The 55,597-nt window shown below is 63.4% G+C and carries 52 protein-coding genes, 5 tRNA genes and 3 pseudogenes (1 of these 60 cut by a window edge); 27 read left to right on the top strand and 33 right to left on the bottom strand.

The genetic code is table 11. The features are described from left to right. On the top strand, positions 1–261 hold the final stretch of the coding sequence (locus BVH03_RS09295; protein WP_075960892.1) for a LysR substrate-binding domain-containing protein. Its footprint begins 627 nt before the window's first position; the window shows 261 of its 888 coding nt (coding positions 628–888); its start codon lies off the left edge, out of view; it ends in the stop codon at positions 259–261. A gap of 39 nt (positions 262–300) precedes the next feature. Here the strand turns inward: BVH03_RS09295 and BVH03_RS09290 are convergent, their stop codons facing one another. After that, positions 301–1,851, bottom strand: coding sequence for a sigma-54-dependent transcriptional regulator (locus tag BVH03_RS09290; RefSeq protein ID WP_075960891.1), 1,551 nt, complete (start codon positions 1,849–1,851; stop codon positions 301–303). Positions 1,852–2,044: 193 nt separating this feature from the next. Here BVH03_RS09290 and phhA point away from each other — a divergent pair, with 193 nt between their 5' ends. The 5 genes from phhA to cobF all read left to right on the top strand — a co-directional run bounded on the left by phhA (position 2,045) and on the right by cobF (position 8,080). Continuing rightward, the gene (phhA, locus tag BVH03_RS09285) at positions 2,045–2,851 is read left to right on the top strand and encodes a phenylalanine 4-monooxygenase (RefSeq protein ID WP_256574662.1); all 807 of its coding nucleotides are present in this window, start codon (positions 2,045–2,047) and stop codon (positions 2,849–2,851) included. A gap of 106 nt (positions 2,852–2,957) precedes the next feature. Next, entirely contained in the window at positions 2,958–3,314 is a 357-nt protein-coding gene (locus BVH03_RS09280) for a 4a-hydroxytetrahydrobiopterin dehydratase (protein ID WP_075960889.1), read from the top strand. Between the two features lie 191 nt (positions 3,315–3,505). Beyond that, the gene (locus tag BVH03_RS09275; RefSeq protein WP_075960888.1) at positions 3,506–4,795 is read left to right on the top strand and encodes an MFS transporter; all 1,290 of its coding nucleotides are present in this window, start codon (positions 3,506–3,508) and stop codon (positions 4,793–4,795) included. Positions 4,796–4,883: 88 nt separating this feature from the next. Next, complete coding sequence (gene ggpS, locus BVH03_RS09270) at positions 4,884–7,145, top strand: glucosylglycerol-phosphate synthase (RefSeq protein WP_075960887.1); 2,262 nt, start codon at positions 4,884–4,886, stop codon at positions 7,143–7,145. 170 nt (positions 7,146–7,315) lie between these two features. Beyond that, on the top strand, positions 7,316–8,080 hold the full coding sequence (gene cobF / locus BVH03_RS09265) for a precorrin-6A synthase (deacetylating) (protein ID WP_075960886.1): 765 nt from the start codon (positions 7,316–7,318) through the stop codon (positions 8,078–8,080). Between the two features lie 211 nt (positions 8,081–8,291). On the opposite strand, the gene prmB is transcribed toward cobF, so the two are convergent. After that, positions 8,292–9,197 (bottom strand): 50S ribosomal protein L3 N(5)-glutamine methyltransferase, encoded by a 906-nt coding sequence (prmB, locus tag BVH03_RS09260; protein ID WP_256574664.1) that lies wholly within the window; start codon positions 9,195–9,197, stop codon positions 8,292–8,294. Positions 9,198–9,433: 236 nt separating this feature from the next. Here prmB and BVH03_RS09255 point away from each other — a divergent pair, with 236 nt between their 5' ends. From BVH03_RS09255 to BVH03_RS09245, 3 genes are all read left to right on the top strand, one after another. Beyond that, complete coding sequence (locus BVH03_RS09255; RefSeq protein ID WP_070888226.1) at positions 9,434–10,033, top strand: cysteine hydrolase family protein; 600 nt, start codon at positions 9,434–9,436, stop codon at positions 10,031–10,033. Between the two features lie 77 nt (positions 10,034–10,110). Continuing rightward, a complete protein-coding gene (locus tag BVH03_RS09250; protein ID WP_075960884.1) occupies positions 10,111–10,431 on the top strand; it encodes a hypothetical protein in 321 nt (106 codons plus the stop codon). Between the two features lie 46 nt (positions 10,432–10,477). Then, complete coding sequence (locus tag BVH03_RS09245; RefSeq protein ID WP_075960883.1) at positions 10,478–11,035, top strand: Smr/MutS family protein; 558 nt, start codon at positions 10,478–10,480, stop codon at positions 11,033–11,035. 89 nt (positions 11,036–11,124) lie between these two features. Here the strand turns inward: BVH03_RS09245 and efp are convergent, their stop codons facing one another. The 3 genes from efp to BVH03_RS09230 are packed head-to-tail and all read right to left on the bottom strand — an operon-like array spanning position 11,125 to position 14,248. Further along, the gene (efp, locus tag BVH03_RS09240; protein WP_013791768.1) at positions 11,125–11,697 is read right to left on the bottom strand and encodes an elongation factor P; all 573 of its coding nucleotides are present in this window, start codon (positions 11,695–11,697) and stop codon (positions 11,125–11,127) included. Positions 11,698–11,743: 46 nt separating this feature from the next. Beyond that, positions 11,744–12,868, bottom strand: coding sequence for an elongation factor P maturation arginine rhamnosyltransferase EarP (earP, locus tag BVH03_RS09235; RefSeq protein WP_075960882.1), 1,125 nt, complete (start codon positions 12,866–12,868; stop codon positions 11,744–11,746). A 33-nt stretch (positions 12,869–12,901) separates the two neighbouring features. Next, entirely contained in the window at positions 12,902–14,248 is a 1,347-nt protein-coding gene (locus tag BVH03_RS09230) for an MFS transporter (protein ID WP_075960881.1), read from the bottom strand. A gap of 356 nt (positions 14,249–14,604) precedes the next feature. On the opposite strand from BVH03_RS09230, the pseudogene BVH03_RS27175 reads away from it, so the two are divergent. Together BVH03_RS27175 and BVH03_RS09220 are read left to right on the top strand one after the other, a co-directional pair. Further along, positions 14,605–14,874, top strand: a pseudogene (locus tag BVH03_RS27175) (type II toxin-antitoxin system Phd/YefM family antitoxin). Then, positions 14,871–15,131: pseudogene (locus BVH03_RS09220) on the top strand (Txe/YoeB family addiction module toxin); the annotation flags it as partial. The pseudogenes BVH03_RS27175 and BVH03_RS09220, both read left to right, overlap by 4 nt. Before the next feature lie 95 nt (positions 15,132–15,226). Here BVH03_RS09220 and BVH03_RS09215 read toward each other — a convergent pair. Further along, positions 15,227–15,316: transfer RNA gene (locus tag BVH03_RS09215), tRNA-Ser, on the bottom strand. Positions 15,317–15,649: 333 nt separating this feature from the next. Here BVH03_RS09215 and BVH03_RS09210 point away from each other — a divergent pair. Next, positions 15,650–16,339: a crotonase/enoyl-CoA hydratase family protein gene (locus tag BVH03_RS09210; protein ID WP_075960880.1), complete on the top strand. Its 690-nt coding sequence runs from the start codon at positions 15,650–15,652 to the stop codon at positions 16,337–16,339. Positions 16,340–16,440: 101 nt separating this feature from the next. Next, on the top strand, positions 16,441–17,412 hold the full coding sequence (locus BVH03_RS09205; RefSeq protein WP_075960879.1) for a magnesium and cobalt transport protein CorA: 972 nt from the start codon (positions 16,441–16,443) through the stop codon (positions 17,410–17,412). Between the two features lie 31 nt (positions 17,413–17,443). Here the strand turns inward: BVH03_RS09205 and BVH03_RS09200 are convergent, their stop codons facing one another. The 3 genes from BVH03_RS09200 to BVH03_RS09190 all read right to left on the bottom strand — a co-directional run bounded on the left by BVH03_RS09200 (position 17,444) and on the right by BVH03_RS09190 (position 19,914). Next, positions 17,444–18,229: an ABC transporter permease gene (locus tag BVH03_RS09200; RefSeq protein ID WP_143485927.1), complete on the bottom strand. Its 786-nt coding sequence runs from the start codon at positions 18,227–18,229 to the stop codon at positions 17,444–17,446. Continuing rightward, positions 18,229–19,161 (bottom strand): ABC transporter ATP-binding protein, encoded by a 933-nt coding sequence (locus BVH03_RS09195; RefSeq protein ID WP_075932453.1) that lies wholly within the window; start codon positions 19,159–19,161, stop codon positions 18,229–18,231. Before BVH03_RS09195 ends, BVH03_RS09200 begins: the two co-directional genes overlap by 1 nt. A gap of 132 nt (positions 19,162–19,293) precedes the next feature. Further along, positions 19,294–19,914, bottom strand: coding sequence for a glutathione S-transferase family protein (locus BVH03_RS09190; protein WP_075960877.1), 621 nt, complete (start codon positions 19,912–19,914; stop codon positions 19,294–19,296). 334 nt (positions 19,915–20,248) lie between these two features. Between BVH03_RS09190 and BVH03_RS09185 the strand changes: the two genes are divergently transcribed. Beyond that, positions 20,249–22,696, top strand: coding sequence for an acyl-CoA dehydrogenase (locus tag BVH03_RS09185; protein WP_075960876.1), 2,448 nt, complete (start codon positions 20,249–20,251; stop codon positions 22,694–22,696). Between the two features lie 76 nt (positions 22,697–22,772). Next, positions 22,773–23,183, top strand: coding sequence for a PA2817 family protein (locus BVH03_RS09180; RefSeq protein WP_075960875.1), 411 nt, complete (start codon positions 22,773–22,775; stop codon positions 23,181–23,183). A gap of 99 nt (positions 23,184–23,282) precedes the next feature. Here the strand turns inward: BVH03_RS09180 and BVH03_RS09175 are convergent. From BVH03_RS09175 to BVH03_RS09160, 4 genes are all read right to left on the bottom strand, one after another. Then, positions 23,283–23,358: transfer RNA gene (locus BVH03_RS09175), tRNA-Gly, on the bottom strand. Positions 23,359–23,371: 13 nt separating this feature from the next. After that, a tRNA-Glu gene (locus tag BVH03_RS09170) sits at positions 23,372–23,447 on the bottom strand. A gap of 47 nt (positions 23,448–23,494) precedes the next feature. Next, positions 23,495–23,570, bottom strand: a tRNA-Gly gene (locus BVH03_RS09165). 29 nt (positions 23,571–23,599) lie between these two features. Continuing rightward, positions 23,600–23,675 (bottom strand) — tRNA-Glu (locus BVH03_RS09160). 315 nt (positions 23,676–23,990) lie between these two features. Here BVH03_RS09160 and BVH03_RS09155 point away from each other — a divergent pair. Next, positions 23,991–24,761, top strand: coding sequence for a hypothetical protein (locus BVH03_RS09155; RefSeq protein ID WP_075960874.1), 771 nt, complete (start codon positions 23,991–23,993; stop codon positions 24,759–24,761). A gap of 32 nt (positions 24,762–24,793) precedes the next feature. Here the strand turns inward: BVH03_RS09155 and BVH03_RS09150 are convergent, their stop codons facing one another. Then, complete coding sequence (locus BVH03_RS09150) at positions 24,794–25,276, bottom strand: GAF domain-containing protein (RefSeq protein WP_075960873.1); 483 nt, start codon at positions 25,274–25,276, stop codon at positions 24,794–24,796. Further along, complete coding sequence (locus tag BVH03_RS09145; RefSeq protein ID WP_075960872.1) at positions 25,273–26,163, bottom strand: ATP-binding protein; 891 nt, start codon at positions 26,161–26,163, stop codon at positions 25,273–25,275. Before BVH03_RS09145 ends, BVH03_RS09150 begins: the two co-directional genes overlap by 4 nt. Before the next feature lie 101 nt (positions 26,164–26,264). Between BVH03_RS09145 and BVH03_RS09140 the strand changes: the two genes are divergently transcribed. Then, the gene (locus BVH03_RS09140; RefSeq protein ID WP_075960871.1) at positions 26,265–28,574 is read left to right on the top strand and encodes a response regulator; all 2,310 of its coding nucleotides are present in this window, start codon (positions 26,265–26,267) and stop codon (positions 28,572–28,574) included. An 18-nt stretch (positions 28,575–28,592) separates the two neighbouring features. Here BVH03_RS09140 and BVH03_RS09135 read toward each other — a convergent pair whose 3' ends face one another. The 3 genes from BVH03_RS09135 to msrB form a co-directional block, all read right to left on the bottom strand. Next, entirely contained in the window at positions 28,593–29,045 is a 453-nt protein-coding gene (locus BVH03_RS09135) for a MarR family winged helix-turn-helix transcriptional regulator (protein WP_083640023.1), read from the bottom strand. Then, complete coding sequence (locus BVH03_RS09130) at positions 29,038–29,526, bottom strand: glutathione peroxidase (protein ID WP_075960869.1); 489 nt, start codon at positions 29,524–29,526, stop codon at positions 29,038–29,040. Before BVH03_RS09130 ends, BVH03_RS09135 begins: the two co-directional genes overlap by 8 nt. A 114-nt stretch (positions 29,527–29,640) precedes the next feature. Then, a complete protein-coding gene (msrB, locus tag BVH03_RS09125; protein ID WP_075960868.1) occupies positions 29,641–30,045 on the bottom strand; it encodes a peptide-methionine (R)-S-oxide reductase MsrB in 405 nt (134 codons plus the stop codon). 147 nt (positions 30,046–30,192) lie between these two features. Between msrB and BVH03_RS09120 the strand changes: the two genes are divergently transcribed. The 4 genes from BVH03_RS09120 (at position 30,193) to htpX (ending at position 33,711) form a co-directional block, all read left to right on the top strand. Beyond that, the gene (locus BVH03_RS09120; protein ID WP_075932464.1) at positions 30,193–31,404 is read left to right on the top strand and encodes a pyridoxal phosphate-dependent aminotransferase; all 1,212 of its coding nucleotides are present in this window, start codon (positions 30,193–30,195) and stop codon (positions 31,402–31,404) included. A gap of 13 nt (positions 31,405–31,417) precedes the next feature. Further along, positions 31,418–32,164, top strand: coding sequence for an SDR family NAD(P)-dependent oxidoreductase (locus tag BVH03_RS09115; protein ID WP_075960867.1), 747 nt, complete (start codon positions 31,418–31,420; stop codon positions 32,162–32,164). A gap of 2 nt (positions 32,165–32,166) precedes the next feature. Continuing rightward, positions 32,167–32,607 (top strand): hypothetical protein, encoded by a 441-nt coding sequence (locus BVH03_RS09110; protein WP_075960866.1) that lies wholly within the window; start codon positions 32,167–32,169, stop codon positions 32,605–32,607. Positions 32,608–32,838: 231 nt separating this feature from the next. Then, entirely contained in the window at positions 32,839–33,711 is an 873-nt protein-coding gene (htpX, locus tag BVH03_RS09105) for a protease HtpX (protein ID WP_075932467.1), read from the top strand. Between the two features lie 245 nt (positions 33,712–33,956). On the opposite strand, the gene BVH03_RS09100 is transcribed toward htpX, so the two are convergent. Further along, complete coding sequence (locus BVH03_RS09100; RefSeq protein WP_075960865.1) at positions 33,957–34,607, bottom strand: thiopurine S-methyltransferase; 651 nt, start codon at positions 34,605–34,607, stop codon at positions 33,957–33,959. A 105-nt stretch (positions 34,608–34,712) separates the two neighbouring features. On the opposite strand from BVH03_RS09100, the gene BVH03_RS09095 reads away from it, so the two are divergent. Then, the gene (locus BVH03_RS09095; RefSeq protein WP_075960864.1) at positions 34,713–35,480 is read left to right on the top strand and encodes a class III extradiol ring-cleavage dioxygenase; all 768 of its coding nucleotides are present in this window, start codon (positions 34,713–34,715) and stop codon (positions 35,478–35,480) included. A gap of 205 nt (positions 35,481–35,685) precedes the next feature. Here the strand turns inward: BVH03_RS09095 and pabB are convergent, their stop codons facing one another. From pabB to BVH03_RS09075, 4 genes and pseudogenes are all read right to left on the bottom strand, one after another. Continuing rightward, positions 35,686–37,038 carry an aminodeoxychorismate synthase component I gene (gene pabB, locus BVH03_RS09090; RefSeq protein ID WP_075960863.1) on the bottom strand — a complete coding sequence of 451 codons (1,353 nt, stop codon included), beginning with the start codon at positions 37,036–37,038 and terminating at the stop codon, positions 35,686–35,688. A 158-nt stretch (positions 37,039–37,196) separates the two neighbouring features. Beyond that, positions 37,197–38,904: pseudogene (locus tag BVH03_RS09085) on the bottom strand (DEAD/DEAH box helicase). Positions 38,905–39,201: 297 nt separating this feature from the next. Continuing rightward, positions 39,202–39,600 carry an ester cyclase gene (locus BVH03_RS09080; protein WP_075960862.1) on the bottom strand — a complete coding sequence of 133 codons (399 nt, stop codon included), beginning with the start codon at positions 39,598–39,600 and terminating at the stop codon, positions 39,202–39,204. Between the two features lie 339 nt (positions 39,601–39,939). Beyond that, positions 39,940–40,713, bottom strand: a complete 774-nt coding sequence (locus BVH03_RS09075; protein ID WP_143485926.1) for a spermidine synthase — start codon at positions 40,711–40,713, stop codon at positions 39,940–39,942. A gap of 170 nt (positions 40,714–40,883) precedes the next feature. On the opposite strand from BVH03_RS09075, the gene BVH03_RS09070 reads away from it, so the two are divergent. The 3 genes from BVH03_RS09070 (at position 40,884) to BVH03_RS09060 (ending at position 43,318) form a co-directional block, all read left to right on the top strand. Continuing rightward, entirely contained in the window at positions 40,884–42,230 is a 1,347-nt protein-coding gene (locus BVH03_RS09070) for a class II 3-deoxy-7-phosphoheptulonate synthase (RefSeq protein WP_075960861.1), read from the top strand. A 104-nt stretch (positions 42,231–42,334) separates the two neighbouring features. Beyond that, positions 42,335–42,502: a DUF2897 family protein gene (locus BVH03_RS09065; protein WP_075960860.1), complete on the top strand. Its 168-nt coding sequence runs from the start codon at positions 42,335–42,337 to the stop codon at positions 42,500–42,502. 60 nt (positions 42,503–42,562) lie between these two features. Next, positions 42,563–43,318, top strand: a complete 756-nt coding sequence (locus tag BVH03_RS09060) for a CPBP family intramembrane glutamic endopeptidase (RefSeq protein ID WP_075960859.1) — start codon at positions 42,563–42,565, stop codon at positions 43,316–43,318. A gap of 248 nt (positions 43,319–43,566) precedes the next feature. Here the strand turns inward: BVH03_RS09060 and BVH03_RS09055 are convergent, their stop codons facing one another. The 8 genes from BVH03_RS09055 to BVH03_RS09020 form a co-directional block, all read right to left on the bottom strand. Then, positions 43,567–44,082 (bottom strand): hypothetical protein, encoded by a 516-nt coding sequence (locus BVH03_RS09055; RefSeq protein WP_256574661.1) that lies wholly within the window; start codon positions 44,080–44,082, stop codon positions 43,567–43,569. A gap of 111 nt (positions 44,083–44,193) precedes the next feature. After that, the gene (locus BVH03_RS09050; RefSeq protein WP_075960858.1) at positions 44,194–44,748 is read right to left on the bottom strand and encodes a hypothetical protein; all 555 of its coding nucleotides are present in this window, start codon (positions 44,746–44,748) and stop codon (positions 44,194–44,196) included. Beyond that, a complete protein-coding gene (locus BVH03_RS09045) occupies positions 44,745–45,332 on the bottom strand; it encodes an RNA polymerase sigma factor (protein WP_075960857.1) in 588 nt (195 codons plus the stop codon). Before BVH03_RS09045 ends, BVH03_RS09050 begins: the two co-directional genes overlap by 4 nt. Before the next feature lie 2 nt (positions 45,333–45,334). Beyond that, positions 45,335–46,999 (bottom strand): VWA domain-containing protein, encoded by a 1,665-nt coding sequence (locus BVH03_RS09040; RefSeq protein WP_075960856.1) that lies wholly within the window; start codon positions 46,997–46,999, stop codon positions 45,335–45,337. An 83-nt stretch (positions 47,000–47,082) separates the two neighbouring features. Next, the gene (locus tag BVH03_RS09035) at positions 47,083–48,513 is read right to left on the bottom strand and encodes a PLP-dependent aminotransferase family protein (protein ID WP_075960906.1); all 1,431 of its coding nucleotides are present in this window, start codon (positions 48,511–48,513) and stop codon (positions 47,083–47,085) included. A gap of 152 nt (positions 48,514–48,665) precedes the next feature. Further along, positions 48,666–49,475, bottom strand: coding sequence for an OmpA family protein (locus BVH03_RS09030; RefSeq protein ID WP_075960855.1), 810 nt, complete (start codon positions 49,473–49,475; stop codon positions 48,666–48,668). After that, positions 49,472–49,825, bottom strand: a complete 354-nt coding sequence (locus tag BVH03_RS09025; protein ID WP_075960854.1) for a DUF4398 domain-containing protein — start codon at positions 49,823–49,825, stop codon at positions 49,472–49,474. Before BVH03_RS09025 ends, BVH03_RS09030 begins: the two co-directional genes overlap by 4 nt. Positions 49,826–49,834: 9 nt before the next feature. Further along, positions 49,835–50,665, bottom strand: coding sequence for an ABC transporter substrate-binding protein (locus BVH03_RS09020; RefSeq protein WP_075960853.1), 831 nt, complete (start codon positions 50,663–50,665; stop codon positions 49,835–49,837). A gap of 98 nt (positions 50,666–50,763) precedes the next feature. On the opposite strand from BVH03_RS09020, the gene BVH03_RS09015 reads away from it, so the two are divergent. Beyond that, on the top strand, positions 50,764–51,729 hold the full coding sequence (locus BVH03_RS09015; protein WP_075960852.1) for an alpha/beta fold hydrolase: 966 nt from the start codon (positions 50,764–50,766) through the stop codon (positions 51,727–51,729). 58 nt (positions 51,730–51,787) lie between these two features. Here BVH03_RS09015 and BVH03_RS09010 read toward each other — a convergent pair whose 3' ends face one another. Together BVH03_RS09010 and BVH03_RS09005 are read right to left on the bottom strand one after the other, a co-directional pair. Continuing rightward, the gene (locus BVH03_RS09010; protein ID WP_075960851.1) at positions 51,788–52,717 is read right to left on the bottom strand and encodes an electron transfer flavoprotein subunit alpha/FixB family protein; all 930 of its coding nucleotides are present in this window, start codon (positions 52,715–52,717) and stop codon (positions 51,788–51,790) included. A 15-nt stretch (positions 52,718–52,732) separates the two neighbouring features. Further along, a complete protein-coding gene (locus tag BVH03_RS09005; protein WP_075960850.1) occupies positions 52,733–53,482 on the bottom strand; it encodes an electron transfer flavoprotein subunit beta/FixA family protein in 750 nt (249 codons plus the stop codon). Positions 53,483–53,802: 320 nt separating this feature from the next. Here BVH03_RS09005 and BVH03_RS09000 point away from each other — a divergent pair, with 320 nt between their 5' ends. Further along, the gene (locus BVH03_RS09000; RefSeq protein WP_075960849.1) at positions 53,803–55,467 is read left to right on the top strand and encodes an electron transfer flavoprotein-ubiquinone oxidoreductase; all 1,665 of its coding nucleotides are present in this window, start codon (positions 53,803–53,805) and stop codon (positions 55,465–55,467) included. Positions 55,468–55,597: the final 130 nt, after the last annotated feature.

Raw genomic sequence — 55,597 nt, 5'->3', positions numbered from 1 at the left:
GTCGAGACCCTGGGCGGCACCCTGTCACTGCGAATCCAGATGTCGAGCTTCGAAGCCATCTGCCGCATGGTCGAAGCCAACGTCGGCATCGGCATCATTCCCGAGTCCGCCGCCAGCCGGCACCGCCGCACCATGAAGCTACGCACCATCGAACTGGAAGAGCCCTGGGCGATCCGCGAGCGCAGCATGCTGGTGCGCGACCTCGAAGCACTGCCCGGCAGCGTGCGGGCGTTGATCGCCACGCTGCTGCCGGAAGCTTGATATCCAGTAGCGTCTCCGCAATTTACGACGGTTTCAGCGTCACTTGCCCAGCCCATGCTCACGCAACTTGTTGGCGATGGTGGTATGGGATACGCCCAGGCGCTTGCCCAGCAGGCGGCTACTGGGAAATTCGCCGTGCAGGCGCTCCAGCACAGCCCTTTCGAAACGCCCGACGATGGCGTCCAGCCCGCCGTCCAGCGAGAAGTCGCCCAGCGGCTGCGCCGCACCGTAGCCCGGCAGGCGAATGTGCTCGGGCTTCACCACCGCACCCTCGCATAACGACACCGCCTGAAACAGCACGTTCTCCAGCTGCCTGACGTTACCCGGCCAGTGATAACGGCCCAGTTTCTCCAGCGCGGCCGGTGCCAGACCTGGTAGCGGGCAGCCGATCTGTCGGCTGGCGCGGTCGAGAAAATGCTCGGCCAGGGGCTGCAGGCCATCCAGGCATTCACGCAGCGGCGGGATGTGCAGGCTCAAGACATTGAGACGGTGGTAAAGGTCTTCCCGGAATTCGCCGCGAGCGCACAGCTCGGAAAGGTCGACCTGGGTGGCGCAGGTCACCCGCACGTCCAGGTAGACCTCCTCGTCGCTGCCGACCCGTCGAAAGCAGCCGTCCTGCAGAAAGCGCAACAGCTTGGCCTGCAGCCGCGGGCTCATTTCGCCAACGCCATCGAGAAACAGCGTGCCGCCTGCGGTCAGCTCCAGCAGGCCCAGCTTGCCTTCGGCGCGGGCGCCCTCGAAGGCGCCGGGGCCGTAGCCGAACAGCTCGGTCTCGGCCATCGACTCCGGCAAACCCGCGCAATTCAGGGCCATAAATGGCGACTGGCCGCGTGGGCTGGCCAGGTGGCAGGCCCGGGCCAGCAGTTCCTTGCCGGTGCCGGTTTCACCTTCGATCAGCAGCGGTGCATCCAGTGGCGCCATGCGCCGTGCCTCGCGCACTACGGCGGCCATCATTTTCGAGCTCTGGAAGATGCTGTCGAAGCCGCGCAGCTCCTGCTTGCGCACCTGATAGATACGCTCGCCGACGCGGTCGGCACGGTGCAAGGTCAACACCGCACCAGCCATGGCTTCGCTGTCGCCGTGTTCGCTCTGCAGCGGCGCGATGTCGGCGAGAAACACATCGCCGCAGACCTTCACCCGCAGCCCATTGATGCGCGAGCGATTGGCGCGCACCAGTTCCGGCAAGTCGAAATCCTCGATATAGCGTGAAAGCGCGATGCCTGGCACCTCGTCCACGCGCACGCCAAGCAAGGCTGCCGCGGCTCGGTTGGCGGCGACGATGCTGCCGCCCATGTCGACGGACAACACCGGAAACTCCAGAGCGCCGAGCAAGGCATTGAGTTCCAGGTGGTGGCGCTCGCTGGGCATCAGCCCCACGCGCTTGACACCGAATACACCGGTGATGGCTTCGAACTTGGCGCGCAAAGCCTGGAATTGCAGGTTGATCAGGTTTGGACAATGCAGGTAGACGGCGTTGCCCTGCTCGCCACCGACCTCGCCGCGGGCGACATTGATGCCGTAGTCGACCAGCAGTTCGAGAATGTCGCGCAGGATGCCCACGCGGTTCTGGCAGTGGATCTTGATACGCATGACGGTCGCTCTTGTTATTTTCGTCAAGGTTTCTTGCCAGTCTAGAGCAAGCCGCCGAGCCAGGAACAGGCTTTCGCGCATGACGTAATGCTTTCTTTACGAAAACCGCCATCCACCCGCCCGCACCGGTCGCGCGCAGCCGCGCAAGGCGCGCAGGCCTGGGGCATGCTCAGGCCAGCCGCGACCAGAGCGGATGTGCAGGGAGATCGCCAAGATGAAAGCCAGCCAGTACGTTGCCAGGCAGCCTGACGCGAACGGCTTCATTAACTACAGCGAGGTCGAGCATCACACCTGGCAGACGCTCATCGAGCGCCAACTCGAGGTGATCGAACCCCGCGCCTGCCAGGCGTACCTGGACGGTATCGACAAGCTCGCTCTGCCCCGCGACCGGATTCCGCAATTGCCGGACATCAATCGCGTGCTGCTGGCCAGCACCGGCTGGCAGGTCGCCCAGGTGCCGGCGCTGATTCCCTTTCAGCGCTTCTTCGAGCTGCTCGCCAAGAAACAGTTTCCGGTGGCCACCTTTATCCGCACCGAAGCCGATCTGGATTACCTGCAAGAGCCGGACATCTTTCACGAAATCTTTGGCCACTGCCCGCTGCTGACCGATCCCTGGTTCGCCGAATTCACCCATACCTACGGCCGCCTGGGGCTGGCTGCCAGCCCACAGGAGCGGGTATTCCTGGCGCGCCTGTACTGGATGACCATCGAGTTCGGCCTGGTCGACACGCCCGTCGGCCGACGCATTTACGGTGGTGGCATTCTCTCCTCGCCCAGGGAGGCGGTGTATTGTCTATCCGCCGAGCCCGAGCACCAGCCGTTCGATCCCGTTGAGGCGATGCGCACCCCCTATCGCATCGACATTCTGCAACCGCTGTACTTCGTGCTGCCGGACCTGCAACGGCTGTTCGCCCTGGCGCAGCAGGACATCATGAGCCTGGTGCAGCAGGCCATGGTGCTCGGCTTGCACGCACCGAAATTTCCACCCAAGGCGGCCTGATAACCTGCTCATGATCTGCTGCGCGTCGGCGCTCCCGCGTTAAAAAAGCCCAAGTTGGGCGCTGCCGTCAGATGCTCATCTACCACCTGTGAACTCGAGGAACCCCATGACCGCACTGTCCAAAGCCACTTGCGAAGCCTGTAGCGCCGATGCGCCCAAAGTCAGCGAGGCCGAACTGGCGCAGCTGATCAAGGAAATCCCGGACTGGAACATCCAGGTTCGCGATGGCGTGATGCAGCTCGAGCGCGCCTACGCCTTTCGTACTTTCAAACACGCGCTGACCTTCACCAATGCGGTGGGCGAGATCGCCGAGACGGAGAACCATCACCCGTCGCTGCTCACCGAATGGGGCAAAGTCACCGTCACCTGGTGGAGCCACTCGATCAAGAGCCTGCACCGCAACGATTTCGTCATGGCAGCACGTACCGACGAGCTGGCAGAGACGGCCGAAGGGCGCAAGTGAAATGCCCCGCAAAAGGGAAAAACGCGCTCGCGTGCGCACCGAGCTGGTGCCTTTCACTGCTGCAAAAAATGGAGGTACCGTTCGTCGGTAAAAATAAACCCTAAATATCAAGAAGATACTGAACAACCTCAGAGATCACTGGCGCGCTTCCTGCTTGCCATCACCGGCATAGTTCCCTAGGGTTGTTCGCCATGTGGTCCTTGATTGCCCCTATCAGCTCGTTGCTGGGTGGGGTCGCGTTACTCCTCCTCGGCAACGGTCTGCTCAACACCCTACTGACTCTGCGTGGCGTCGCCGAAGGCTACTCCACCGGGATGCTCGGCCTGATCATGTCCGGGTACTTCGTCGGTTTCCTGCTCGGCACCTGGCTGGCGATTCCGCTTGTGCATCGCGTTGGGCATATCCGTGCCTTCTCGTTCTGCGCCGCCCTGGCCGCCATTACCGCCCTGCTCCATGTGCTGATCGTCGCCCCCTGGGTATGGCTCGGCTTGCGGGTGCTCTACGGCCTGGCGTTGGTCAGCCTGTACATGGTCATCGAAAGCTGGCTAAACGCCCAGGTGCCCAACGACAAACGCGGGCAGATGTTCGCCGTGTACATGGCGGTCAACCTCGGCGCCCTGGCGGCCGCCCAGCAACTGCTGAACCTTGCCGAGCCGACCGATTTCCTGCTGTTCGCCCTGGCAGCGATGCTGATCAGCGCGGCGCTGATGCCCATCACGCTGACCCGCCAGGCGCAGCCGAACGTGCCCGATACCTTGCACACCAACCTGCGCGCCATCGTCGGCATCGCGCCGCTGTCGATCGCCGCGGCCGGCCTTTCCGGCCTGGCATTGGGTGCGTTCTGGGGTATGGCGCCGGTGTACGCCAGCCTCAACGGCTTCGACGCTGCCGGGGTCGGCCTGATGATGAGCGCGACCATTCTCGGTGGCGCGCTGCTGCAATGGCCAATCGGGCGTTTTTCCGATACCCATGACCGGCGCTGGGTGCTGTTCTGGGTGGTCAGCGCGGCGGTCATCGTCGCCCTAGTAATGAGCCTGCTGCCCGCTGGCCGTCCGTTGCTGGGATTGATGTTCCTGTTCGGCGGGCTGTCGTTCGCCATCTACCCCATCGCCGTGGCGCAGCTGATCGACCAGCTGCACAGCGACGAAATCCTCTCCGGCTCCAGCAGCCTGCTGATGGTCAACGGCATCGGCTCGGTATGCGGCCCGCTGCTCGCCGGCCTGCTCATGCAATACAGCGGGGCGGCGGCGTTGCCGCTGTACTTCGCCGCCACCCTGGGTTTGTTGGCGGCCTACACCTTCTATCGTCTGCGTCACGTCAGCGACCTGGTCGCCGGTGAACAGGCGCACTTCGTGCCGATGCTGCGCACCAGCCACACCGTGCTGGAGCTCATGCCAGATGCCCCGCCGTCTGCGGATGACATCGATTCGGACAACGATCAAACCGGTGACGAGCGGGAGCCCGTTACCACTTCGTCGTAGGCACACGCTCGCCTACATAACAGAGGCGCCACCAAGGTGCCCGCTTTGCTCGCCGGTCGATGCCGGCGTTTTGACAGGGAGACAGCCCATGCTACTTGCTACCGATCTCGATGGAACCTTTCTGGCCGGTGATCCCGAGGACCGCCTGAGCCTCTACCAGACCATCGCCGCCCACCCGGAAATCCAGCTGGCTTACGTCACCGGGCGCAGCCTCGAAGCGGTCCTACCGTTGCTGGCCGACCCCACTCTGCCGCAACCGGACTTCATCATCGCCGACGTCGGCGCTACCTTCGTGCACGGCGACAGCCTGCAACCGATCCAGCAGCTACAGGGCCAGGTCGACGCCCATTGGCCCGGCGAAAGCCAGGTCGCCCAGGCACTGGAAGGCTTCGGCCTGGAACGCCAGGACGTGCCTCAGGCGCGCCGCTGCTCGTACTTCTGCACGCCCGAACAGGCCGCCAATCCGGCCCTGGCCCAGGCCGCAGAAACGCTAGGTTGCGATCTGCTGTATTCCGCGGATCGCTACCTCGACTTTCTGCCCAAAGGCGTCAACAAGGGCACCAGCCTAAAGGCGCTGGTCGACTGGCTCGAGCTCGACGACGGCGAGGTGCTGGCCTGTGGCGACACCCTGAATGACCTGAACATGCTCGACGGCACCTACAAGGGCGTTTGCGTGGGCGAGTCCGAGCCCAACCTGATCAAGGCCACCGAGCATCAGTCGTGGATCCTGCATGCGGACCGCTCGGGCTGCGGCGGCATTCTGCAGGCCTTCGTACACTTCGGTTTTCTTGGCGAGCATGGCATCGCCGCCGAAAAACGCACTGCCACCAAACCGGGGCGCGCCGAGCTGGTGATGGTCTATCACCGCCTGCCCTACGAGGAACATCGCGGCGCGGATGGCAAGGTGCAGCGTCGCCGCCCGACTTCCCCCAACGGCATCATCCCGACCCTGATGAGTTTCTTTGGCGACTCGCGGCCAGGCTCCTGGGTCGCCTGGGCCGTCGACGAAGGCGCCGACGAGCCGTTCGAAACCCACACCACCGTGGATGCCGAACGCTATCCGAAGCTCACTGCCGCCCGGGTGGCGCTGAGCAAGCGGGAAGTCGACATCTTCTACAAGCGCTTCTCCAAGGAAGCGTTCTGGCCGACGCTGCACACCTTCTGGGAGCGCGCGCGCTTCGACGAGGACGACTGGCAGGTGTTTCTCAAGGTCAACCGCGCGTTCGCCGAGCGCACCGCCAAGGAAGCCGCGGAAGGCGCCGTAGTGTGGCTGCACGATTACAACCTGTGGATGGTGCCAGGCTACCTGCGCGAGCTGCGCCCGGACCTGCGCATCGCCTTCTTTCACCACACCTACTTTCCGTCGGCCGACGTGTTCAACGTGCTGCCGTGGCGCCGGCAGATCATCGGCAGCCTGCTGCAGTGCGACTACATCGGCTTTCATATCCCGCGTCAGGTGGAGAATTTCGTCGACGTGGCCCGTGGCGTCACACCGCTGCAGACCGTCAGCCGGCAGAACTGCGCGCCGCGCTTCGTCACTTACGGCTGCGCCGTTGGTTTGGAGCGCATGACCACCGCGGTAGATACCGGCAGCCGCGTGGTCAAGCTCGGCGCCCATCCGGTCGGCCTGGATATCGATCGCGTGCGCAACGCCCTGGCCCAGGACAAGACCCGCGAGCAGATGGCCAACCTGCGCGAGGAGCTGAGCGGCATCAAGCTGATTCTGTCGGTCGAACGCCTGGATTACACCAAGGGCATCCTGGAGAAACTGCAGGCCTACGAGCGCCTGCTGGCCGACAACCCGGAGCTGCACAAGAAAATCACCCTGGTCAGCATCTGCGTACCGGCAGCGCGCGAGATGACCATCTACGACGAACTGCAGTCGCAGATCGAACAGGCGGTGGGGCGCATCAACGGCCGCTTCGCCCGGGTCGGCTGGACGCCCGTGCAGTTCTTCTTCCGCAGCTTCCCGTTCGATGAGGTGGTGGCCTGGTACGCCATGGCCGACGTGATGTGGATCACCCCGCTGCGCGACGGCCTCAACCTGGTAGCCAAGGAATTCATCGCCACCCAGGGGCTGACCAACGGCCAGGGCGTGCTGGCGCTGTCGGAGTTCGCCGGCGCCGCCGCCGAGCTCAAGGGCGCGCTGCTGACCAACCCCCATGACACCGCCGACCTGGCGCAAACCTGCTACCTGGCGCTGAACATGCCCAAGGCCGAAGCCCGTGCCCGGCTGCGCGAGCTGTTCGATATCGTCAGCTACAACGACATCCGTCGCTGGGGTGACGAGTTCCTGGCTGGCGTGGTCGAGCCGGAAGCCGAGACGGTGCTGAAGCTGGCTGCGGGCTGAGCCAAGGCAATATATCTGTGGGAGCGGGCCATGCCCGCGAAGCTTTTCGGGCGCATGGCGCCCTCCCACAAGCACTGTTCCCGTAGGAGATTGCGCAACCCTGCCCTTCGCGGCAGACAACGGCTTGCACCTGATATGCTGCGCGCCATCGCAAGTACGAGACACGCAGCATGAACAACATCCTGATCATCGGTATCGGCGCCGGTGACCCCGATTACCTCACCACCCAGGCGATCAACGCCCTCAACCGCGCCGACGTGTTCTTCATCCTCGACAAGGGCGAGGCCAAGGATAAGCTGATCGCCCTGCGCCGCCTGATCCTCGATCGCTATATCGCGCCGGGCCGCCAGTACCGCGTGCTGGAGGCCACCAACCCGGAGCGCGAGCGTGACGTGGCGAACTACGACGCCAGCATCGACAGCCTCAACCGCAACAAGCAGGCGGTGTTCGAGCAATTGCTCGGCCAGCTGCAAGAGGGCGAAACCGGCGCCTTTCTGGTCTGGGGCGATCCGTCGCTGTACGACAGTACCATCCGCATTCTCGATGGCGTTATCGCTGGCGGCCGGCCCCTCGCCTACGAAGTGATCCCCGGCATCACCAGCGTACAGGCCCTCACCGCACGCCACCGCATTCCCCTCAACCAGATCGGCCGCGCCGTGCAGATCACCACTGGGCGTCGCCTACGCGAGGGCTGGCCGAAGGGCGTGGACAGCGTGGTGGTGATGCTCGACGCCCAGGACAGCTATCGCCAGGTGATCGACGAAGACCTGCACATCTACTGGGGCGCCTACGTCGGCACGCCGGACGAGATCCTGATCGCCGGCAGGCTGGCCGAAGTGGCCGAGCAGATCGCCACGACCCGCGCGGCCGCGCGTGAGGCCAACGGCTGGATCATGGACAGTTATCTGCTGCGCCGTGGCGGGCGCGAGGCCTGATCGCGGACTCGAGGATATCGACCGTCTGCAGCCTGTCGCTTGGCTGTTCGAGGCAGAAGCGGATATCGTTGCTTTACTTGTGGGAACGGGCCATGCCCGTGATTTTTCGCGGGCATGGCCCGTTCCCACAAATACCCCGCCGATGTCCGCTCCCGCCACGTAGCGGCCGGTCAGGCGACTTTTGTTAGCTGGCCGATCAAGAAGATTCGCCTCAGCAGCGCTCGCGAAACAGCGCCTGGTGCTCACGGCACTGCTCGGCCGAGAGCATGAACACGCCGTGGCCACCGCGGGCGAAGTCCAGCCAGGCGAAATCCACTTCCGGGTACAGTGCTTCGACGTGCACCTGGCTGTTGCCCACCTCGACGATCAGCAAGCCTTTCTCGGTCAGGTGATCGGCCGCTTCGGCGAGCATCCGACGCACAAGGTCCAGGCCATCATCACCACAGGCCAGACCCATTTCCGGCTCGTGCTGATACTCGGCCGGCATATCGGCGAAATCCTCGGCATCCACATACGGCGGGTTGGAGACGATCAGGTCGAAGCGCTGCCCCGGCAGGCCGGCGAAGCCGTCGCCTTGCACGGTGTAGACGCGCTCCTCGAGACCATGACGCTCGATATTGCGATTGGCCACTTCCAGCGCCTCGAAGGACAGGTCACCAAGCACCACTTCGGCGTCGAGGAATTCGTAGGCGCAGGCGATGCCGATGCAGCCCGAGCCGGTGCACAGATCGAGAATCCGCGCGGGCTCGCCGGCCAGCCAGGGACTGAAACGCTGCTCGATCAACTCGCCGATCGGTGAGCGTGGCACCAGCACCCGCTCGTCGACGATGAATGGCAAACCGCAGAACCAGGCTTCGCCCAGCAGGTAGGCGGTGGGCACGCGATCTTCGATACGGCGCTTGAGCAGGCTTTGCAGATGCAGGTGTTCTTCGTCTTCCAGGCGACAATCGAGATAGCCGTCGGCGATTTCCCAGGGCAGGTGCAGCGCGCCGAGCACCAGTTGCCGGGCTTCGTCCCAGGCGTTGTCGGTGCCGTGCCCGAAGAACAGCTCTTCGGCCTGAAAACGGCTCACCGCCCAACGAATGTAGTCACGCAGGGTGCGCAGGCGGGTATTCAGGGCTGGGCGGGCATCGGTCACGACAGGGCTCCGGGTAAAAGGCATAAGTCTAGCAGGCCGGCACCGGCATTCCAGCGCACCGGAGGGAGATTGTCGTGTCGCTGCGCCAGTGAGCTGAAACGATTCTCCTGGCACCGCTGCGCTGCAACGCAGCAATACAACCAACAGAGAGGTTCACAGCGGCGTCATAGAGGCGGACAATATGCACCGTTAACCGCGCCAGCAAGGAGTCGTACATGTCGTCCCACCCGCAAACGTTCTATCAGCTCACCGGCCGTGGCCATGCCCCCGCCAGCCTGAGCAATGCGACCCTGCTGGTCATCGATGCCCAGGAAGAGTACCGCAGCGGCGTGGTGCAACTGCCCGGCCTCGATGCCGCGCTGGTGGAGATCGCCAAGTTGCTCGACGCGGTGCGTGCCCAGGGCGGCGCCATCGTACACATCAAGCACCTGGGCATTCCCGGTGGTCTCCTCGACCCACGCGGCCCGCGTGGCGATCACCTGCCGGAAGTGGCGCCGCTGCCCGGTGAAATCGTCGTCGAGAAGCGCATGCCGAATGCCTTTTCCGGCACCGAACTGCACGAGAAGCTGCAGTCCCTCGGCCACCTGGACCTGATCGTCTGCGGTTTCATGACTCACTCGAGCATCAGCACCACCATCCGCGCCACCAAGGACTACGGCTACCGCTGTACCGTGGTCGACGCCGCCTGCGCCACCCGCGACCTGCCAACGCCTGATGGCAAGGTGATCAGTGCCGCCGACATGCACCGCGTGGAAATGATCGCCCTGGCCGACAACTTCGCCGCCTGGGTGCCGGACGCCAACGCGCTACTTTGAGCTTGTGCGCGCCTCATCGGTTGAACCCGCTACTACACTGCCAGTCATAGCGAGAGGATCCTTCAAGGAATCAGCGCATGAAGCAAACAGACGGTTTCAGTACCAGCCTTCGCCCAAGACGCTCGTTCAGCTGGCGGTTGCGTTTTGCCGCGGCGCTGACGGCACTGTTCGCGGTATTCGGCATTCTGCTGCTGATGGCGGGCGCATCGACCCTGCTGGGCCGCCCGCCGGCACTGGGCAACTTCAATGACTCGACCACCGACGCCAGCGTGCTGCTGGTGCTCGGGTTGTTGCTGTTCTGGGGCGGCGTGGTGGGTTGGCGCAAATCGCGCCGGCGCATGCGTCAGCGCAAGGCCGACCTGTCTATGTCTCCGCACCTGATGAAGAAACGCGACTGACCCGCCCTGCGCTGCTTGTTAAACTGGGCGCCCGTGCGGAGGCCCCATGCAAGACGACGACCTTTCCCTGTTCAAAGCCCAGCTGCAAGGCGTGAAGCCGATCAGACATGATCGTGCCGACACCGGTAAGCCAAAGAGCGATCGGGCGCGCCTGGCCACCTTGCGCCAGGCAGCCACGCAGCGTACCGACACCATCAAGGTCGATGGCCTGTCCGATCAGTTCGTCATCGACGTCGGCGCAGAAGACGCCCTCTTCTGGGCGGGCAACGGCGTGCAGGACGGCCAGATGCGCAAGCTCAAGCTCGGCCAGATTCCCTTCGACGGCAGCCTCGACCTGCACGGCATGAGCGTCGAGAAAGCCCGCGATACCCTCTGGGAGTTTCTCGCCGAAGCCACCAAGCTGGAGATTCGCTGCGTGCGGGTCACCCACGGCAAGGCGGTACGCACCGATGGCCGCAAGCCGATGATCAAGAGCCACGTGAACACCTGGCTACGCCAGCATCCGCAGGTACTGGGCTTCGCTTCCTGCGTGGCCAAGCACGGCGGTACAGGGGCGGTCTACGTGATGCTCAAGCGCACCATGATGGATGGCCGTGACGAGTGATCACTCGACCGCCCTCCCCATGAAGCGCTGATTCCAGCGCATAAAAAACCCGGCGCAGGCCGGGTTTTTCAATACAGCGCAGAGCTGAATCAGGCCGGCGCTTTGGCGCGGGACTTGTATTCGCCGGTGCGGGTATCGATCTCGATCCAGTCGCCGATTTCGCAGAAGTCGGCAACCTTCACTTCGGTGCCGTTGTTCAGTTTGGCAGGCTTCATCACCTTGCCGGAAGTGTCGCCACGGGCAGAACCTTCGGTGTAGGCCAACTGACGCACGATGGTGGTCGGCAGGTCGACGGAAATGACCTTGCCTTCGAAGAACACGGCTTCGCAGACGTCGTTCATGCCTTCTTCGATGAACGGCAGGACGCTTTCCAGGTCTTCGGCGCGCAGCTCGTAGGAGTTGTACTCCGGGTCCATGAACACGTAGTCGTCGCCACTGATGTAGGACAGGTTCACTTCCTTGCGCTCAAGGATGACCGGCTCCATCTTGTCGTCGGCTTTGTAGACGGTTTCGGTCTTGGAGCCGTTGATCAGGTTCTTCAGCTTCATCTTGACGATGGCGCTGTTACGACCGGACTTGGTGAACTCGGCCTTCTGGATCAGCCATGGCTGGCCGTCGATCAGGGCCACGCTGTTAGGCTTCATTTCTTGTGCGGTTTTCATACGAATATCCGGATCTGAATGGATTTACAAAATTCGAGGCCGCGTATCATAGCCAATTTCGGTAAAACTGCACCAGCGCTGCGGCAAGATCTGCACGTACCGCCTGGCGCCTGGCCCACCCATGTGCGTGGGCGGCCAGTTCATCGGCGCATTGCAGCCAGGCTGCCCAGCCCGGCGCCATGTCCTCGCCCACGTTCCAGGCCTGCCACACCGCGCGCAAAGCCGCCTGGGCCTCGCCTGAAAGCCCTTGGCAGTACAGGGCCATGAACGCGTCGAGCTTTTCCAGGTGCGCATCGTCCTGCTGCGGGTAGATATGCCAGACCAACGGTCTGCCCGCCCATTGCGCTCGCACGAAGGAATCCTCGCCGCGCACCAGGTTGAGGTCGCAGCACCAGAGCAACGCGTCATACTGTTCCTGCTGCATGAAGGGCAGCAGCTGCACGCTCAAGGCGCCGCGCCGGATGACCTGACCGGGCTCGAGCGGCAAGCCCGCCCAACGCTGCAAATCGCCAAGAATCCGTCCCTCCGGCACCAGCAGATGGGTCGGGGTATCAGCGCTTGCCAGGGCATCCAGCCAGCCGGCAAGTGCGGCGTTTTCATAGGCAAACAGGGACACCAAGCGGGTCCCAGCGCCGGGGATGACGCCTAGCGAAGCGAGAAAGCGCGCGCGCGCCTCGGCGCTCTCCTGCAGTCTGTCGCGCGCGGCGAGCAGCCCACTCTCGCGCAGCAGCCCGCCCGTGCCAGTGGTAAAGCCTGGAAAGAAGAAGAACTTCTGCAGGCCGCTGCCCTGCATCGACGGCAGGCCGTGGCAACCCTCGACCCAGCTTTCGGCACTCAGGTATTCCAGGTTCAGCCAGAGCACGGGCCGCGTGCGCGCGGCCATGGCCGCCACATAGCCGGCAGGCAGATCGCAGGCGAAGGCTTCGATCACCACGTCCGCCGGCTCGACAGCCTGCCAGGCCGGCGCCCAATGGCGCACCTCGACCCCGCTCAATGGCTGGCAATCGGAATCGGCGTCGGCCTGCGGGCAGATACGCGCCAGCGCCGCCAGATCGTCGACCCACAGGCGCACCTCGGCGCCCTGCTCGGCCACCAGCTGCCGGGCCAGGCGCCAGGTCACGCCGATATCGCCGTAGTTATCGACGACGCGGCAAAAAATGTCCCACTTCATGGCCGCACGCCCCTCATTCGATGCTCTTCACCTTCAGGCCTGAAGCCCACCTTCGCGCTCCCGAGCGTCCGCCGTCATATCGACCACCGGCTCGGCGACTTCGACACCGGGCACCACATCGGAGAGGTCTTCCTGGCGCTCGTGCTCGAGCGCACCCTGGACCAGATCCTCGGTCACCCGCAGCTCTGCACCCACCATCGACGCGGGCGTCGCCGGCTCGAATGGTGCCACAGGCTGGGGTGCCGGGCGCAGCTTGCGGCGCCAGAAGAACAGCATCACCAGGCAGCCATTGAGCAGGCTGAAGGCCAGGAACAGCCCGGCGTCGCCGTCGTGCTCCATCAGCGGCGAGATTATCAGCGGGCTGATCGCCGAGCCCAGGGAGTTGATCAGCAGCAGCCCTTGCACCATGCGCACCAGCGCCCCGGCCGGCGCGCGGTCAGCGGCATGGCTGACCGCTACCGGGTAAACGGCGAACACCCCGCCACCGAGCAGGAACAGCAGCACCATGAGAAGCAGCGGTGAGGACGGCAGGATCATGATCGCCAGGGAGATCAGCAGGCAGAACAGACTGAGCACGATCAGCACGCTTTGCCGATCATGCTGGTCGGACCAGCGCCCCACCGGGTACTGCAGCAGCATGGCGCCGAGGATCACGCTGGCCATCATCTGCCCGACCTCGCTGACACTCATGCCGACGCGCTGCAGGTACAGCGGCAACAGCGAGTAGATCGCGGCGATGGCGATACCCGAACCGAAGCAGCCAATCACCCCGGTCGGGGTCATGCGGATCAACTGATGCGGTAGCAGCGGCTCGACCTTCTCGACCAGCGGCGTCACCCGCGGGATGATGCCCATCGGCAGCACCGACAACGAAGCCAGCAGCCCGGCCACCATGAAGGGCGCGGTTTCACCCCAGGCATCGATGGCGCCGAGTTGCAACTGGCCGAGCATGCCGGAGCCGTACAGCGCCATCATGTACAACGCCAGCAGGCGGCCACGCACCTTCTGGTCGCCGGCCAGCAACATCCAGCTTTCCACCACCAGAAAAACGCCCAGAATCGACCAGCCAGCGATCAGGCGGAAAACGAACCAGGCCCAGGGATCGAAGAACAGCCCCTGCAACAACACGCTGACAGCGGTCAACGAGGCGAAGCTACTGTAGGCGCGGATATGGCCGATGCGCAGGATCAGCCGGTCGTTGAACAACGCCCCCAGGGTTAGGCCGATGAAGTAGGACGCCGACACGATACCGATCACCGTCGCCGACACGCCTGCAGCATCCAGACGCAGCGTGGTCAGCGAGGAAATGAAGCCGTTACCGATACTGATGATGAACAAACCGAGCAAGGGCCCCAGCGCCATGCCAAGCAATTGCGACATAAAAACCTCGAAGCGATGACGCCGAGAGAGGCGCATCGAGAAAAGAGTGCTGTTGCCGTTAAACGCAGCCCACACTGCTCAGCTGAATACGACGACAAGCCGTGCTCGCCGTACGTGTGTGCAGCAGTTAAGAGGCCGCGAGAGAAAACGCGGACGCCGAGAAATCAAAGCCTCGGAAACCGATGGCTTTTGACTCTTGATCTTGTTTGAAGGCGGGAGTTGAAACGGTGAAGCCTGATGGACGCAGGTCGCACCATCAAAGGCGGCGGACGATACACGAGCCAATAAGCCTAGACAATCGGGCCACCCTGAAACTCGCCCGTAAACGCCGAAGATTCATTAACGTCACGTACTAAATGGCGTACGACACGAGCACCTCCAGGAGGCCAAGCATCTTGCAAATACTCACTGCCAGTGAAGCACTCACCTATCTGTATCGCCTGCTGGATGTCTCATCAGTCGATCATGATCACGGGCAAGCGCACCAACTCCGTACTGGTCTCGGCCGAGGGCTGGGAAGCCATCCAGGAAACGCTATACCTGCTGTCCGTTCCGGGCATGCGCGAATCCATCAAAAAAGCATGCAAGAGCCGGTAGACGACTGTGCCAAGGAACTGGACTGGTGACTTGGCAGCTCGCATTCACAAGACAGGCTCAGAAAGACGCCAAGAAGCTTGCTGCGCCAGGCTCGAAGGACAACGCCAAGGTCTTGCTGGACGTGGCACAGGGTAACCCCTTCCTAAACCCGCATCTCTACGAAGAGCTGGTTGGCGACCTGTTCGGCGCCTACTCGCGCCGTATTAACATCCAGCACCGGCTCGTTTATCAGGTGCTGCAGGATGAGCATGTGATCAAGGTGCTGCGGCTTTGGACCCACTACGAATACGCGCTTTCGACACGTCTTCGACAGCCACCTGAATCAGAATGCAAAAAGCCCCGAAAACAGTGACGTTTTCAGGGCTTCAGGTATTGCGAAAGTGGCGGTGAAGAAGGGATTCGAACCCTTGATACGATTTCTCGTATACACACTTTCCAGGCGTGCTCCTTCAACCGCTCGGACACTTCACCGGATCTCGCCAGACGCGCTGTCTGTCGAGGCGCGCTAATGTAATCGAAGGTTTGCCCAAACGCAAAACTTTTTTCAAAAGATTCATGCGCTTAAGCCATCGAAAGGAATAGCCGGCCTGCTCCGTCGAGGAGGCAAGGCCTCCGACAGGCCAAGGCGCTGGGCAAAGCGGCCTGCAAACGCCAGCGGCAACAATAGGTGCAGTTCGCTCAAGCGACCGCCCCGATTGCCGGTGACCAGCTGCGCCACCCTGACTCTACGGTCACCCTTCGTGCTTTACCGGATCACGGCAGATGGGTAACGTCAGCCGCACATTTCACAACAAGGAGTCGACCATGAGCGACCTGATCAGCTACCAACTCGATGACGGCATCGCCACGCTGACGCTCAACAACGGCAAGGTCAATGCGGTCTCGCCGGCGGTGATCGAGGCCTTCAATGCGGCTCTGGACCGCGCGACCCAGGACAAGGCCATCGTCATCCTCACCGGGCAGCCGGGCATTCTCTCCGGCGGCTACGATCTCAAGGTGATGACCTCCGGCCCGCAGAACGCCATCGACCTGGTCGCTGCCGGCTCGACGCTGGCCAGGCGTATGCTCGCCCATCCGTACCCGATCATCGCCGCCTGCCCTGGCCATGCAGTGGCCAAGGGCGCCTTTCTGCTGCTTTCCTGCGATTACCGCATCGGCGTCGAGGGGCCGTTCACCATCGGCCTCAACGAAGTGCAGATCGGCATGACCATGCACCACGTCGGCATCGAACTGGCCCGAGATCGTCTGCGCAAGTCCGCCTTCCATCGCTCGGTGATCAACGGCGAGATGTTCGATCCGCACGGCGCCGTCGATGCCGGCTTCCTCGACAAGGTGGTGCCGGCCGAGCAACTGTTGGTCACTGCTCAGGCCGTGGCGGCGCAGTTCAAGAAGATCAACATGAACGCGCACCGCAGAACCAAGCTCAAGGTGCGCGCAGCGCTACTGGAAAGCCTCGATAAGGCGATCGAGCTGGACAAGCAGCATTCGCTGTAAGCCAGCCTCGGCCTGGAGATCACAGGGATCGCTCACGCGACTGCTGAGCCCGCCGAGATAAGCAGGTAAGCTGCCATCACCAATCTGGCGTGGGGCACACCATGGGCGAAGTGGTCGCAGCAGCGGTTTACAGCAAAGGCCGCAAGGTCAGCGATATTCATCTCGACGAAGGTCGGGAATGGGCCGGCAAGCCCGAGCATTTTGTGTGGATCGGCCTGCACGATCCCGGCAGCCAAGAACTCGGCAACCTGCAGCGCCAGTTCAACCTGCACGAACTGGCCCTGGAAGACGCGCTGCAACGCCATACCCGCCCCAAGCTGGAGATTTTCGGCGATGCGCTGTTTCTGGTGCTGTATTCGCCGGTGCAGATCGGCGGTGAACTGACCTTCGTGGAAACCCAGCTGTTCGCCGGCAAGGGCTACGTGATCAGCGCCCGCTACGGCGATTCGGCGCCTTACTCCAAGGTGCGCCAGCGCTGCGAAGCCAGGCCACTGCTGCTCGAGCATGGCGAGGACTTCGTGCTCTACGCGCTGATCAGCTTCATCATCGAGAATTACCGACCGCTGATGGACGCCTATTACAGCGAGCTGGAGCAGCTCGAGCAGACGGTGCTCGAATGTGCCATGACCCACGGCGAGGTGGTGCGCATCCAGCAACTGCGCCGCGACCTGCTGCGCCTGCGCCGCAATATCGGACCGCTTGCGGAAATCTGCCAGGAGCTACAGCACCTGGACTTCCCCTTCATCGACAAGAATATGCGGCCGTACTTTCGCGACGTGGCGATTCACGTCAATCGCCTGCTCGAAGACCTGACCAACCTGCGCGAAATGGCCGACCACGCCATCGAGATCGGCCTGCTGCTCGAATCGTCCCGGCAAAGCGTGGTGCAACGCAAGTTCGCCGCCTGGGCAGCGATCCTGGCCTTCCCGACTGCGGTGGCCGGTATCTACGGCATGAACTTTCACAACATGCCGGAATTGAACTGGCAGTACGGCTATTTCGCCGTACTGGGCGTGATCGGCGCAGGCTGCGCCGGACTTTACGCCAGCTTCCGGCACTACGGCTGGCTGTAGGACTGGCCCGCAGCCTGCCGCCGCAGATCGCTTACTGACGCATCCCGCGCCCGCTGACCAGCAGGCGCACGCACAGCACATAAAGCACCGCCGTGGCGACCAGCATGAAGCCGATGGCGGTGCCGATGCTGATGTCCGACACGCCAAGGATGCCATAACGGAAAGCGTTGACCATGTGCAGCACCGGGTTGACCATCGATACCGTCTGCCAGAATGGCGGCAGCAGGCTGATCGAATAGAACACCCCGCCCAGGTAGGTCAATGGTGTCAGCACGAAGGTCGGGATGATCGAGATGTCGTCGAAGTTGCGCGCGAACACCGCATTGACGAAGCCGCCCAGGGAAAAGATGGTCGCCGTCAGCAACACCACCAGTACCGTCAAGCCGAGGTGATGAACCTGCAAATGGGTGAAGAACAGCGATAGAAGCGTGACGATGATGCCGACCGCCAGGCCGCGCAGCACGCCACCGGTGACGTAGCCGATGAGGATGGTGTGCGGCGAAACCGGCGACACCATCAGCTCCTCCACCGATCGCTGGAACTTGCTGCCGAAGAAGCTCGACACCACGTTGCCGTAGGCGTTGGTGATCACCGACATCATGATCAAACCCGGCACGATGTACTCCATGTAGGTGAAGCCATCCATGTCGCCGATCTGTCGGCCGATCAGGTTGCCGAAGATCACGAAGTACAGAACCATGGTGATCGCCGGCGGCAGCAGGGTCTGCGGCCAGATGCGCATGAAGCGCCGCACCTCGCGATAGACGATGGTGCGCAAGGCCACCAGATTGGCGCTGAACTCGGACTGCTCGTGCATCATACGGCCACCTTCGACAGGTTCTTCTCGACCAGGGACACGAACAGCTCCTCCAGGCGGTTGCTCTTGTTACGCAGGCTCAGCACCTCGATGTCATGCGCCGCCAACTGGCGGAACAGATCGGTGACGCCCTGGCTCTTGTCGACCTGCACCTCGAGGGTGTGGCGGTCGACCAGCTTGGCGGGATAACCGGCAAGGGCCGGAACGGCTGCCAGGTCGTGCTTGAGATCAAGCAGAAAGGTCTCGACGTGCAGCTTGCCCAGCAGCGCCTTCATGCTGGTGTTCTCGACGATCCGCCCGTGGTCGATGATGCCGATGTTGCGGCACAGCTGCTCGGCCTCTTCCAGATAATGGGTGGTGAGGATGATGGTGATGCCTTGCTTGTTGAGGTCGGTGAGAAAGCTCCACATCGAGCGGCGCAGCTCGATGTCGACGCCCGCGGTCGGCTCGTCGAGAATCAGCAGGCGCGGCTCGTGCACCAGCGCGCGGGCGATCATCAGCCGGCGCTTCATGCCACCGGAGAGCTCCCGTGACGCCACGCCGCGCTTTTCCCACAGCCCCAGCTGAGTGAGGTACTGCTCGGCGCGCTCCTTGGCGAGGCGCGCCGGGATGCCGTAATAGCCGGCCTGGGTCACGACGATGTCGAAGACCTTCTCGAACTGGTTGAAATTGAACTCCTGGGGCACCACGCCGAGGCAGCGCTTGAGCGCGGCGGGCTGGGCATCCAGATCGTGGCCGAATACGTTGACCGTGCCACTGGACTTGTTCACCAGGGTGGAAAGGATGCCGATGGTGGTGGACTTGCCGGCGCCGTTGGGGCCCAGCAAGGCGAAGAAGTCACCCTCGGCGACGTCGAGGTCGAGACCATGCAAGGCGGTGAAGCCGTTGCCGTAGGTTTTGGTCAGCTGTCGGATCGACAGAGCAGTACTCATAAAGGATACGCACGCATGAAAAAGACAGGGTTTAGATGGGGGTGCAGCGCAAACATTGCAACGCAATTGTCCGCGCATGGGCATCTCTGGAAACGTAGGCGTTGACGACGCCGGTCGTTTTCAGAGGCGCCATCAGGTCAGTTCGGTCATCACCGCACGCTGGTAGGCCGGGCGCTCGCGCAGTCGCGCGTACCAGGCTTGCAGGTTGGGCTGCGCTGGCCGCTCGATGGGCATTTCGAACCAGGCATAGATGAAGCTGCCCAGCGGGATGTCGCCCATGGCGAAGCGCTCGCCGGATAGATAAGGCTGCTCGCCCAACGCTTTTTCGGGCAGCGCCAACAAGTCGATACAGCGTTGCCGGGCCGCTTCGATCACGGCCTCATTGCGCTGCTCGACCGGGGTACGCAAGGTGCCCCAGAACAGATCGCGAAACTCGCCGGCGAAGCTGGAGGTCGTCCAGTCCATCCACTTGTCGCCACAGGCGCGGCTGGCAGGATCTTCAGGGTAAAGGATGCCCGGTGCATAGGCCGCGGCCAGGTAACGCACGATGGCGTTGGATTCCCACAGCACCAGATTGCCGTCTTCGATCATCGGCACGCGGCCGTTTGGATTGCGCGCCAGGTAATCGGGTTGGTCGACCACCCCGAAAGCGCCACCGGCCTCGACTCGCTCGTATGCGACACCCGCCTCTTCGGCGCACCACAGCGCCTTGCGCACGTTGCTGGAATTCTTGCGGCCCCAAATTTTCAGCATCACCAATCGTCCTTATCAGAGTCCTGCCAACGGAGAGGCTGACAACCCTACCACTCTGCCGCCAAGAAGGAAGCCGGCCGCGGTGATGTTGGCTATCGACCTCGTTCATGGAGCAGGCGGTCAGCGTGATTCACGGGCTGACCAACAGGTCATCCGCGGAGGCAATTTGTTATACGAACTCGCCAGCCTGCGGCGGGGTCACTATCGGGAACGCAACAGGTCATACGCCCTTTGAGACGTGCCCTGTTACGCCCCTGTCGGCAGCTTCTGCACGGGCCGACTACGATTATGGCGGCACACGCCGTTCTGCTGTCGCCATCACGGAGGATTCTGCATGCTCGCTGTCTGGTTGCTCGTTCTGGTCATCGGCACGGCCTATCTGGCCCACCGCCGCACGGCTCCCCTGCCCGCCCTGGCAATCGTTGCCGCCTACCTGCTGATCATGGGCGCCTACAGCCACGCGCCGGGCTGGTTGCTGGTGATCTTCTGGCTGCTGTGGCTGGCGGTGGCCATTCCGCTCGCGCTACCGGAGCTGCGCCGCAAGCACTTCACCAAGCCGCTGTTCGCCTGGTTCCAGAAAGTGCTGCCGCCGATGTCCAATACCGAGAAGGATGCCATCGAAGCCGGCACCGTCTGGTGGGACGGCGAGCTGTTCAGCGGTCGCCCTGACTGGGACAAGCTGCTGGCCTATCCGAAAGCCGCGCTGACCGCCGAAGAACAGGCATTCATCGATGGTCCCACCGAAGAGCTCTGCGCCATGGTCAGCGAATGGGAAATCGGCCAGCGCATGGATCTGCCGGCAGAAGCCTGGGAACACATCAAGCAGCATGGCTTCTTCGCCCTGATCATTCCCAAGGAATACGGCGGCAAGGGATTCTCGGCCTACGCCCACTCGCAAGTGGCGATGAAGCTGGCAACCCGCAGCGGCGACCTGGCCTCCACCGTGATGGTGCCCAACTCCCTGGGCCCGGCCGAGCTGCTGCTGCATTACGGCACCGAAGAACAACGCAGCCATTACCTGCCGCGCCTGGCGCGCGGCGACGACATTCCCTGCTTCGCCCTGACCGGCCCGATGGCCGGCTCCGATGCCGGTGCGATGCCCGACAGCGGAGTGATCTGCAAGGGCCAGTGGAATGGCGAGGAAGTCGTCGGCCTGCGCCTGAACTGGGAAAAGCGCTACATTACCCTGGGCCCGGTAGCGACCCTGCTCGGCGTGGCCTTCAAGGCCTATGACCCGGATCACCTGCTCGGCGACAAGGAAGAACTCGGCATCAGCCTGGCGCTGATTCCCACCGATACTCCCGGCGTGAACATCGGCCGCCGTCACCTGCCGCTTGGCGCCGCCTTCATGAACGGCCCCAACTCCGGCAAGGACGTGTTCATCCCGCTGGACTACCTGATCGGTGGCCCGGATTACCTCGGCAAGGGCTGGATGATGCTGATGAACTGCCTGTCGGTCGGCCGTTCGATCTCGCTGCCGGCGGTCGGTACCGGGGCTGCCAAGTACACTAGCCTGGTCACCGGCCAATACAGCCAGGTACGTGAGCAGTTCAACGTGCCACTGTCGGCCTTCGAAGGTATTCAGGAAGCCTTGGCGCGCATCGGTGGCAACGCCTGGCTGATGGACAGCGCACGCATCCTCACCGCCAACGCGGTCGACCTGGGCGAGAAGCCGTCGGTACTGTCGGCTATCCTCAAGTATCACCTGACCGAGCGCGGGCGTGAATGCATCACCCACGCCATGGACGTGCATGGCGGCAAAGGCATCATCATGGGCCCGAGCAACTACCTGGGCCGCTCCTGGCAAGGCGCGCCGATCTTCATCACCGTCGAGGGTGCCAACATCCTCTCGCGCAACCTGATGATCTTCGGTCAGGGCGCTATCCGCTGCCATCCCTACGTGCTTAAGGAGATGGCCCTGGCCGGCCGCGAGGACCGCGACCAGGCATTGCTGGAATTCGACGATCTGCTGATGCAACACATCGGCTTCGCCGTCAGCAACGCCGCCAGCACGCTGATCCTGAGCCTTAGCCTGGGCCTGCTCGGCAAGGTGCCGGGCGACCGCATCAGCCGCCCTTACTTCCGCGCCCTCAATCGCCTGAGCGCCGCCTTCGCCATGCTCGCCGACCTCAGCATGATGCTGCTGGGCGGTGAGTTGAAGCGCCGCGAGCGCCTGTCAGCCCGCCTGGGCGACGTACTCAGCCATCTGTATCTGGCCTCCGCGGCGCTCAAACGTTACCACGACCAGGATTACCCGGAGCATGTGCGTCCGCTGCTGCACTGGGCATTGGAAGAAAGCCTGGGCAAGGCCGAAACCGCTATCGACGAGCTGCTCAGCAACTTCCCGAATCGCCTGCTGGGCAGCGCCTTGCGCGTGCTGGTATTCCCCTTCGGCCGCCGCCACCAGGGCCCGGATGATCAACTCGACGCGCAAGTCGCCGCGATCATTGGCCAGAATGCTGGCAATCCGGCGCTAGAGGCCGTGCTCGAAGGCTGCTTCCGCCCCATCTCGCCCGAGGATCCGGTCGGTGCTCTGCAACACGCCTTCAACCTGCTGCAGGAAGCGGCGCCACTGCAGAAGAAACTGCACAAGGCCGTCAAGGCTGGGCAAGTACGTGAAACGCCCGGGCAGAACGAGATCGAAACGGCGGTCGCCGCCGGTGTGCTCAGCACCGAGGAAGGCCAACAGCTGCAACGTGCCGAGCAAGCCCGCCGCGTGGTAATCGACGTCGACGACTTCAGCAAGGAGGAACTGCTGCCCAGCGACGACAAGGTGAGGTAATCGCAAGGCAGAGACGACAGCGGGCGCCATGGACCTTATACTCCGGCGCCCGTTTTACTTTCAGGATCACCCGGACATGGCCAATCCCCATCTCGACCATCACATCGTCCTGCTCAACCACCTGCGCACCATCCTGGTCGCCTTGGGTGAAGCCGAACAGATCCTCGATGCCAGCCATGCCAACTTCCTCGAGCGCTACGACGAGCTGCTCGCCGAGCTGCCGTTGGATATGGAGCGCAGCCTGTACCTGGGCCAGGAACTAATCAGCCAGATATTCCAGCGCTACCCGCAGATCGCCCACCTGGTACCGCGCGACCTGCTGTGGTTCTTCGGCGGCGATTGCCTGCATTTCATGCCGGACGAAGAGATCGACCTGTATCAGCAGCTCGACGAGCGCCGCTTTTATGCCGAAGAGAACGACGAGCCGTTCGACTGGAACCAGGAAAAGCAGCTGCTGGCCATGCCAGCACCAACCAGCCGCCACTGACGAACAAGCCCGCCAGCAACAGTGATGCTGGCGGGCTTTGTTCGGCGCCGAAACGCAGATACGAAAACGCCGCTCGATTGAGCGGCGTTTTCGTTTATATGGAGCGGGAAACGAGACTCGAACTCGCGACCCCGACCTTGGCAAGGTCGTGCTCTACCAACTGAGCTATTCCCGCATTTACAACAAATTGGCGTCCCCTAGGGGACTCGAACCCCTGTTACCGCCGTGAAAGGGCGGTGTCCTAGGCCACTAGACGAAGGGGACCTGGAACTTCTTTACAACGATTCAGCTGCCACGCTGAACCTGAAACCTGGAGCGGGAAACGAGACTCGAACTCGCGACCCCGACCTTGGCAAGGTCGTGCTCTACCAACTGAGCTATTCCCGCAATCTTTGTTGCTCCACTTCTTCTGGAAGTGGCGTCCCCTAGGGGACTCGAACCCCTGTTACCGCCGTGAAAGGGCGGTGTCCTAGGCCACTAGACGAAGGGGACGTTGCCCGGAATTTCCGGCTTCCCCGCTGTGCTTTTCAGCATTACCGTGGAAGTGGCGCGCATTCTAGGGAGCCTTTCAACACTCGTCAACAGCTCATATAAAAATTTTTAAAATCAACGACTTCAATCTGATTCCGGGGCCATCGGCAGAGTGCCAGCCGCGCATGCTTGCTTTAATGCGACAAGCAAACACGCGGGGCCGCGCGCAAACCGCGCAATGGTGGCAGAACGCGAGTAAGATGACTGGCATCGACAGGCAGCGCCACCTCACGGGTCGCTGCGCCCTGCCCCGACGGCTTTGAAGAGGTTGAGACGATGTCCTCGCTCGTGATAACCATGGCGATAATCGGCGGTATCACGCTGTTGGTGCTACTGGCCTATCTGAATCAGCTGGCCGAAAACAACAAGCGCAAGAAGGCGCGCCTGAAAGCCGACTTGGCCGAGCGCTACCGGCGCATCGCCGACCTCAACGAACGGTTCGCCGGCCAATTCATGACCCCAGAGCTCAAGCTGTTGCTGTGCGGCCTGCAGTTGCAGTTCGCCGAGCGCATCCTGGAAGTCGACAAACAGGACAGTGCCTACGCGACCATGGTCGAGGAGCTACGCAAGCTGATCGCCATGGGCCCGGACATTCCAGTGCGCAACGCGCCCTATCACGTCACCGATGACGCCAAGGCCACCCAGGTTCGCGCCCAGTTGGAAGCGCTGCACGGCCAGGTCGGCAAGCTTGCGCAGACCGGCCAGCTGCCTGTCGACGAAGCCAAGAAATGGACCAAGGAGATTCGCCACATGCTGGTCCAGCTGTATGTAGACCTGTACGGCAACCAGGCCAAGCAGGCGCTGCAACAGCAACAGAACGGGCACGCCCGGCTGGCCCTGGAGCGTGGCGTGCAATTCCTGCAGAAGCAGGCCGACACCGCCCGTTACCAGGCGACCCTGGCGCAGTTCCAGAAGCAGCTCGCGCGCGTCAACGCGATGCTGGTCAGCTCCCAGGCGCCCACCGGCGATGCCGACAGCGAGTTGACAGAAGGGCTGAAGTCGATGGAAGACGACGGCGACTGGAAGAAGAAGGCGCTGTACGACTGAGAGGCCTGCGCCTCTCGGGCCTCACTGCTCCTTTAGCAATCACTGGCACGCAGCAGCACGGCGGTCAGCCCTTCGATACCACGCTGGTCCGCTTCGCTGAAGCGCCCCGTCCGCGGGCTATCCAGATCCAGCACGCCGATCAGCCGGCCATCCTTGAGCAACGGCACCACCAGCTCGCTGTTTGACGCACTGTCACAGGCGATATGGCCGGGGAAGGCATGCACGTCCTCGACCCGCTGGGTTTGCCCAGACGCCGCGGCGGCGCCACACACGCCGCGCCCGAAGGCGATGCGCACGCAAGCCACCTTGCCCTGGAACGGGCCGAGCACCAGCTCATCGTCCTTGACCAGGTAGAACCCGGCCCAATTGAGGCCTTCCAGCTCGTGATAGACGAAGGCACTGAACTGCGCCGCGTTGGCGATGAAATCCCGCTCGCCGGACAGCAAGGCTTCCAGCTGAGCGGTCAGCAGGGCGTAACCGTCCAGGCCGGAACCGGTTTGACTCAAGTCGATCATTGCGATGTCTCCAGTAGCTGCAGCCCGACCCACTGGCGGGCGAACTGATAGGCACAACGGCCATTGCGATTGCCGCGCCCGGTGGCCCAGCGCACGGCGAGTATTTCCAGCTCCTCGCTCCACTGCCATTGCAGGCCGGCCTGCTCGGCCTGAACCTCGATCCAGTGGCGTACCACGTCGAGGTAATGCTGCTGGGTGAAGGGATAGAACGAAAGCCACAGACCGAAGCGGTCCGACAGTGCGATCTTGTCCTCGACGGCCTCGTTCGGATGCAGCTCGCCGTCGACCACCTTGGTGTTGGCGTTGTCGCTCTCGCGTTCCGGCACCAGGTGCCGACGGTTGGACGTGGCGTACAGCAGGACGTTTTCCGGCGAGCGCTCCAGCGAGCCATCGAGCACGCTCTTGAGCACTCGGTAATCGCCCTCGCCCGCTTCGAACGACAGGTCGTCGCAGAACAGAATGAAGCGCTGTGGCAACTTCATCAGTTGCTCGACCACCCGCGGCAAATCGGCCAGGTGATCACGCTCGATCTCGATCAAGCGCAGCCCGGCGCCAGCATGCTCGGCCAGCAGCGCGCGAACCAGCGACGACTTGCCGGTGCCGCGCGCGCCCCATAACAGCGCGTGGTTGGCCGGCATGCCCTGCACGAACTGCCGGGTATTGCGCGCCAGTTGCTCGCGCTGGGTATCGACGCCGATAAGGTCACTGAGATTCATGTCCAGGCTCACCTTGAGCGCCTGCAGGTAGCCCGAGCGGCCTTCACGCTGCCAGCGCGCGGCCAGGGTATCGGTCCAGTCCAGCGGTTCGCGAACAGCCGGCAGCAGCGGCTCGAGGCGGGTCAGCACGCTGTCGGCGCGAGCCAGGAAATCGGTAATACGGGAATCCACTTAATAGCTCCTCGAGTATTCAGTCTGTGCGGCAGGTGTGCCGAAAAACAGGCCAGATCGACTATGCTTGGGCAGCGATCGGAACGAGACAGCGCCCCCATATGGAAATACCACTCAGACAGCGACTGTCATTCAAGCAGGCCGGCCTTACCGTTCTCGTCGCATTCATTCTGGGCGCATTGCTCAGCCTGGTGCAGATCGGCGTCGATTATGCCAGTGAAGACGCGGCCATCAACCGCGAGATTCGTGCGCTGATGGAGATCAGCCACAACCCTGCCGCGCGGATCGCCTACAACATCGATGCCGAACTCGCCCAGGAGCTGGTCGTCGGCCTGCGTCGCTCCCCCGCGGTGATCGGCGCGCGCATCGTCGACAACAACGGCGAGGTACTGGCCAGCGCCACTCAGCCGTCCATGCAGAGTCGCTACCGGCTGTTCAGCGACTTCCTGTTCGGCAGCAGTCGCCATTTCGAGACTCGGCTGTCCGTCGATCACGCGCCGGACGAACAGCTCGGCATGCTGCAACTCGACATCGACACCTACGCCTTCGGCAGCAACTTTCTCAAGCGCTCGGTACTGACCATGGTCAACGGTTTCACCCGCAGCCTGCTGCTGTCGGTGATCCTGCTGGTGCTGTTTTACTTCATGCTCACCAAGCCGCTCACCCAGGTGATCCAGGCGCTCGCCGGCCGCGACCTGCGCACACCCGACCGCACGCCGTTGCCCTGCCCGCCCGGTCATCAGCGCGACGAGATCGGCGTGCTGGTCAAGGTCGCCAATCGCCAGTTCGCCAGCATCGCCACCGAGATCGAGCAACGACGCACCGCCGAAGACCGCCTCACCGACTACCTGGGCGAACTGGAAGCCATCGTCTCTGCCCGCACCGTCGAGCTGAAGGCCGCCAACAGCCGCCTCAGCCGCTCCAACGACGAGCTGGAACAGGCCCGCCGCGACGCCCTGGCCATGGCTCAGGCGCGCTCGATCTTCCTGGCCAACATGAGCCACGAAATCCGCACGCCGCTCAACGGCCTGCTGGGCATGCTCGCCCTGTCGCTGGAAGGACCGTTGAACAGCGAACAGCGCCAGCAACTGTCCATCGCCCACGACTCCGGCAAGGTCCTGGTCGACCTGCTCAACGACATTCTCGACCTGTCGAAATTCGAGGCCGGCCAACTGGAACTGGAACGTATCGCCTTCGACCTCGGCGCGCTGGTGGAAGGCACCGCCAGCCTGCTGTCGCAAAACGCCCAGGCCGGCGTGGAGCTGACCTGCCTGATCGATCCCCGGCTGCCGGCCCAGGTGCTCGGCGACCCGACGCGGGTCCGGCAGATCGTCAGCAACCTGCTGTCCAACGCCTTGAAATTCACCCGCGAAGGCCGTGTCGACATTCGTATCGGCGCCGAAGGCGAACGCATTCGTATCGGGGTCTGCGACACCGGCATCGGTATCGCCGAGGATGCCCAGGCGCGCATCTTCCAGCCGTTCACCCAGGCCGGCGCCAACATCACCCGGCAGTTCGGCGGCACCGGGCTCGGCCTGGCGCTGACGCGCCGCCTGTGCGAGACAATGGACGGCACGCTGGAGCTGCGGTCCACGCCGGGTAGCGGCAGTCGCTTCAGCGCGATTTTGCCGCTGCCCAGCCTGGAGGCCGCGCCACCTGCGCCACAGCTGAGCGGAGGCGTGCTGGCGATCTGTGGCGCCGAAACCGGCCTGGCCGAGCTGTTACCGCTGCTGATCGGCAATTGGGGGCTGAGCTACCGCCGCCTCGACAGCGCCGAAGAGGTCGAGGTGCTCGACGCCGACGTGCTGATCAGCGACTGCCCCACCTGCATGAAAAAACTACGCGAGCAAACGGCGACGCCGGTCATCCTGGTCACCGCCTATGGCAGCTTCCTCGATAGCCGGCAGGCCGCTGCGCTCGCGCCGCTGGAACAGGTCGCCAGGCCATTGACCCGACAGCACCTGCTGCAGGCACTGAATCACGCGCTGCAGCGCCCGGCCGAGGAACGCGCCGCTGCTGCCATGCCGATCGCCACGAATCGTAAAGCGGCGCGTGTGCTGCTGGTCGAGGACAATCCGGTCAACCAGCTAGTAGCCAAGGGCATGCTGGCCAAACAAGGGCTCGACGTGGTGCTGGCCAACAACGGCCAGCAGGCCCTGGATCGGCTACAGGAAGAAGCGTTCGCGCTGGTATTGATGGACTGCAACATGCCGGTCATGGATGGCTACGAGGCCAGCCGTCGCATTCGGGAAAACCCGACCTGGCAGCACCTGCCGATCATCGCGCTGACCGCCAATGCCCTGTCGGACGAGCGCCAGCGGTGCCTGGCTGCGGGCATGAACGATTACCTGGCCAAGCCCTTCCGTCGTGAAGAGCTGCTCGCCCTGCTCGACCAGTGGCTGCCCGCCTGAACCACGAGCAGCCTTCTTCTAGCCGGGCAATCGTTCGCCCAGGCGCTGCGACAGTGCGTCGAGCTGGCTGCGCAACGGCTCCAACTGCCTGGTATCGACGCCGTGCTCGCACAGCAGTTGCTGCTTCAGCATCGGCACACGACGGCGTAGCGCACGCCCCTGCTCGCTGAGGCACAGGTGCATTTCGCGCTCATCCGCGGCGCTGCGCCGACGCTCCACCAGCCCAGCCGATTGCAGCCGTTTGAGCAGGGGCGTCAGGGTGCCGGAATCAAGCAGCAGGCGCTCGCCCAGCGCCTTGACCGTCGGCTGCGCAGGCGCCGACTCGTCCCACTCCCACAGCACCAGCATCACCAGGTATTGCGGATAGGTCAGCTGCAAGCCGTCGAGCATCGGCTTGTAGGCACGTACCACCTGGCGGGACGCCGCGTAGAGCTTGAAGCACAGTTGGCGGTCGAGCTTCAGGTCATCCATTGGTAAGCGCGTCGATCGCCGCTTGCAGCGCATCAGGCCTGGTGGTCGGTGCGTAGCGCGTGACCTCGCGACCGTCACCGCTGATCAGGAACTTGGTGAAATTCCACTTTATCCGTTGCGTGCCGAGCAAACCCGGCGCCTGGCGCTTGAGCTGCACGAACAGCGGATGCGCCGCCGGGCCGTTGACCTCCACCTTGCGAAACAGCGGAAAACTCACCCCGAAATTCAGCTCGCAGAAACTGGAGATGGCCTGTTCGTCACCCGGCTCCTGTTTGCCGAACTGGTTGCAAGGAAAGCCCAGCACCACCAGGCCTTTGTCGCGGTATTGCTTCCAGAGCGCTTCGAGCCCCTGGTATTGCGGGGTGAAGCCACATTGGCTGGCGGTGTTGACGACCAGAATGGCCTTGGCGCCGAAATCGCCCAGGCGTTTCTGTTCGCCCGTGATGGTGGTGCAGGGGATGGCCAGCAGGTCTTGGCTCATGGCGTCAGCGCTCTTCTGATCGGGCAAAGCGAAAAGAGTAGCCAGCAATTCAATTGCACACAATTCAATTCATCGAAAAATAGGCCCGCCACTAGCGAGCCTGATAGGGGGAATCTATCTTTGTGCCGCGTAGGGCACATGCTTGAGCGATACCGAGTTGATGCAGTAACGCAACCCGGTCGGCCGCGGGCCATCGGGGAATACATGCCCCAGGTGCGCATCGCAGTTGCTGCAGCGCACTTCGATGCGGTGCATGCCGTGACTGAAGTCGTCCAGCTCGGTGATCACCTGGTCGTCGAGCGGCTGGAAATAACTCGGCCAGCCGCAGCCGGAGTCGAACTTGGCGTCCGAGTCGAACAGCGGCGTGCCGCAGCACACGCACTCATAGACACCCGGCACCTTGCTGTCGTGGTACTCACCGGTGAACGGCCGTTCGGTGCCGCCCAGGCGGCAGACGTTGAACTGCGCGTCCGTCAGCTCCTCGCGCCAGGTTTCCAGTGGTTTTTCGAGCTTGCTCACAGGCCGTTCTCCTCGGGATAAAAAAGCCCTATCTGTATCTTTGCCCGACTCAGGCTGACACGTATGATTCGACACCTCAACCCGCCACGGCTCGCCGCCGCCTCGGCCCATTAGAGGCCGCCTTTCTTCGATTCGGGATTTTTCACCATGCAGGTCAGCAAATCCAACAAGCTCGCCAACGTCTGCTACGACATTCGCGGCCCGGTGCTCAAGCACGCCAAGCGCCTGGAAGAAGAAGGCCAGCGCATCCTCAAGCTGAACATCGGCAACCCCGCGCCATTCGGTTTCGAAGCCCCCGAGGAAATTCTCCAGGACGTGATTCGCAACCTGCCCACGGCGCAAGGTTACAGCGATTCCAAGGGTTTGTTCAGCGCGCGCAAGGCGGTGATGCAGTACTGCCAGCAGAAGCAGATCGAAGGCGTCGGCATCGAGGACATCTACCTGGGCAACGGCGTGTCCGAGCTGATCGTCATGGCCATGCAGGCCCTGCTCAACAACGGTGACGAAGTGCTGATCCCGGCGCCCGACTACCCGCTGTGGACCGCCGCCGTGGCGCTCTCCGGCGGCAAGCCGGTGCATTACCTGTGCGACGAGCAGGCCGGCTGGTTCCCGGACATCGCCGACATGCGCGCCAAGATCACCCCGAACACCAAGGCGCTGGTGCTGATCAACCCGAATAATCCTACCGGCGCCGTGTATTCGCGCGAGGTGCTGCTGGATATCGTCGAACTGGCCCGCCAGCACAACCTGGTGATCTTCTCCGACGAAATCTACGACAAGATTCTTTATGACGAAGCCCAGCACATCTCCACCGCCTCCCTGGCGCCGGACGTGCTGTGCCTGACCTTCAACGGCCTGTCCAAGTCCTACCGCGTGGCTGGCTTCCGCTCCGGCTGGGTGATCATTTCCGGCCCCAAGCACAACGCGAAAAGCTACATCGAGGGCCTCGACATCCTGGCCAACATGCGCCTGTGTGCCAACGTGCCGAGCCAGCACGCGATCCAGACCGCACTGGGCGGCTACCAGAGCATCAATGACCTGGTGTTGCCGCAAGGCCGCCTGCTGGAACAGCGTAACCGCACCTGGGAGCTGCTCAACGACATTCCCGGCGTCAGCTGCGTCAAGCCGATGGGCGCGCTGTATGCCTTCCCGAAGATCGATCCCAAGGTCTGCCCGATCCACAACGACGAGAAGTTCGTTCTCGACCTGCTGCTCTCCGAGAAGCTGCTGGTCGTTCAGGGCACCGCCTTCAACTGGCCGTGGCCGGATCACTTCCGCGTGGTCACCCTGCCCCGCGTCGACGACCTGGAACAGGCGATCGGTCGTATCGGCAGCTTCCTGAAGACCTATCGCCAATAAAAGGAATGTGCCCATGGCCGAGGCCAGACGCTACCTGCTTACCGGCGCCAGCTCCGGCATCGGCGAGGCCCTGGCCCGCCAGTTGGCCAGCCAGGGCTACCACCTGGCACTCGCCGCGCGTCGCGAGGACAGTCTCCAGCTACTGGCTGGCGAACTGCGTCAGGCCCATGGCCGCAGCATCGTCGTGTTGCAACTGGACGTCACCGATTACGCAGCCTGCCAGTCAGCCGTGGCGCGCGCCAGCGAGGCCCTCGGTGGCCTCGACGGGGTGATCGCCAATGCCGGCGTCGGTTTTGCCGGCAGAGCCGGCGGCGGTCATTTCCAGCGCTACCGGCAAACCCTGGAAACCAACCTGATCGGCGCCATCGCGTGCCTCGACGCCGCCACCGAACTGTTCCGCCGACAGGGTCATGGCCACCTGGTGGCCATCGCCTCTGTCGCCGGCAAACGTGGCCTGCCCGCCAGCGCCGGCTATTCGGCGAGCAAGGCCGGGCTGATCAGCCACATGCAGTCAATGGACCTGGAACTGCATGGCAGCGGCATCGCCACCACTACCATCCTGCCAGGCTACATCGACACCCCGATCAACCAGGACAGCGGCCCACGACCGTTCCTGATCGATGTCGAACAAGGTGCCAGACTGATCGCACGCCATATCGGCAAGCGCAGCCGTAGCGCGTACGTTCCGGGTTGGCCATGGGCGGTGATCGGCCGTCTGCTGCCCTGGTTGCCCACCTGGCTCCTGGCACGGGCTCTGTGAACATGGACCTGCAGATAGACGACTTCTACAAGGATGCCGCCAGCGGTTTGCTGATGCTCTATCAGGCGTTCCCACGCAAGGTTCCGCTGTACGTGGAAGACCTGATCGGCCGCGAGGAGCCGGATGAGTTCGGCCTGCCCAGCAAACGTCATCAGGCGTGCCTGGGTGCGCTGCTGTGGCTGGCAGAAGAAGGTTACCTGCGCTACGAGTCCACCATCGGCTACGACGCGCTCGACCAGGCGGTGCTCAGCGAAAAGGGTTTCCTGCGTCTGTCGCGGGGCATTCCCCGGGCAATCACCGAGGGCGAGGCATTGCCCCCCGCGGTGGATAGGGTACAGGCGACCCTGGCCTTCCAATTGCGTGAGGCACTCGCCCAGCAACATGGTGAACGGATTGCGCGGCTGACTCGTCAGCTCTTCGAACAGCGCGCTGTCCAGCCATAGTGAGCGTGATCAATCTGCCAAAGGCGTCGCGATATCGGCGGATTTTCTCCGCGGTAATTGAAATAAACGTGAAAAAGCCCATCTAAGCATTGGCGCCCACACGCGGTCGTCTTGCACCGCCGCACCGGGCGACACAGTTTGAAATAGTGACTCGGTTGAATCACCACAGGGCGCGCCCTTATATAGCCGCCGTACCGAGCCTGTCTTTCCCGTGAGGAGTCGTTTCACACCATGATGCGCATTATGTTGTTCCTGGCTACCAACTTGGCGGTGCTGGTTATCGCCAGCATCACCCTCAAACTGCTGGGGGTTGATCGCTTCACCGGCCAGAACCACGGCAGCCTGCTGATCTTCTGCGCCGTCTTTGGTTTTGCCGGCTCGCTGGTCTCGCTCTTCCTGTCCAAGTGGATGGCGAAGATGAGCACCGGTACCGAAATCATCACCCAGCCGCGCACCCGCCACGAGCAGTGGCTGCTGCAGACCGTCGAAGAACTGTCGCGCGATGCCGGTATCAAGATGCCCGAGGTGGGTATCTTCCCTGCCTACGAATCCAACGCTTTCGCCACCGGCTGGAACAAGAACGACGCACTGGTCGCCGTCAGCCAGGGCCTGCTCGAGCGTTTCTCCCCCGATGAAGTGCGCGCCGTGCTGGCCCACGAGATCGGCCACGTGGCCAATGGCGACATGGTCACCCTGGCACTGATCCAGGGCGTGGTGAACACCTTCGTGATGTTCTTCGCGCGCATCTTCGGTAACTTCGTCGACAAGGCGATCCTCAAGAACGAAGACGGCCACGGCATCGGTTACTTCGTGGCAACCATCTTCGCCGAACTGGTGCTGGGTATCCTGGCCAGCATCATCGTCATGTGGTTCTCGCGCAAACGTGAGTACAAGGCCGACGAAGCCGGTGCGCGACTGGCCGGCAAGGGCGCGATGATCGCCGCCCTGCAACGCCTGCGTGCCGAACAGGGCGTACCGGTGCAGATGCCCGACAGCCTGACCGCCTTTGGCATCAACGGTGGCCTGAAGAACGGCCTGGCGGGCCTGCTGATGACCCACCCGCCGCTGGAAGAGCGCATCGAAGCCCTGCGCCGCATGGCCTGATCGCAACACGATGAAAAAGGCGACCCTCGGGTCGCCTTTTTCATGCCCGCGATTCGCCTCAGAGCCTGTTCAAAGTCTCGCGAGCTAGAGCAATGCAAGGGCTAGGCGCCCCCGCAAAAACAGGCGAGGACCGGTCGGAGTCGCGCCCGACTTTACGAGCTGTAAATGAGCAGTGCGACTGGGCTGGCAATCCAGCCTGTTTTTAACGCCGCAGTGCCGACGCGCAGCAGACTTTGAACAGGTTCTCAGAGCAGGCGCAGGTTGTAGGCCCGCTCATCCATGCGAGAGAGGCCACGGGCCCTGAACCGGTCCTCCAGGGCATCCTGGCTTTCCAGCAACTCGCTTTCCCATATCTTGCCGCTCCAGCCGCGCACCTCGGCATCGGGCACCGAGAATGGCGGCCCATCCATCAGCGTCTGGTCGTAATCCAGGGTCACCAGCAAGCCGCCGCTTCCAGGCAGCAGAACCTGCTGCAAATGCCGCACGTAGCGCTCACGCAGCTCGGCCGGCAGCGCGATCAATGCCGCACGGTCGTAGAACAGCGTACAGCCGGGCAAATGCCGCGCTTGCAGCGCGAAGAAATCGCCACAGAACAACTCGACACGGCCATGGCGATAGACCTTGAAGGCGCCTTCGCTGGTAATCGTCGGCTGCACACCCTGCTCGGCGAAGAATGCCGCGACCGCCACCTCGGCCAATTCAACACCCACCACCCGATGCCCGCGCGCCGCCAGCCAGGCGAGGTCCAGGCTCTTGCCGCATAGCGGCACCAGCACCGATGCTTCGCTGCTACCGGCCACTGCGGGCCAGTGGCGCTGTAGCAAGCCATTGACCTGCCGAGCGTGAAAGCCGATCTGATTGGCGTGCCAGCGTTGCAGCCAGAATGATTCCTGCATGTCGTCTCCATAAGCGATCAATAAAACAGATAACACCGAGCAGACTTTAGCTGTTGTTAGGACAACTTGACTGATAGATCATCACGACATCATCAGGAGAACATCATGCAACCTAGCCTGTTCATTTCCCATGGCTCCCCCATGCTCGCCCTGCAACCTGGCGCCAGCGGCCCTGCCTTGGCCCGGCTCGCCTCCGAATTAGTGCGCCCAGATGCGATCGTCGTGGTGTCGGCCCACTGGGAAAGCGACGCGTTGCGGGTGATGGGTAGCACCAGGCCGGAAACCTGGCACGACTTCGGCGGCTTCCCTGCCGAACTCTATCAGGTGCAGTACCCGGCGCCCGGCAATCCAAAACTGGCCGAGTCCATCGTGCAACGCCTGCGGGCGTCCGGCCTGGACGCGCAGGTCGATGAGCACCGGCCCTTCGACCATGGCAGCTGGGTTCCACTGTCGCTGCTCTACCCCGAGGCCGATATTCCGGTGGTGCAGGTTTCCTTGCCCAGCCGCCAGGATCCGGGCCTGCAAGTCCGGGTAGGCGAAGCGCTGGCCGCGCTGCGCGGGCAGAACGTGCTGTTGATCGGCTCGGGCAGCATCACCCACAACCTGGGCGAACTCGACTGGCGCGCCACCGGCGACCAAGCGGCGCCATGGGCGCTGGAGTTTCGCGACTGGATGGTCGAACGCCTACGCGAAGACGACCTGACTGCACTGCTCGACTACCGCCGCCAGGCGCCCCACGCGCGGCGCAACCACCCCAGCGAAGAGCACCTGCTACCGCTGTTCTTCGCCCGCGGTGCCGGCGGGACCTTTGCCATCGAGCACCAGGGGTTCACCTTGGGCGCGCTGGGCATGGACATCTACCGCTTCGGCTAAACCTCTTCACGGCCTTTACGCCCATGAATCGGCCAAAAAGCGGACGTCATTGATTTACCTGTGGGAGCGCGCCATGCGCGCGAAAAAATCGCGGGCATGGCCCGCTCCCACAGCCAATAACCAGTGCATCCTATGGGAACGATCGCCGTTCCCGCCACTTGGCTGCCAAATCGCCGAACCTCGGCTTGAAGACTTTGAACAGGCTCTAAGACAAGCGTTCCAGCGTACTGAGCAGCACCTGTACCTTGGTGACCGACTCCTGATACTCGGCCTGCCAGGCCGAGTCAGCGACGATACCGCCACCGCCCCAGCAACTGATCACGCCGTCCTTGGCCAGCAGGCTGCGAATGGCGATGGAGCTGTCCATCTCGCCGCGCACGTCCAGGTACAGCAGCGAACCGCAGTAGGGGCCGCGGCGTGTCGGCTCGAGTTCGTCGATGATCTGCATCGCACGGATCTTCGGCGCACCGGTGATGGAACCGCCCGGGAAGGCGCCCAGCAGCAGGTCCAGCGCATCCTTGTCGACGGCCAGCTCACCGGTCACCGCGCTGACCAGATGATGTACGTTCGGGTAGCTTTCCAGCGCGAACAGCTCGGGCACGCGCACCGAGCCGATGCGGCAGGTGCGCCCCAGGTCGTTGCGCAGCAGATCGACGATCATCAGGTTCTCGGCGCGGTCTTTGGGGCTGGCGAGCAGCACCTGGGCGTTGTGCGCATCCTCCCTTTCGTCGCGCCCGCGCGGCTGGGTGCCCTTGATTGGCCGCGTCTCCACCTGCCCGCCACTGACACGCATGAAGCGCTCGGGCGACAGGCTGAGCAAGGCGCCGCCATCCGGCAGGCTCAGGTAACCGGAGAAAGGCGTCGGGCAAGCCGCCCGCAACGCGCCATAGGCCTGCCAGGCATCGCCCTGATAAGGCGCCTGGAAACGCTGCGCATAGTTGACCTGATAGCAGTCACCCGAGGCGATGTAGGTCTGGATACGGCCGATGGCCTCGGCGTAGCGTTGCTGGTCGATATTCGCCCGAAACGGCGCCAGCAACGCGAAGGGCGCCTGCTCCTGGGGCTCGCCCGACGGCTGCTCGAACAACGCCAGCAGGCGCGCCTGCTCGGCCGCTGGCAACGCGGGGTGGAACACCAACTGGCTGGTACGCGCCTGATGGTCGCTGATCAGCGCCCATCCATACAGGCCGAATACTGCGTCGCCAAAGCCCAGGTCATCACGGGCCTGCTCAGGCAGCGCTTCGATACGGCGACCGAAATCGTAGGCCAGGTAACCGAGCAGGCCGCCGGCGAACGGCAGCTCGACACCTGGTGGCATTTCGGCAAGCCCGAGTGCCGCGAGCTGCTCACGCAGGCGCGCGAAGAACGCGGCGCCCGACTCGCCCTGCCCCGGCGCCAGCTCGGCCAGCGGCCAGGCGCTGAGCAGATCGAAGCGCCCACGGGCGGCCACCGGCCGGCCGGCATCCAGCAACATCGCACCGGGCGCGTGGCGTACCGCCTGGAAATACACGGCAGGATCGGCCTGATACGGCAGGCCATGGACAAGACAGGTAGGCATTCAAGGCATCACGAAAACGAGGACGGCCGATTGTAGAGCCGCTGGCAGGTTCGTCCTAGGGGCGATTGCCGCCTCCGGGCCTGGCGAACGACATTGCAGGTCCCAGAAACGACTCGGGGGAGCCATTGGCTCCCCCGAATCAGTGCTGAACGAACCGATCAATCTTCGCGATAACGACGCAGCTTCAGCGGCTTGCCGGCAACCCGAGTGTCCTTGAGCTTGCCGAGCAGGCGCTCCAGGCCTTCTTCCGGCAGCTCCACCAGGCTGAAGCTCTCGCGGATCTGGATACGACCGATGGCTTCACGGGCCAGGCCACCCTCGTTGAGGATCGCGCCCAGCAGGTTCTTGGCAGCGATGCCATCACGGGCGCCCAGCGCGGTGCGGCAGCGTGCACGGCCTTCGGCCAGCGGCATCGGCGCACGACGCTCACGCGGCTCACCGCTGCGCTCGCCATCACGCTCACGACGCTCGCGGGGTGCGCCACCGACGCCCGGCACCAGCGGCTGCTCGCGCTCGACGCTGGCCAGATCCAGGGCTTGGCCATTGGTGGCCTTCTTCAGCAGCGCAGCGGCCAGGGCACGCGGGCTGCAACCGATGTCGGCGGTCAGGCGGTCGAGCAGATCGCCATGGCTGGCTTCGGCGTCGGCAACCAGCGGCGCCAGGCTGTTGGTGAGCTTCTTGATGCGCGCATCCAGCACCTGCTGGGCGTTGGGCAGCTTGACCTCGCCAACCTTCTGGCCGGTGACGCGCTCGATCACCTGCAGCATGCGGCGTTCACGCGGGGTCACCAGCAGCAGCGCACGGCCATCGCGACCGGCACGGCCGGTACGACCGATACGGTGCACGTAGGACTCGGGGTCGTACGGCATGTCGACGTTGAACACGTGGGTGATGCGCGGCACGTCGATACCACGGGCAGCGACGTCGGTAGCCACGACGATGTCCAGACGGCCATCCTTGAGTGACTCGATGACGCGCTCACGCTGGTTCTGGGCGATGTCGCCATTCAACGCAGCAGCCTTGAAGCCCTTGGCTTCCAGCGCAGCGGCCAGGTCCAGGGTAGCCTGCTTGGTGCGCACGAAGGCGATCAGCGCGTCGAATTCCTCGACTTCCAGCAGACGCAGCACGGCGTTGGTCTTCTGATCGGCGTGGATCATCAGGTGTGCCTGCTCGATGCGCGAGACGGTCTGGGTCTTGGCAGCGATCTTGATGTGCTGCGGCTCGCGCAGGTGCTTCTCGGCGATGGCGCGGATCGAGTGCGGCAGGGTCGCGGAGAACAGCACGCTCTGGCGGCTTTCCGGCATGGCCTCGAAGATCACTTCGAGGTCGTCCATGAAGCCCAGCTTGAGCATTTCGTCGGCTTCGTCGAGTACCAGATACTGAATGGTCGACAGTACTTTCTCGTCGCGACGCAGGTGATCGACCAGGCGGCCCGGGGTGGCGACGATGACCTGTGCGCCCTGGCGAATGGCTTTGAGCTGCGGGCCCATCGGCGCGCCACCGTAAACGGCGACCACGTTCAGGCCAGGCATCTGCTTGGAATAGGTTTCGAACGCCGTGGCAACCTGCAGAGCGAGCTCGCGGGTCGGGGCGAGAATCAGCGCCTGGGGCTCACGCTTGGCCGGGTCGATCTTCGACAGGATCGGCAAGGCGAATGCGGCGGTCTTGCCGGTACCGGTCTGCGCCTGGCCGATCATGTCCTGGCCGGAGAGGATCACCGGAATGGCTTGCGACTGAATGGGCGACGGCTCTTCGTAACCGACGGCGGTCAGCGCGGCGAGAATATTGGAATGAAGTCCGAGTGCGGCGAAGCCGCCGATTTCCTGGGTCATGGGTCTGCCTCTGAGTGCATCCGCAAAGGCCCATGTTCCAAAGCTGCGCATGCCATGTAGGACCTTGTGGGTCACCCTGGCAGCCTGGTCGGCGGGGATTTGCGAAAACGTGGTGGAAAGTGAATCGTCAAGATAGCCCGCTTGGCGGACTGGCTGCCGGAAAGCTTCCGGGCGAGTTGCACTACTTGAACGTGGCCATGAATTGGCCGGCGCGTACTATACCGGAATTCATACAGACGTGTGCGCTTTTTCACACAATAAAATGGGGTCAGGCGCACGCATCAGCGGCTCGCGACGCTATGTCGCAGGCGCTTGCGTTCTGATCGAACGGTCAGGCTCTGCTGGTGAGCTGCGATTCGATAGCGGCCTTGTCGACGACTGACCAGACCTCGGCAACCTTGCCGTCGCGAAAGGCGTAGAACACGTTTTCGCTGAAGGCCACCTTGCGGCCATTGACCGGCACGTCGAGAAAGCGGCCTTTCGGGGTGCAGTGAAAATCCAGGCGGCAGGCGATCATCGACTCCTCGCAGGTCAGCAGGCGGATGTTGAACTGCAGATCGGGAATGTCCTGGTAATCGCGCTCGAGCATTTCACGATAACCGCCCAACCCCACGCGCCGGCCGTTATGCACCACATCGTCCTGCACGAACTGCCCGAGGCTCGCCCAGTCCTGCCGATTGAGGCAGTCGATATAGGCGCGATACACCGTGGGAAGGTCTTGTTCGGTCATGACAGGGCTCCGTCGCGAGGGCTTCAGGGTTCGCAGGGTCAGGAGGGGCACAGAGCCGGCGAGGCTCTAAAAGGACAGCGTCGGTAGCGGTTAATTCCTGCCGCGGCTGAGGCGACCTTGGAACCTATTCATAATCTCTCAGCCCAGGCTCGCCGATTCTGGCAGCCAAGTGTGGCAAAAGCAGACGGTGAATGCGTGGTTTAGTGGAAGGGGCTTTAGCCCCGAGCTCTTTACTTACATTGATAAAAACTCGCGGCTAAAGCCGCTCCCACGCAATTGCTGGGCGACCGCCTCTGCCTTGCAGTTGCAGCTTCACGAGCATGAGATCGTGAACAGCCCCTAGCTCGCCATCCGAATGGCGTCGATCAACGGCTGCAGCGAATAGCCGAGTTGTGCCTGCAGGGCCTGGGCGCGCTGGCTCACCGCTTCGCGGTCGAACGTCTGATCCAGCTCGGCCGGCACCAGCACCACCACGTTGCCCTCCACCACCGGGCACTCCCAGTAATGGCGGTGATAAAGGCCGCGCAGCAGCGCGGCGCCCAGCGGTTTACCGTCATCGCCGGCCCACTGGTTGATGATCAGCCAGCCACCTGGGTTGAGCTTGGCCCGGCAGTCGTCGAGAAAGCGCCAGGCCAGATGGCCGACACCGGGGCCGGTATCGGTATACAGATCGACGAAGATCAGATCCGCGGTTTCCGCGCTGGGCAGCAACTGCATGGCGTCGCCGATGCGCACCGTCAGGCGCGGATCGTCTTCCAGACCCAGGTACTGCATGGCCAGGCGCGGCACGTCAGGACGCAGCTCGATGGTTTCGACATCGTCGAGCGGCAGGAAGCGCAGGCAGGCCTGGGTCAGGGTGCCGGCACCCAGCCCCAGGAACAACGCGCTTTCCGGTGCCTCATGGCACAGCGCACCGACGAACATCGCACGGGTGTAGTCGTATTCCAGCCAGCTGGGATCGGCGATGAACACGCAGCTCTGCTCGATCGCCTCGCCGAACTCGAGAAACCGGTACTCACCGATCTCCACCACACGGATCACCCCGAAGGCGTCATGCACCTCGGCCAGCACCACTTCGTCCTTCATCTCCTCCACCGGAGGCAAGCCAGGCATGCGCAGATTCTCCACCGTCGCGTTCCCCGGCTCGGGCCGGGCTAGAGGGCGATTGTCGGTGATGGGGTGCGCTCAGGTCACGCGCTAAATGCCGCGGTTTTGCCGGGCGGCATGCTCGGCCAGGCACGGTGATCGGTTACCATGGCCAATCGCCAACGAGAGAAGCCGCCATGAGTCAGCCCTGGAGCCCCGACAGCTGGAGAAGCCACCCCATCCAGCAACAACCTCAGTACCCGGACGCCACGAAACTCGCCCAGGTCGAGCAGACCCTGGCCAGCTTTCCGCCCCTGGTGTTCGCCGGCGAGGCACGCGAGCTGCGCAAGCAGTTCGCCGAGGTTACCCAGGGCCGCGCGTTCCTCCTGCAGGGTGGCGACTGTGCCGAGAGCTTCGCCGAATTCAGCGCCGCGAAGATCCGCGACACTTTCAAGGTGCTGCTGCAGATGGCCATCGTGATGACCTTTGCCGCCGGTTGCCCGGTGGTGAAGGTCGGACGCATGGCAGGTCAGTTCGCCAAACCGCGCTCGGCCAATGACGAGACCCTCGACGGCGTCACCCTGCCCGCCTACCGCGGCGATATCGTCAACGGCATCGGCTTCGACGCGGCCAGCCGTGCGCCGGACCCGCAGCGCCTGCTGCAGGCTTACCACCAGTCCACCGCTTCGCTGAACCTGCTGCGCGCCTTCGCCCAAGGCGGCTTTGCCGACCTGCATCAGGTGCATCAGTGGAACCTGGACTTCATCGCCAACTCGGCGCTGGCCCACAAGTACCACCAACTGGCCGATCGCATCGACGAAACCCTGGCCTTCATGCGCGCCTGCGGCATGGACAGCGCGGCCCAGGTACGCGAGACCAGCTTTTTCACCGCCCACGAAGCGCTGCTGCTCAACTACGAAGAAGCCTTCGTGCGCCGCGACAGCCTCACCGGCGGTTTCTACGACTGCTCGGCGCACATGCTGTGGATCGGTGATCGCACTCGCCAGGTGGACGGCGCCCATGTCGAATTCCTGCGCGGCGTGGGCAACCCGATCGGTGTCAAGGTTGGCCCGAGCATGACCGACGAGGACCTGATCCGCCTGATCGACATCCTCAATCCGGACAACGACCCAGGGCGCCTCAACCTGATCGTGCGCATGGGTGCCGACAAGGTCGAGGCAGGCCTGCCGCGGCTGATCCGCATCGTGCAGCGCGAAGGCCGCCAGGTGCTGTGGAGCAGCGACCCGATGCACGGCAACACCATCAAGGCGTCGAGTGGCTACAAGACCCGAGATTTCGCGCAGATCCTCGCCGAGGTACGGCAGTTCTTCGCCGTGCACCACGCCGAGGGCAGCTATGCCGGCGGCATCCATATCGAGATGACCGGCCAGGACGTGACCGAGTGCATCGGCGGCGCCAAGCCGATCACCGAGGCCGGCCTGTCGGATCGTTATCACACCCACTGCGACCCGCGGATGAACGCCGACCAGTCCCTGGAACTGGCATTCATGATCGCCGAAACGCTCAAGCAGGTACGCCGCTGAGCGGCGCGTTAACCTGAACCAAGCGAATCGACGGGCGGTCTTCAGAACAGGGCCTCGATGCGTTTATCGAGGCGAGGTCCATCACTTGATAGAAGGAGTCGCACATGCCCTGGTATGCCTGGTTGGTCCTGATTCTGGCGATCGGCTCCATCGTCGGTGGCCTGCTGATGTTGCGCGACAGCGCCAAGAAGCTGCCGCTCAGTGATGAGCAGCTCAAGCGCATCCACGAACGCGAAGTCGAGCAGACCGCCAAGGATGCGCAAGATCGCTGATCACGCCTGCACAAACTGATCCCGCCGCCCTGTAGACTGCGCCTCCACCCCGGAGGCGCAATGCCGTTATTACCCCGCCTGTTATTGCCCGGCTGCCCGCTATTGGCGGGTGCGCTCATGGGCTACATCCAGCCCATCGGTTTCCTTTGCGCCTGCCTGTTCATCGCGCTGGTACTGGCACCGGCATGCTTGCCTCAATGGCTGTGGAGCGTGTTGGTGGTGGTCGCCAGCGTGCTGCTGGCAGCCCACCTGCTGCCCGGCTTTCGGCCCTGGGAAATTGCCCAGCCGCAGCGCATCAGCGCCGATGCAGCGCCTTACCTGCTGAGGCTGTCATGGGACAAGCTGCTGGTGGGCTGCACCCTACTCGCCTGGTGGCTGGGCTTGCCGCCGAAACCGCAGCAAAGGCCCGCCTGGATCGCACCAACATTCATCATCACGCTGCTGGCGGTGCCGGGCCTGGCAGTGCTGCTGGGCGTGGTCGCCTGGCAGCCGAAATGGCCGGATATGCTCGGCGCCTGGCTGGCGATCAATCTGGCCGTCGCGGTACTGGCCGAAGAACTGCTGTTTCGCGGCCTGCTGCAGCCACGCCTGGTTCGCTGGCTGGGCGTGTGGCCGGGGCTGCTGCTGACGGCAGCGCTGTTCGGCGCCGTGCACATTCCCTTCAGCCCGACCTTTGCAGTCGTGGCCGCTGTGGCGGGCTTGGGTTATGGCGTGATCATGCAGGTAAGCGGCCGGCTGAGCCTGGCAATCGCCCTGCATGGGCTGGTCAACCTGCTGCATTTCACCTTATTGAGCTACCCGCTGCGTATCGCCTGAGAGCCTGTTCAAAGTCTTAAATGCGCTTGAAGCGGCAACTAAAAGGAAAAGCGGACATCGTTGCTTTAACTGTGGGAACGGGACCAAACAGTCCATGCCCGCGATTTTTCGCGGGCATGGCCCGCTCCCACAGATAATCACCAGTCCAGCCTACGGGAACGATCAGCCGCTTCCGTCACCTACCGCCAAAGTCGCCGAAGCTGGGCTCAAAGATCATGAACAGGCTCCGAGAGGCGACGGCTCGGAGCTTAACGGCGAAACTCGAAGTGCAGCTCGGCACCTTCCACCGCATCCCAGTATTCGGAGCCCAGTTCGCCGGTCAGCAGCTTGCCGCTGACCTGAAAGGGATTGGGCGAGGATTTCCGTTCCTCGAAGAACGCCGGCAGGATTGGCGGTACACCATCGGTGGCAGCCTTGTCCTCGGCATCGAGCGCAGCGGCCAGCTCTGGAGGCAGGCTAAGGTCCAATTTGGTCTTGGGTGGGGTTTGCGCGACCTTTTGAGCTTTATCGGGCTTGGCGCGCTGTACAGTCTTTTGCGGCTCGGCAGGCGCAGGCTTCTGCGCCGCCTCAGGCTGAGGCTCCGCGGCCGGCGGCTCGACCTGCGCGGCTGGTGGTTCGGGTTTTTCGACTGGCTGGACTGATTTGGCGGGCTCGACGGCCACTGCAGGCTCACTGTTCTTGCGCGGCACATCCTTGCCCTGCTCATCGGAACCACAGGCACTCAGCAGCACGGCAACACACAGCGGGAACAACAGATGGCGCATCGAAATCCTCGCATCGGTTCATGTAACTCAGTAACACGACATTTTAAAACGACTGAGCGATAACGCCAGCCAGTCTGCCGAACGGCTACACCGCCCGTCGCCCATTCCCCCCTAACGCTCTGGTAGCCGGCGCAGCTCGGCCTCCACATCCAGGCCCGGATGCTCGGCCTGCAGTTGCTCGATACGCTGCCGCGCCCACTCTGCCTCACCCCGTTCGCGCAGGCTGGCAATCTCGCGGAGCGCCGCCAACACGTCGGCGGACGGTGGCGCGGCCTCTGCCGCCATACGTGCCATGACCCGCGGCGCCTCGCTCATCTCGGCCATCGATGCCGGGCTGGCAGGTGCCTGCAAGGCCATGGGCGCCTGACGCTGCATAGAGGCCGGCGGTGCGTCGTAGCGACTCGGCGCTTGTTCGAGGGTCTGCAGGCTCAGCCCGAGCCCTACGCCCACAACAGCCAGGCAGCCAAGAACCGCTGACCAGCGGTGGCTAGCCGAGGCATCACCCAGCATGTGGCGCAGCCGCGCCCAGAAGCCCTCAGGCTGGCGACGTTTGTTCGCGGCCGCATCGGCAGCGGCGGCGAGGATCCGCGCGTCCAGCGCGGGGCCAGGCTGCTCGCGGCTGTGCTCACGGACGTGACGCAGCAAAGGCTCGTCGTGATCGTTCATGGTGATACCTCTTCGGCCGTGCTGAGCAGGCGGCGCATCTTCTGCAACGCGTAGCGCAGGCGGCTCTTTACCGTTTCTGCCGGCGTGCGGGTCAACTCGGCAATCTCATGCAGTTCAAGGTCGGCGTGGGCGCGCAGCAAGAACACCTCGCGCTGCTCGGCCGGCAAGTCGGCGAGCGCCGTCTGGATGCGCGCCTGGTCCTGGCTGAGGCTGAGCTGCCGCTCGGGATCCGGCTCGTCCATGGCCTGGTCGTGCAACTGCTCGTCGAAGACCTCTTCGCGCAGCAGGCGTTTGCCCTGCTTGCGCCAGTGATCGATCAGGCGATTACGGGCGATCTGATACAGCCAGGTCTTGAACAGCACCGCCGCTTCTCGCTGCACCGATTCGCTGCGAATCAGGCTCATCCAGGTTTCCTGGAACACTTCCTCGGCAACCGCCTGATCGCCGCACAAGCCCATCAGAAAGCGAAACAGCCCCAGGCGATGGCGCTCGTAGAGTTGCGTGAATGCTGCAGCGTCGCCGGCCCGGTAGCGACGCAACAGGTCGGCGTCGCCGGGCTCGGCATTGGAGGGATGGACAGTCACACTCACTCGGCTCCGGAGGTGCGGGAGTCGCCAGTTTGCAGGCTTTGCGCCAGTTCCACCAGTTGCACGAATTCGCTGCGCAGGCCAAACGGATCATCGCCACGGCTGCCCCGTGCCAATGCTGCGGTAGCCGCCCAGCCGAAGTCAGCGGTGTAACGGCCGCCGCCCAACTGCTGGGCGAACGCGGCGACGGCGGCGGCGAAGCGCAGGTCCTCGCTGGCCTTGGCGATTGGCGCGACGGACGCCGGTGCTTCGATGGCAGTCTCCAGCAGTTGGCTGTCGTTGCGCTCCGGTGCCTTGTAGCGGATGCGCAGCCAGGCCAGCTCGCCGGCTGCCGATGCGGATGCCGATGCCGCGGGCGACGCCTGACCATAGCGCAGCGGCTCCAGCCAGCCGGGGTTACCGACTGGGACGATTTCGTAGAGCGCCGTCACGCTGTGCCCGGCGCCAATATCTCCCGCATCGACCTTGTCGTTACTGAAGTCTTCACGCTTCAACGCGCGGTTCTCGTAACCGAGCAGGCGGTACTCGCTGACCTGGGCCGGGTTGAATTCGACCTGAATCTTCACGTCCCGCGCCACGGTGGCCAGGGTCGAGCTGAGCTGCTCGACCAGCACCTTGCGCGCCTCACGCAGGTTATCGATATAGGCGTAGTTGCCGTCGCCGGCATCGGCCAACTGCTCCATCAACTGCTCGTTGTAGTTACCCGTGCCAAAACCCAGGGTGGTCAGCGAAATACCGGTCTTGCGCTTGTCGGCCGCCAGCGCCTTGAGGCTTTCGAAATCGCTCACACCCACATTGAAGTCGCCATCGGTGGCCAGCAGGATGCGGTTGATGCCGCCCCTGATGAAACCCTTCTGCGCCTGCTGATAAGCCAGCTGAATGCCCGACTCGCCCGCTGTCGAGCCTGCGGCGCGCAATTGCTCGATGGCCGCCCGGATCTGCGCCTTGTGCGAGCCGGCAGTCGGCTCCAGCACCACGCTGGAGTCGCCGGCGTAGGCCACCAGGGAGACGCGATCCTGGGCACGCAGCTGGTCCACGAGTAACTTCAGGGTGTTCTGCACCAACGGCAGGCCATCGGGACGATCCATGGAGCCCGACACATCGACGAGAAATACCAGGTTGGCGGCAGGCAGTTGCTCGACCTGCCTGTCCGACGCCTTGATGGCGATGCGCAGCAGGCGGCTTTGCGGGTTCCACGGCGTGACCGCCAGTTCGCTGCCGACCCCGAACGGCGCACTGCCGGTGGGCAAGGGATAGGCGTAGGGGAAGTAATTGACCAGTTCCTCCAGGCGTACGGCCTCGGCGGGAGGCACACGCCCCTCGTTCAGGAGCCGGCGGACGTTGGCGTAGCTGCCCGTGTCGACGTCGATGCTGAAGGTCGATACCGGCGCCTCGGCGACCGACTGCACGGGGTTGGCGGCCAGGCGCTGGTATTGCTCGCGGCTGGCTTCGGCCGGCGGTGCGTACGAGTGTTCTCGGGCAGCCGGCGCGGCCAGACGCGTCATCATCGGCGCCGGGACCATCGCCGGCCCCACCGCGGACGCTTCGCCAGCCTGTATCGGGTTGGCCGGCGCTGAGTCGGTAGACGGAGCATTGCAGGCCGCCAAGGACAGCAGAAAGCTGCCGGCAATGCTGTAGGACACGAACGGGGAACGGCTGCGCATGGTGCTTCTCCTGAATTGAACGAGCGCTTCGATCCAGTAGACGCAGGCAGCCGGGGATTCGGGTTAACGCGACGCGAGCCGCGTCAGCTGGCCTCCTGACACAGCTGAGTGGCCAGCATGCCCAGGGTCATCAGCGCGCGCTCCGCCTCGCGGTTCCACGGAATGCCGCAGTTGATGCGCACGCAGTGATTGAACTGCTCGGTGTTGCTGAAGATCAGCCCCGGCGCGATGCTGATGCCCTGCTGCAGCGCGCTGATATGCAGGTCCTTGGTATTGACCCGCGCCGGCAAGCTGACCCAGAGAATAAAGCCGCCGTTGGGCCGGGTGATCTGCGTGCCTTCGGGAAAATACTGCTGGATGGCCAGCTGGAAAGCGCTGAGGTTCTTGCGGTATTCCTGGCGGATGTACCGCAGGTGACGGTCGTAGCCGCCGTTCTCCAGGTATGCCGCCACCGCCATCTGGGTGACGCTGCACGCCGAATGGGTGGTGAACATCTGCAGGCGCTGCACTTCGTCCTGATACTTGCCGGCAATGATCCAGCCGATCCGCACGCCGGGCGACAGGGTTTTCGAGAAGCTCGAGCAATACACCACCCGCCCCTCCAGATCACTGGCCTTGAGCGCCTTGGTGCGGCCCTGCTCGAACATCAGCTCGCCGTAGATATCGTCCTCGACGATCTGGATGTCGAAATCGCTGGCCAGGCGCAGCAACTGCTTCTGCCGGGCCTCGGGAATGGTACCGCCCAGGGGATTGCTCAGCCGCGCGGTCAACACCAACGCCTTGATCGGCCACTGGCTGGCCGCCAGTTGCAGGGCCTCGACGCTGATCCCGGTGGTCGGGTCGCTGGGAATCTCGATGACCTTGAGGCCCAGCAGATCGGCCAGTTGCAGCAAGCCGTAGTAGGTCGGCGACTCGGTGGCGATCAGATCGCCGGGGCGCGTCAGCACCCGCAGGCTCATCTGCAGGGCATCGACGCAGCCATGGGTGATCACCACCTCGGAAGGATCGACCAACACACCGGCATCGCGCATGCGGATCGCCACCTGGCGGCGCAGCGGCTCGAAACCTGGGCTGAACATGTAGCTGAAGGCGCGCGGGCTCTGGAAGCGGGTCACCTTGGCGAGCTGCTGATGCAACGCCCGCACCGGCAGGTAATCGACGTGGGGCACCGCTGCACCGAGCGGAAACACACCTTCGCGACGCGCCTCGCCGAGCACCTGATTGATGATGCTGCTGCGCGTCACCAGGCCGGGCCGTTCGACTCGGGCGATGTCCGGCGTATCGGCGGTCAGTGCCGGCGTCTGGTGCACGTAGAAACCGGATTGCGGGCGGGCGCGAATCAACCCGAGATCCTCCAGGTTGGCGTAGGCCTGCAGCACCGTGGCATGGCTGACGCTGAGCTGCGCGCTCATCTTGCGTACCGAGGGCACCCGCTCACCGGGCTGATAGACGCCGCGGCGGATATCATCCGCCAGCTGTTGAGCGATACGTTGGTAAAGCAACAGATTGGTCATGGCCGTCTCTTCCCGGTACTGAACCATAACAGTACTCCATCAAAATGTTTCTGTACCGGTACAGCCCTGAAATATCTCGGCGATACACCCACTTCACAAGCCATAAAAAACCCCGCCCTGTTATCCAGTGGCGGGGTTTCGCGACAACTGACTCAGCGCGCGGCGCCCAGACGTCCTTGCTCGTCGGAGAACAGGATCTCCACTCGCCGGTTCTGCGCACGCCCCTTGGCCGAGGCATTTTCGGCGACCGGGAAGCTTTCGCCGAAACCCTGCACCTCGATACGCTTGGCGTCGATGCCGAGGTCGATCAGCGCATTGGCCACGGTCTGCGCACGCGCTTTGGACAGCGCCAGGTTTTCTTCTCGCTTGCCGCTGCTGTCGCTGTAACCTTCGATGCGCACCGTACGACGCGGGTTGAGCTGGAGAAACTGCACCAGCTTGAGCACGGTACGGTTGGCACTGGTCTTCAGGCGCGCTTCGCCGGCATCGAACAACACGTCACCGAGGGTCATCACCAGGCCGCGATCGGTTTGCGCCGTAGCCAGGTTGACGATCTGCTCTTCCAGCCAGGCATTCTGTTCCTGCACGCTGACCAGCTTGGCCTCGCGCAGTGCCAGTTGCAGGCGTTGGCGATCCAGCTCCAGACGCGCGGCGCGCTCCTGGTCCAGGGCGAGCTTGGCGTGTTCACGGGCGATATCGCTGTAGCGCTGGCTCAGGTAGGCGTAGTGAGCGACATCGTCGGCACTGCCCCAGTAGCCTGCCAGGCGTTCGGCACGGCCAAGGGACTCGCCAGCGCGAATCACGTCCTTGGGCGCGCTGCGCAGCACCTGCGGGTCTTCCTTCACGGCCTGGAAGCTGGTCCGGGCCGCATCCAGCTCGGCCGTGTGCTCGTCGCCAAGACCGGCACAACCGGCCATGGCCAGGCTCAGCAGCGCCAACGCACCATCACGCAGCGGGCTCATGGCATCGCTCCCAGTTGGTCACGCAAGCGCCCGATACGGCGATTGAGTTCGGTCAACTGCACCTGGCTGCGCAGCGTCAACACCCGGGCTTCGGCCAAGCGCGCGTCCAGTTCGGCCTGCTCGGCCTTTACCCGCGCGGTGCGGTAAGCACCCTCCTCCATGGCCGCCCGCGCCTGGGCGAGCTTGTCTTCGGCCTGGCTCAGTTCAGCAACGGTTGCGCCGGCAGCCACGGTACGCGCCTGCCCGACCACCTGCTCGGTCAAACGCATCTGCTCGGTTGGCGCGGGATCGCTGGCACAGCCCTGAAGCAACAGCAGCGCCAGAGCGGCGCTGGTATATCGATAGATCACGGGTACGTCCTACTGATTCGGAACACTGGCGGCCGGTGCGGGCTGTTGTTCCTTCCAGCGCTGCAAGTTGCGCTGCAGAAGGGTTTGCGGCATGCCGGCGGCGGTGAATTCTGTCATTTTTTTGGCCAGCTGTCCGCGCAGCCAGGCGTCGTTGCAGGCCGAGTTGTGCGACAGCGCCAGGTGCAACCCCTCGCTGGAGACCGGCGGATCGAGCACCTGCAGATCGTCCTGCAGACCTAGCGTCGAGGCCAGTGCCTGCCCCGGATAGCGCTCGTAGAGCACGTAATCGGTACGTTCGAGCAAGAGTTTCTGGAACGCCTGGGTGAGGCTGGAAACGCCTTCAAGCGTCAGGTTGTCGCGGGCATAGGCATCGAACGCCTGGCCGAAGCTGTTGTTGACCAGCGTGTCGCCGGTACGGCCCTGCAGATCGGCCCAGCTGGCGTAGGGAAATTCGTGGCCCTTGCGCACCCACACCACGCTCGGCGTGGAAAGAAAGGGCGGATGCACGAAGTCCATGGTCTCCAGGCGCGGCACAGTCAGGAAGGCGCCAGCCAACATGTCGACACGGCCGGTGCGTACTTCCTCCTGGGCTCGCGACCAGGGCCCGGCGTAGATCACGTCGATGCCGACGCCGAGGTCCTTGGCGACCGCCTTGAGCAGATCGACCGTCGCGCCGACCAGCTTTTCCGGGTTCTGCGGGTCACGCCAGAGATAAGGCGGATATTCGGGGTTGCCCGTGGCGACCAGCCGCTCGCACTTGCCGGCAGCCTGGGCACCACCTGCCAACAACATGGCGGCGCACACCCACAGCCCGGCCCAGCTCAACCCACGTACACCCATTGGCACACTCTCGATTCGGATACGGCCGGCCATCCACCGGCCAGAGATTCATGACATGCTAGCTCATACGATCTCGATAATCAGCGATAAGACGCCGCATGAAGAAATTGATCCTCGCCGTATTGGTTCTCCTGGCTGCCACGGGCACCGCTCTATACCTCTCGCCAGCGGCGCAATTGGCGGCCTATCAGGGTGTCGAGCAGTGGCGCGCGGGGCTGCACGCGCGCAGCGTCAGCGTGAACGACCTCAAGTTCAGCTATTACCAGGGTGGCCCCCGGGGCGCCGAAACCGTGCTGCTCATCCACGGTTTCGGCGCCGACAAGAGCACCTGGCTGTGGTTCGCCCGGGAGCTGACCGAGCGCTATCACGTCATCGCCCTGGACCTGCCCGGTTTCGGCGACAGCGACCGCCCCAACGGCAGCTATGACGTCGGCACCCAGACCGAGCGCCTCGCCGCATTCGTCGACACCCTGGGCATCCGCCGCCTGCACCTCGCCGGCCACTCCATGGGCGGGCATATCGCGGCGCTCTATGCAGCCCGCTATCCCGAACAGGTGACCAGCCTGGCGCTGATCGCCAACGCCGGGGTCACGGCACCGCGGCGCAGCGAATTCTTCCAGCGCCTCGAAGAACAGGGCGACAATCCGTTGCTGGTGGAAAGCGCACCGCAATTCGACGAGCTGCTCGACTGGCCATTCGTCGCGCCGCCGCAGTTGCCCGAGCGGCTTCATCAGTACCTGGCGCAACGTGCCGTTGCCGACAGCGCGCACCAGCGGCAGGTATTCGAGCACCTGCGCGACCGTTATCTGCCACTCGAGCCCGAGCTGCCAAGGATCGACGCCCCTACTCTGCTGCTCTGGGGCGACCAGGATCGCATCATCGACGTCTCCAGCATCGACACCATGAAACCGCTGCTCAAGGATGCCAGCGTGGTGATCATCGAGGGCTGCGGTCATGCGCCGATTCTCGAGCGCCCCCAGGAAAGCGCGGCTGATTATCTGAAGTTCATCGACCAGGCGAGCCTGCAAGCGGCCCAGGCCCGCAAAACAGCGCCAATCCGATAGCATCGAAGCAATAAAAAACCCGCTCGATGAGCGGGTTGTTTCGTTGCGGGAAATGCTGTCAGACCAGTTTTTCCAGCTCCGGTACGGCTTCGAACAGGTCGGCTACCAGGCCATAGTCGGCGACCTGGAAGATCGGCGCTTCTTCGTCCTTGTTGATCGCGACGATCACCTTGGAGTCCTTCATGCCCGCCAGGTGCTGGATGGCACCGCTGATGCCGACCGCGATGTACAGCTGCGGTGCGACGATCTTGCCGGTCTGACCGACCTGCATGTCGTTGGGCACGAAGCCGGCGTCGACGGCAGCACGGGAAGCACCCACTGCCGCACCGAGCTTGTCGGCCAGGGTGTACAGGTGCTTGAAGTTGTCGCCGTTCTGCATGCCGCGGCCGCCGGAAACGACGATCTTGGCAGCGGTCAGCTCCGGACGGTCGGACTTGGCCAGCTCTTCACCGACGAACGAAGACTTGCCGGCGTCGCCACCTGCCGAAACGTTCTCGATGGCAGCGGAACCGCCTTCGGCCGCCACGGCGTCGAAGCCGGTGGCACGCACGGTGATGACTTTCACGGCAGCCGACGACTGCACGGTAGCGATGGCGTTACCAGCATAGATCGGGCGTTTGAAGGTATCCGGGCTTTCCACGGAAACGATCTCGGATATCTGGTCGACGTCCAGCTGCGCAGCGACGCGCGGCAGGATGTTCTTGCCATTGCTGGTGGCAGCAGCCAGCACGTGGCTGTAGCTCTTGCCCAGCTCGGCGACCAGTGGCGCAACGTTTTCCGGCAACTGGTGTGCGAACGCGGCATTGTCGGCGACCAGCACCTTGGCCACGCCAGCGATCTTGGCGGCGGCTTCGGCTACGGCGCCAACGCCCTGACCGGCGACCAGCACGTGGATGTCGCCACCGATCTTCTGGGCAGCGGCAACGGTGTTCAGAGTGGCAGGTGCCAGCGCGGAATTGGTGTTTTCAGCGATTACCAGGATAGTCATTTCAAGCTCCTTAGCTCAAAGCACCTTCGCTTCGGTTTTCAGTTTCTCGACCAGTTCGGCGACCGACTTGACCTTGATACCGGCACCACGTGCCGCAGGCGCCTCGACCTTGATGGTCTTGACGGTGGACGCAGTGGAAACGCCCAGCGCGTCAGGCGTCAGGGTTTCCAGCGGCTTCTTCTTGGCCTTCATGATGTTCGGCAGCGAAGCGTAGCGCGGCTCGTTCAGGCGCAGGTCGGTGGTGACGATGGCCGGCAGATTCAGGGCAACGGTCTGCAGACCGCCGTCGATCTCACGGGTCACGTTGGCCTTGTCGCCATTGACTTCCACCTTGGAGGCGAAGGTGCCCTGGGCGTAGCCGGTCAGGGCAGCAAGCATCTGGCCGGTCTGGTTGTTGTCGCTGTCGATGGCCTGCTTGCCGAGAATGACCAGCTGCGGCTGCTCCTTGTCGACCACGGCCTTGAGCAGCTTGGCGACGGCCAGGGAGTTCAGCTCGTCGGCGGATTCGACCAGCACCGCGCGATCAGCGCCCAGTGCCAGAGCGGTACGCAGTTGCTCCTGGGCCTGGGTCGGGCCGATGGAAACCACCACGATCTCGCTGGCGACGCCCTTCTCTTTCAGACGCACGGCCTCTTCAACGGCGATTTCACAGAAAGGGTTCATCGACATCTTGACGTTGGCAAGATCGACGCCGCTGTTGTCCGGTTTGACGCGAACCTTGACGTTGTAATCGACCACTCGTTTGACAGCTACAAGAACCTTCATGGATTCCTCGTTACTCTCCGGTGAATAAGAATGTCGCCAGAAGCGAGCATGCGGGTGATGCAGACAAGCAGGACGCAAGCGACCTTCAGCCCAGACGGCAAGCGTAAAACCGCCCGTATCTTGACCGTACGACCTAACTCGGTCAATACGACTGGCTGCGAGCCATTCGTGTTGTAGCCAGATTCTAACAGGCCTACAGAAAATTCAAACAAACGTTTGTATTGGCCCTGATCCGGGCTCGCTATATACTGCGCGAGCGTGCCTCGGGAAGGATGCCGGCCCGCCATGAAAATTAGAGAGCCTTGATGAGGAGATAGCCCGTGGAACGCGAATTTATGGAGTTCGACGTCGTCATCGTCGGCGCCGGCCCTGCCGGTCTGTCCGCCGCTTGTCGCCTGAAACAGAAGGCTGCCGAGGCTGGCCAGGAAATCAGCGTCTGCGTGGTCGAGAAAGGCTCCGAAGTCGGTGCCCACATCCTCTCCGGCGCGGTATTCGAACCACGGGCCCTGAACGAGCTGTTTCCCGACTGGAAAGAGCTGGGCGCTCCGCTCAACACCCCGGTCAAGGGTGATGACATCTATGTGCTCAAGAATGCCGAAAGCGCCACCAAGGTGCCGGGCTTCTTCGTGCCCAAGACCATGCACAACGAAGGCAACTATATCATCTCGCTGGGCAACCTGTGCCGCTGGCTGGCCCAGCAGGCCGAGAACCTCGGCGTGGAGATCTACCCGGGCTTCGCCGCTCAGGAAGCGCTGATCGACGAAAACGGCGTGGTGCGCGGCATCGTCACCGGCGACCTGGGCGTCGACCGCGAAGGCAACCCGAAGGAAGGCTATTACACCCCTGGCATGGAACTGCGCGGCAAGTACACGCTGTTCGCCGAGGGTTGCCGCGGCCACATCGGCAAACAGCTGATCAACAAGTACAACCTGGACAGCGAAGCCGACGCCCAGCACTACGGCATCGGCATCAAGGAAATCTGGGACATCGACCCGAGCAAGCACCAGCCGGGTCTGGTGGTTCACACCGCCGGCTGGCCGATGGACATCATGGGCACCGAAAACACCGGCGGCTCCTTCCTCTATCATCTGGAAAACAACCAGGTGGTGGTCGGCCTGATCGTCGACCTGTCCTATGCCAACCCGCACCTGTCGCCGTTCGACGAGTTCCAGCGCCTCAAGCATCACCCGGTGCTCAAGCAGTACCTGGAAGGCGGCAAGCGCGTTGCCTACGGTGCCCGCGCCATCGCCAAGGGCGGCCTCAACTCGCTGCCGAAGATGGTCTTCCCCGGCGGCGCGCTGATCGGCTGCGACCTGGGCACCCTGAACTTCGCCAAGATCAAGGGCAGCCACACCGCCATGAAGTCCGGCATGCTGGCTGCCGAAGCCATCGCCGAAGCCCTGGCTGCCGGCCGTGAGGGTGGTGACGAGCTGCGCAACTATGTCGATGGCTTCAAGGCCAGCTGGCTGTACGACGAACTGCTGCGCAGCCGCAACTTCGGCGCGGCGATCCACAAGTACGGCGCGGTGATCGGCGGCGGCATCAACTGGGTCGACCAGAACCTGTTCGGCGGCAAGCTGCCCTTCACGCTGCACGACAACAAGCCGGACTACGCCTGCCTGAAGCCTGCGGCCGACTGCAAGAAGATCGAGTACCCGAAACCGGATGGCAAGCTCAGCTTCGACAAGCTCAGCTCGGTGTTCCTGTCCAACACCAACCATGAAGAAGAGCAGCCTTGTCACCTGAAGCTCACCGACCCGAGCATCCCGATCGACAAGAACCTGCCGCTGTACGATGAGCCGGCGCAGCGCTATTGCCCGGCCGGCGTGTACGAAGTGGTGGCCAACGACGATGGCAGCAAGCGCTTCCAGATCAACGCGCAGAACTGCGTGCACTGCAAGACCTGCGACATCAAGGATCCGGCCCAGAACATAACCTGGGTAGCGCCGGAAGGGACTGGTGGGCCCAACTACCCCAACATGTAAGGCAAAGAGGCTCCCTCGCAGACTGTGTGAAAACCTAGCAGTCCGAGGGTGAGTTGAAGACAATGCCTCTATCGGTTGATAGGGGCATTGTCGTTTATGGGTTATATCCAGGGCGAAGGTCGCGGGCAAA

It is taken from the genome of Pseudomonas sp. PA15(2017), from assembly GCF_001945395.1.
Lineage (GTDB): Bacteria > Pseudomonadota > Gammaproteobacteria > Pseudomonadales > Pseudomonadaceae > Aquipseudomonas.
The sequence above is the reverse complement of the archived record's forward strand: the minus strand, read 5'-3'. Positions and strand labels throughout refer to the sequence as shown.

Coding starts and splice junctions, on each gene's coding strand:
- BVH03_RS09290 (WP_075960891.1), bottom strand. CDS start 1,851: ATGCGTATCAAGATCCACTGCCAGAACCGCGTGGGCATCCTGCGCGAC.
- phhA (WP_256574662.1), top strand. CDS start 2,045: ATGTGCAGGGAGATCGCCAAGATGAAAGCCAGCCAGTACGTTGCCAGG.
- BVH03_RS09280 (WP_075960889.1), top strand. CDS start 2,958: ATGACCGCACTGTCCAAAGCCACTTGCGAAGCCTGTAGCGCCGATGCG.
- BVH03_RS09275 (WP_075960888.1), top strand. CDS start 3,506: ATGTGGTCCTTGATTGCCCCTATCAGCTCGTTGCTGGGTGGGGTCGCG.
- ggpS (WP_075960887.1), top strand. CDS start 4,884: ATGCTACTTGCTACCGATCTCGATGGAACCTTTCTGGCCGGTGATCCC.
- cobF (WP_075960886.1), top strand. CDS start 7,316: ATGAACAACATCCTGATCATCGGTATCGGCGCCGGTGACCCCGATTAC.
- BVH03_RS09255 (WP_070888226.1), top strand. CDS start 9,434: ATGTCGTCCCACCCGCAAACGTTCTATCAGCTCACCGGCCGTGGCCAT.
- BVH03_RS09250 (WP_075960884.1), top strand. CDS start 10,111: ATGAAGCAAACAGACGGTTTCAGTACCAGCCTTCGCCCAAGACGCTCG.
- BVH03_RS09245 (WP_075960883.1), top strand. CDS start 10,478: ATGCAAGACGACGACCTTTCCCTGTTCAAAGCCCAGCTGCAAGGCGTG.
- efp (WP_013791768.1), bottom strand. CDS start 11,697: ATGAAAACCGCACAAGAAATGAAGCCTAACAGCGTGGCCCTGATCGAC.
- earP (WP_075960882.1), bottom strand. CDS start 12,868: ATGAAGTGGGACATTTTTTGCCGCGTCGTCGATAACTACGGCGATATC.
- BVH03_RS09230 (WP_075960881.1), bottom strand. CDS start 14,248: ATGTCGCAATTGCTTGGCATGGCGCTGGGGCCCTTGCTCGGTTTGTTC.
- BVH03_RS09210 (WP_075960880.1), top strand. CDS start 15,650: ATGAGCGACCTGATCAGCTACCAACTCGATGACGGCATCGCCACGCTG.
- BVH03_RS09205 (WP_075960879.1), top strand. CDS start 16,441: ATGGGCGAAGTGGTCGCAGCAGCGGTTTACAGCAAAGGCCGCAAGGTC.
- BVH03_RS09200 (WP_143485927.1), bottom strand. CDS start 18,229: ATGCACGAGCAGTCCGAGTTCAGCGCCAATCTGGTGGCCTTGCGCACC.
- BVH03_RS09195 (WP_075932453.1), bottom strand. CDS start 19,161: ATGAGTACTGCTCTGTCGATCCGACAGCTGACCAAAACCTACGGCAAC.
- BVH03_RS09190 (WP_075960877.1), bottom strand. CDS start 19,914: ATGCTGAAAATTTGGGGCCGCAAGAATTCCAGCAACGTGCGCAAGGCG.
- BVH03_RS09185 (WP_075960876.1), top strand. CDS start 20,249: ATGCTCGCTGTCTGGTTGCTCGTTCTGGTCATCGGCACGGCCTATCTG.
- BVH03_RS09180 (WP_075960875.1), top strand. CDS start 22,773: ATGGCCAATCCCCATCTCGACCATCACATCGTCCTGCTCAACCACCTG.
- BVH03_RS09155 (WP_075960874.1), top strand. CDS start 23,991: ATGTCCTCGCTCGTGATAACCATGGCGATAATCGGCGGTATCACGCTG.
- BVH03_RS09150 (WP_075960873.1), bottom strand. CDS start 25,276: ATGATCGACTTGAGTCAAACCGGTTCCGGCCTGGACGGTTACGCCCTG.
- BVH03_RS09140 (WP_075960871.1), top strand. CDS start 26,265: ATGGAAATACCACTCAGACAGCGACTGTCATTCAAGCAGGCCGGCCTT.
- BVH03_RS09135 (WP_083640023.1), bottom strand. CDS start 29,045: ATGGATGACCTGAAGCTCGACCGCCAACTGTGCTTCAAGCTCTACGCG.
- BVH03_RS09130 (WP_075960869.1), bottom strand. CDS start 29,526: ATGAGCCAAGACCTGCTGGCCATCCCCTGCACCACCATCACGGGCGAA.
- BVH03_RS09120 (WP_075932464.1), top strand. CDS start 30,193: ATGCAGGTCAGCAAATCCAACAAGCTCGCCAACGTCTGCTACGACATT.
- BVH03_RS09115 (WP_075960867.1), top strand. CDS start 31,418: ATGGCCGAGGCCAGACGCTACCTGCTTACCGGCGCCAGCTCCGGCATC.
- BVH03_RS09110 (WP_075960866.1), top strand. CDS start 32,167: ATGGACCTGCAGATAGACGACTTCTACAAGGATGCCGCCAGCGGTTTG.
- htpX (WP_075932467.1), top strand. CDS start 32,839: ATGATGCGCATTATGTTGTTCCTGGCTACCAACTTGGCGGTGCTGGTT.
- BVH03_RS09100 (WP_075960865.1), bottom strand. CDS start 34,607: ATGCAGGAATCATTCTGGCTGCAACGCTGGCACGCCAATCAGATCGGC.
- BVH03_RS09095 (WP_075960864.1), top strand. CDS start 34,713: ATGCAACCTAGCCTGTTCATTTCCCATGGCTCCCCCATGCTCGCCCTG.
- pabB (WP_075960863.1), bottom strand. CDS start 37,038: ATGCCTACCTGTCTTGTCCATGGCCTGCCGTATCAGGCCGATCCTGCC.
- BVH03_RS09080 (WP_075960862.1), bottom strand. CDS start 39,600: ATGACCGAACAAGACCTTCCCACGGTGTATCGCGCCTATATCGACTGC.
- BVH03_RS09075 (WP_143485926.1), bottom strand. CDS start 40,713: ATGCCTGGCTTGCCTCCGGTGGAGGAGATGAAGGACGAAGTGGTGCTG.
- BVH03_RS09070 (WP_075960861.1), top strand. CDS start 40,884: ATGAGTCAGCCCTGGAGCCCCGACAGCTGGAGAAGCCACCCCATCCAG.
- BVH03_RS09065 (WP_075960860.1), top strand. CDS start 42,335: ATGCCCTGGTATGCCTGGTTGGTCCTGATTCTGGCGATCGGCTCCATC.
- BVH03_RS09060 (WP_075960859.1), top strand. CDS start 42,563: ATGCCGTTATTACCCCGCCTGTTATTGCCCGGCTGCCCGCTATTGGCG.
- BVH03_RS09055 (WP_256574661.1), bottom strand. CDS start 44,082: ATGCGCCATCTGTTGTTCCCGCTGTGTGTTGCCGTGCTGCTGAGTGCC.
- BVH03_RS09050 (WP_075960858.1), bottom strand. CDS start 44,748: ATGAACGATCACGACGAGCCTTTGCTGCGTCACGTCCGTGAGCACAGC.
- BVH03_RS09040 (WP_075960856.1), bottom strand. CDS start 46,999: ATGCGCAGCCGTTCCCCGTTCGTGTCCTACAGCATTGCCGGCAGCTTT.
- BVH03_RS09035 (WP_075960906.1), bottom strand. CDS start 48,513: ATGACCAATCTGTTGCTTTACCAACGTATCGCTCAACAGCTGGCGGAT.
- BVH03_RS09030 (WP_075960855.1), bottom strand. CDS start 49,475: ATGAGCCCGCTGCGTGATGGTGCGTTGGCGCTGCTGAGCCTGGCCATG.
- BVH03_RS09020 (WP_075960853.1), bottom strand. CDS start 50,665: ATGGGTGTACGTGGGTTGAGCTGGGCCGGGCTGTGGGTGTGCGCCGCC.
- BVH03_RS09015 (WP_075960852.1), top strand. CDS start 50,764: ATGAAGAAATTGATCCTCGCCGTATTGGTTCTCCTGGCTGCCACGGGC.
- BVH03_RS09010 (WP_075960851.1), bottom strand. CDS start 52,717: ATGACTATCCTGGTAATCGCTGAAAACACCAATTCCGCGCTGGCACCT.
- BVH03_RS09005 (WP_075960850.1), bottom strand. CDS start 53,482: ATGAAGGTTCTTGTAGCTGTCAAACGAGTGGTCGATTACAACGTCAAG.